General features: G+C 38.0%; 52 protein-coding genes and 17 tRNA genes. 9 read left to right on the top strand and 60 right to left on the bottom strand.

What is annotated here, in order from left to right:
• Positions 1–356: IS3 family transposase (locus OXT66_RS08900; protein ID WP_268597001.1), on the top strand; the 356-nt coding region annotated here is incomplete at its 5' end.
• A gap of 57 nt (positions 357–413) precedes the next feature.
• Here the strand turns inward: OXT66_RS08900 and OXT66_RS08895 are convergent.
• The gene (locus tag OXT66_RS08895) at positions 414–884 is read right to left on the bottom strand and encodes a hypothetical protein (protein ID WP_268597000.1); all 471 of its coding nucleotides are present in this window, start codon (positions 882–884) and stop codon (positions 414–416) included.
• Positions 885–1,060: 176 nt separating this feature from the next.
• Between OXT66_RS08895 and OXT66_RS08890 the strand changes: the two genes are divergently transcribed.
• From OXT66_RS08890 to OXT66_RS08875, 4 genes are all read left to right on the top strand, one after another.
• Positions 1,061–1,276, top strand: coding sequence for a DNA-directed RNA polymerase subunit epsilon (locus OXT66_RS08890; protein WP_268596999.1), 216 nt, complete (start codon positions 1,061–1,063; stop codon positions 1,274–1,276).
• Positions 1,277–1,278: 2 nt separating this feature from the next.
• The gene (gene rnjA / locus OXT66_RS08885) at positions 1,279–2,970 is read left to right on the top strand and encodes a ribonuclease J1 (RefSeq protein WP_268596998.1); all 1,692 of its coding nucleotides are present in this window, start codon (positions 1,279–1,281) and stop codon (positions 2,968–2,970) included.
• A 78-nt stretch (positions 2,971–3,048) separates the two neighbouring features.
• Positions 3,049–4,002, top strand: a complete 954-nt coding sequence (locus OXT66_RS08880) for a diacylglycerol/lipid kinase family protein (protein ID WP_268596997.1) — start codon at positions 3,049–3,051, stop codon at positions 4,000–4,002.
• 24 nt (positions 4,003–4,026) lie between these two features.
• Positions 4,027–4,986: an ADP-ribosylglycohydrolase family protein gene (locus OXT66_RS08875; RefSeq protein WP_268596996.1), complete on the top strand. Its 960-nt coding sequence runs from the start codon at positions 4,027–4,029 to the stop codon at positions 4,984–4,986.
• A 43-nt stretch (positions 4,987–5,029) separates the two neighbouring features.
• Here the strand turns inward: OXT66_RS08875 and OXT66_RS08870 are convergent, their stop codons facing one another.
• The 30 genes from OXT66_RS08870 to OXT66_RS08725 all read right to left on the bottom strand — a co-directional run bounded on the left by OXT66_RS08870 (position 5,030) and on the right by OXT66_RS08725 (position 34,487).
• Positions 5,030–5,239 (bottom strand): hypothetical protein, encoded by a 210-nt coding sequence (locus OXT66_RS08870; protein WP_054670937.1) that lies wholly within the window; start codon positions 5,237–5,239, stop codon positions 5,030–5,032.
• A gap of 141 nt (positions 5,240–5,380) precedes the next feature.
• Complete coding sequence (rbsK, locus tag OXT66_RS08865) at positions 5,381–6,301, bottom strand: ribokinase (protein ID WP_268596995.1); 921 nt, start codon at positions 6,299–6,301, stop codon at positions 5,381–5,383.
• Positions 6,302–6,405: 104 nt separating this feature from the next.
• Positions 6,406–7,413, bottom strand: coding sequence for a ribose utilization transcriptional repressor RbsR (gene rbsR, locus OXT66_RS08860; protein ID WP_268596994.1), 1,008 nt, complete (start codon positions 7,411–7,413; stop codon positions 6,406–6,408).
• A 111-nt stretch (positions 7,414–7,524) separates the two neighbouring features.
• Entirely contained in the window at positions 7,525–8,514 is a 990-nt protein-coding gene (locus OXT66_RS08855; protein ID WP_268596993.1) for an aldo/keto reductase, read from the bottom strand.
• Between the two features lie 22 nt (positions 8,515–8,536).
• Positions 8,537–9,508: a ribose-phosphate diphosphokinase gene (locus OXT66_RS08850; protein ID WP_268596992.1), complete on the bottom strand. Its 972-nt coding sequence runs from the start codon at positions 9,506–9,508 to the stop codon at positions 8,537–8,539.
• Between the two features lie 79 nt (positions 9,509–9,587).
• Complete coding sequence (locus OXT66_RS08845; protein ID WP_268596991.1) at positions 9,588–12,008, bottom strand: ATP-dependent RecD-like DNA helicase; 2,421 nt, start codon at positions 12,006–12,008, stop codon at positions 9,588–9,590.
• A 5-nt stretch (positions 12,009–12,013) separates the two neighbouring features.
• Positions 12,014–12,691, bottom strand: a complete 678-nt coding sequence (locus tag OXT66_RS08840; protein ID WP_268596990.1) for a tetratricopeptide repeat protein — start codon at positions 12,689–12,691, stop codon at positions 12,014–12,016.
• Between the two features lie 8 nt (positions 12,692–12,699).
• Entirely contained in the window at positions 12,700–13,359 is a 660-nt protein-coding gene (locus OXT66_RS08835; RefSeq protein ID WP_268596989.1) for a histidine phosphatase family protein, read from the bottom strand.
• Positions 13,360–13,462: 103 nt separating this feature from the next.
• Positions 13,463–14,587: a tRNA 2-thiouridine(34) synthase MnmA gene (gene mnmA, locus OXT66_RS08830; protein WP_268596988.1), complete on the bottom strand. Its 1,125-nt coding sequence runs from the start codon at positions 14,585–14,587 to the stop codon at positions 13,463–13,465.
• Between the two features lie 111 nt (positions 14,588–14,698).
• Positions 14,699–15,052, bottom strand: coding sequence for a DUF1831 domain-containing protein (locus OXT66_RS08825; RefSeq protein ID WP_268596987.1), 354 nt, complete (start codon positions 15,050–15,052; stop codon positions 14,699–14,701).
• 2 nt (positions 15,053–15,054) lie between these two features.
• Positions 15,055–16,212, bottom strand: coding sequence for a cysteine desulfurase family protein (locus OXT66_RS08820; protein WP_268596986.1), 1,158 nt, complete (start codon positions 16,210–16,212; stop codon positions 15,055–15,057).
• An 18-nt stretch (positions 16,213–16,230) separates the two neighbouring features.
• A complete protein-coding gene (locus OXT66_RS08815) occupies positions 16,231–16,920 on the bottom strand; it encodes a 5'-methylthioadenosine/adenosylhomocysteine nucleosidase (protein ID WP_268596985.1) in 690 nt (229 codons plus the stop codon).
• A gap of 11 nt (positions 16,921–16,931) precedes the next feature.
• Complete coding sequence (locus OXT66_RS08810; protein WP_268596984.1) at positions 16,932–17,222, bottom strand: hypothetical protein; 291 nt, start codon at positions 17,220–17,222, stop codon at positions 16,932–16,934.
• Between the two features lie 9 nt (positions 17,223–17,231).
• Positions 17,232–17,777 (bottom strand): NUDIX hydrolase, encoded by a 546-nt coding sequence (locus tag OXT66_RS08805; RefSeq protein WP_268596983.1) that lies wholly within the window; start codon positions 17,775–17,777, stop codon positions 17,232–17,234.
• Positions 17,778–17,855: 78 nt separating this feature from the next.
• Positions 17,856–18,056: a cold-shock protein gene (locus tag OXT66_RS08800; protein ID WP_054670962.1), complete on the bottom strand. Its 201-nt coding sequence runs from the start codon at positions 18,054–18,056 to the stop codon at positions 17,856–17,858.
• Between the two features lie 60 nt (positions 18,057–18,116).
• Entirely contained in the window at positions 18,117–20,918 is a 2,802-nt protein-coding gene (gene ileS / locus OXT66_RS08795; protein WP_268596982.1) for an isoleucine--tRNA ligase, read from the bottom strand.
• 208 nt (positions 20,919–21,126) lie between these two features.
• On the bottom strand, positions 21,127–21,792 hold the full coding sequence (locus OXT66_RS08790; RefSeq protein ID WP_268596981.1) for a DivIVA domain-containing protein: 666 nt from the start codon (positions 21,790–21,792) through the stop codon (positions 21,127–21,129).
• 11 nt (positions 21,793–21,803) lie between these two features.
• Positions 21,804–22,595: an RNA-binding protein gene (locus tag OXT66_RS08785; protein WP_268596980.1), complete on the bottom strand. Its 792-nt coding sequence runs from the start codon at positions 22,593–22,595 to the stop codon at positions 21,804–21,806.
• A 14-nt stretch (positions 22,596–22,609) separates the two neighbouring features.
• A complete protein-coding gene (locus OXT66_RS08780) occupies positions 22,610–22,885 on the bottom strand; it encodes a YggT family protein (RefSeq protein ID WP_327059012.1) in 276 nt (91 codons plus the stop codon).
• A 29-nt stretch (positions 22,886–22,914) separates the two neighbouring features.
• Positions 22,915–24,174 (bottom strand): cell division protein FtsZ, encoded by a 1,260-nt coding sequence (gene ftsZ / locus OXT66_RS08775; protein WP_268596979.1) that lies wholly within the window; start codon positions 24,172–24,174, stop codon positions 22,915–22,917.
• Between the two features lie 26 nt (positions 24,175–24,200).
• Positions 24,201–25,517 carry a cell division protein FtsA gene (ftsA, locus tag OXT66_RS08770; protein WP_268596978.1) on the bottom strand — a complete coding sequence of 439 codons (1,317 nt, stop codon included), beginning with the start codon at positions 25,515–25,517 and terminating at the stop codon, positions 24,201–24,203.
• Between the two features lie 80 nt (positions 25,518–25,597).
• Entirely contained in the window at positions 25,598–26,476 is an 879-nt protein-coding gene (locus tag OXT66_RS08765) for a cell division protein FtsQ/DivIB (protein WP_268596977.1), read from the bottom strand.
• A 17-nt stretch (positions 26,477–26,493) separates the two neighbouring features.
• Positions 26,494–27,597: an undecaprenyldiphospho-muramoylpentapeptide beta-N-acetylglucosaminyltransferase gene (gene murG, locus OXT66_RS08760; RefSeq protein WP_268596976.1), complete on the bottom strand. Its 1,104-nt coding sequence runs from the start codon at positions 27,595–27,597 to the stop codon at positions 26,494–26,496.
• A gap of 4 nt (positions 27,598–27,601) precedes the next feature.
• On the bottom strand, positions 27,602–28,978 hold the full coding sequence (gene murD, locus OXT66_RS08755; RefSeq protein ID WP_268596975.1) for a UDP-N-acetylmuramoyl-L-alanine--D-glutamate ligase: 1,377 nt from the start codon (positions 28,976–28,978) through the stop codon (positions 27,602–27,604).
• Positions 28,979–29,014: 36 nt separating this feature from the next.
• The gene (gene mraY / locus OXT66_RS08750; protein WP_268596974.1) at positions 29,015–29,977 is read right to left on the bottom strand and encodes a phospho-N-acetylmuramoyl-pentapeptide-transferase; all 963 of its coding nucleotides are present in this window, start codon (positions 29,975–29,977) and stop codon (positions 29,015–29,017) included.
• Between the two features lie 21 nt (positions 29,978–29,998).
• Positions 29,999–32,158, bottom strand: a complete 2,160-nt coding sequence (locus OXT66_RS08745) for a penicillin-binding transpeptidase domain-containing protein (RefSeq protein WP_268596973.1) — start codon at positions 32,156–32,158, stop codon at positions 29,999–30,001.
• A complete protein-coding gene (gene ftsL, locus OXT66_RS08740) occupies positions 32,155–32,535 on the bottom strand; it encodes a cell division protein FtsL (protein WP_268596972.1) in 381 nt (126 codons plus the stop codon). Before ftsL ends, OXT66_RS08745 begins: the two co-directional genes overlap by 4 nt.
• A 13-nt stretch (positions 32,536–32,548) precedes the next feature.
• Positions 32,549–33,496, bottom strand: a complete 948-nt coding sequence (rsmH, locus tag OXT66_RS08735; RefSeq protein WP_268596971.1) for a 16S rRNA (cytosine(1402)-N(4))-methyltransferase RsmH — start codon at positions 33,494–33,496, stop codon at positions 32,549–32,551.
• Positions 33,497–33,521: 25 nt separating this feature from the next.
• The gene (gene mraZ / locus OXT66_RS08730) at positions 33,522–33,947 is read right to left on the bottom strand and encodes a division/cell wall cluster transcriptional repressor MraZ (protein WP_268596970.1); all 426 of its coding nucleotides are present in this window, start codon (positions 33,945–33,947) and stop codon (positions 33,522–33,524) included.
• Positions 33,948–34,130: 183 nt separating this feature from the next.
• On the bottom strand, positions 34,131–34,487 hold the full coding sequence (locus OXT66_RS08725; protein ID WP_268596969.1) for a DUF3397 family protein: 357 nt from the start codon (positions 34,485–34,487) through the stop codon (positions 34,131–34,133).
• 91 nt (positions 34,488–34,578) lie between these two features.
• Between OXT66_RS08725 and OXT66_RS08720 the strand changes: the two genes are divergently transcribed.
• Positions 34,579–34,695, top strand: a complete 117-nt coding sequence (locus tag OXT66_RS08720) for a DUF4044 domain-containing protein (RefSeq protein WP_082620566.1) — start codon at positions 34,579–34,581, stop codon at positions 34,693–34,695.
• 39 nt (positions 34,696–34,734) lie between these two features.
• Here OXT66_RS08720 and OXT66_RS08715 read toward each other — a convergent pair whose 3' ends face one another.
• From OXT66_RS08715 to OXT66_RS08705, 3 genes are read right to left on the bottom strand one after another with little or no spacing between them, the layout of a single operon-like run.
• On the bottom strand, positions 34,735–36,981 hold the full coding sequence (locus OXT66_RS08715; RefSeq protein ID WP_268596968.1) for a DNA translocase FtsK: 2,247 nt from the start codon (positions 36,979–36,981) through the stop codon (positions 34,735–34,737).
• Positions 36,982–37,000: 19 nt separating this feature from the next.
• The gene (locus OXT66_RS08710) at positions 37,001–37,513 is read right to left on the bottom strand and encodes a tRNA (cytidine(34)-2'-O)-methyltransferase (RefSeq protein ID WP_268596967.1); all 513 of its coding nucleotides are present in this window, start codon (positions 37,511–37,513) and stop codon (positions 37,001–37,003) included.
• A 15-nt stretch (positions 37,514–37,528) separates the two neighbouring features.
• Positions 37,529–38,377 carry a methyltransferase domain-containing protein gene (locus OXT66_RS08705; protein ID WP_268596966.1) on the bottom strand — a complete coding sequence of 283 codons (849 nt, stop codon included), beginning with the start codon at positions 38,375–38,377 and terminating at the stop codon, positions 37,529–37,531.
• Between the two features lie 88 nt (positions 38,378–38,465).
• On the opposite strand from OXT66_RS08705, the gene OXT66_RS08700 reads away from it, so the two are divergent.
• Complete coding sequence (locus OXT66_RS08700) at positions 38,466–38,957, top strand: hypothetical protein (RefSeq protein ID WP_268596965.1); 492 nt, start codon at positions 38,466–38,468, stop codon at positions 38,955–38,957.
• A 75-nt stretch (positions 38,958–39,032) separates the two neighbouring features.
• Here OXT66_RS08700 and OXT66_RS08695 read toward each other — a convergent pair whose 3' ends face one another.
• The 3 genes from OXT66_RS08695 to OXT66_RS08685 are packed head-to-tail and all read right to left on the bottom strand — an operon-like array spanning position 39,033 to position 41,386.
• Positions 39,033–39,944 (bottom strand): RluA family pseudouridine synthase, encoded by a 912-nt coding sequence (locus tag OXT66_RS08695; protein WP_268596964.1) that lies wholly within the window; start codon positions 39,942–39,944, stop codon positions 39,033–39,035.
• Positions 39,937–40,743 (bottom strand): NAD kinase, encoded by an 807-nt coding sequence (locus OXT66_RS08690; RefSeq protein WP_268596963.1) that lies wholly within the window; start codon positions 40,741–40,743, stop codon positions 39,937–39,939. The genes OXT66_RS08695 and OXT66_RS08690 overlap by 8 nt, the downstream gene beginning before the upstream one ends.
• 25 nt (positions 40,744–40,768) lie before the next feature.
• Positions 40,769–41,386 (bottom strand): GTP pyrophosphokinase, encoded by a 618-nt coding sequence (locus OXT66_RS08685; protein WP_268596962.1) that lies wholly within the window; start codon positions 41,384–41,386, stop codon positions 40,769–40,771.
• Positions 41,387–41,559: 173 nt separating this feature from the next.
• On the opposite strand from OXT66_RS08685, the gene OXT66_RS08680 reads away from it, so the two are divergent.
• Positions 41,560–42,183 (top strand): DsbA family protein, encoded by a 624-nt coding sequence (locus OXT66_RS08680; protein WP_268596961.1) that lies wholly within the window; start codon positions 41,560–41,562, stop codon positions 42,181–42,183.
• A 22-nt stretch (positions 42,184–42,205) separates the two neighbouring features.
• On the opposite strand, the gene pepF is transcribed toward OXT66_RS08680, so the two are convergent.
• The 5 genes from pepF to OXT66_RS08655 all read right to left on the bottom strand — a co-directional run bounded on the left by pepF (position 42,206) and on the right by OXT66_RS08655 (position 47,193).
• Complete coding sequence (gene pepF, locus OXT66_RS08675; protein WP_268596960.1) at positions 42,206–44,011, bottom strand: oligoendopeptidase F; 1,806 nt, start codon at positions 44,009–44,011, stop codon at positions 42,206–42,208.
• A gap of 25 nt (positions 44,012–44,036) precedes the next feature.
• A complete protein-coding gene (locus tag OXT66_RS08670) occupies positions 44,037–45,122 on the bottom strand; it encodes a competence protein CoiA (protein WP_268596959.1) in 1,086 nt (361 codons plus the stop codon).
• Positions 45,123–45,200: 78 nt separating this feature from the next.
• Positions 45,201–45,854 (bottom strand): adaptor protein MecA, encoded by a 654-nt coding sequence (locus OXT66_RS08665; RefSeq protein WP_268596958.1) that lies wholly within the window; start codon positions 45,852–45,854, stop codon positions 45,201–45,203.
• A 100-nt stretch (positions 45,855–45,954) separates the two neighbouring features.
• On the bottom strand, positions 45,955–46,350 hold the full coding sequence (spx, locus tag OXT66_RS08660; RefSeq protein WP_268596957.1) for a transcriptional regulator Spx: 396 nt from the start codon (positions 46,348–46,350) through the stop codon (positions 45,955–45,957).
• A gap of 102 nt (positions 46,351–46,452) precedes the next feature.
• Positions 46,453–47,193 (bottom strand): MBL fold metallo-hydrolase, encoded by a 741-nt coding sequence (locus tag OXT66_RS08655; protein ID WP_268596956.1) that lies wholly within the window; start codon positions 47,191–47,193, stop codon positions 46,453–46,455.
• Between the two features lie 98 nt (positions 47,194–47,291).
• Between OXT66_RS08655 and OXT66_RS08650 the strand changes: the two genes are divergently transcribed.
• Positions 47,292–47,792, top strand: coding sequence for a monooxygenase (locus OXT66_RS08650; RefSeq protein ID WP_268596955.1), 501 nt, complete (start codon positions 47,292–47,294; stop codon positions 47,790–47,792).
• A 42-nt stretch (positions 47,793–47,834) separates the two neighbouring features.
• Here OXT66_RS08650 and OXT66_RS08645 read toward each other — a convergent pair whose 3' ends face one another.
• From OXT66_RS08645 to OXT66_RS08560, 18 genes are all read right to left on the bottom strand, one after another.
• Complete coding sequence (locus OXT66_RS08645) at positions 47,835–48,248, bottom strand: CopY/TcrY family copper transport repressor (RefSeq protein WP_268596954.1); 414 nt, start codon at positions 48,246–48,248, stop codon at positions 47,835–47,837.
• 85 nt (positions 48,249–48,333) lie between these two features.
• A tRNA-Asp gene (locus tag OXT66_RS08640) sits at positions 48,334–48,408 on the bottom strand.
• A gap of 3 nt (positions 48,409–48,411) precedes the next feature.
• Positions 48,412–48,485, bottom strand: a tRNA-Met gene (locus OXT66_RS08635).
• A 24-nt stretch (positions 48,486–48,509) separates the two neighbouring features.
• Positions 48,510–48,581: transfer RNA gene (locus OXT66_RS08630), tRNA-Glu, on the bottom strand.
• Positions 48,582–48,596: 15 nt separating this feature from the next.
• Positions 48,597–48,684 (bottom strand) — tRNA-Ser (locus OXT66_RS08625).
• 2 nt (positions 48,685–48,686) lie between these two features.
• A tRNA-Ile gene (locus OXT66_RS08620) sits at positions 48,687–48,760 on the bottom strand.
• A 5-nt stretch (positions 48,761–48,765) separates the two neighbouring features.
• Positions 48,766–48,836 (bottom strand) — tRNA-Gly (locus OXT66_RS08615).
• 19 nt (positions 48,837–48,855) lie between these two features.
• Positions 48,856–48,928, bottom strand: a tRNA-Phe gene (locus OXT66_RS08610).
• 5 nt (positions 48,929–48,933) lie between these two features.
• A tRNA-Asp gene (locus tag OXT66_RS08605) sits at positions 48,934–49,008 on the bottom strand.
• Positions 49,009–49,011: 3 nt separating this feature from the next.
• Positions 49,012–49,085, bottom strand: a tRNA-Met gene (locus OXT66_RS08600).
• Positions 49,086–49,091: 6 nt separating this feature from the next.
• Positions 49,092–49,181, bottom strand: a tRNA-Ser gene (locus OXT66_RS08595).
• A gap of 49 nt (positions 49,182–49,230) precedes the next feature.
• A tRNA-Ile gene (locus OXT66_RS08590) sits at positions 49,231–49,304 on the bottom strand.
• Between the two features lie 22 nt (positions 49,305–49,326).
• Positions 49,327–49,400 (bottom strand) — tRNA-Met (locus OXT66_RS08585).
• Between the two features lie 28 nt (positions 49,401–49,428).
• Positions 49,429–49,502, bottom strand: a tRNA-Pro gene (locus OXT66_RS08580).
• 9 nt (positions 49,503–49,511) lie between these two features.
• Positions 49,512–49,585: transfer RNA gene (locus OXT66_RS08575), tRNA-Arg, on the bottom strand.
• Positions 49,586–49,591: 6 nt separating this feature from the next.
• Positions 49,592–49,677 (bottom strand) — tRNA-Leu (locus tag OXT66_RS08570).
• A 5-nt stretch (positions 49,678–49,682) separates the two neighbouring features.
• Positions 49,683–49,754: transfer RNA gene (locus OXT66_RS08565), tRNA-Gly, on the bottom strand.
• 3 nt (positions 49,755–49,757) lie between these two features.
• Positions 49,758–49,830, bottom strand: a tRNA-Thr gene (locus OXT66_RS08560).
• Positions 49,831–49,903 lie beyond the last annotated feature (73 nt).

The raw sequence follows: 49,903 nt of genomic DNA, 5'->3' as shown, positions 1-49,903 counted from the left end.
TACAATTCGCATTACAACCACTAACTAACCTTGAAGGTCAGTTAAAAAACGAACCATATAAACATGTAATGCATACAGATCAAGGATGGCACTACCGGCATAATGCTTGGCAAAACAAGTTAAAACAAGAACGATTAGTTCCCAGTATGTCACGGCGGGCAACCTGCCTGGATAATGCTTGTATTGAAAGTTTCTTTAATAAACTAAAGGTTGAATTAGATGATTTGAAACAATACAATTCCGCTAAGGAATTGATTACAGCTATCAAAAAGTGGATTAATTACTACAACCAGACTCGTATTCAAATGAAACTAGGCGGCTTGTCACCGATAAATTATCGACTCCAAGCCGCCTAGAAAGACAACTAAATATTTACTTTAACTTTAGGGGTACACCTCATAGCTCGGTGCTTTTTATTCATCTAATCTTTTCAAATCTTCAACGTATTCTAAGGTTACCCGATTTCTTAAATAGGCAACGTCAAAATATAATTGCGTTTCCATTAACCACATATCTGTAATGGCAAAATATTGGGAGGAATCAATGCTTTTTAAATCATTATCTATTCCGAATTGATTTAATGAACTTTCCAACTTTGATTTAACGATGGGCAAATCATTTTTTGCTACGTTTACAGCATCCACGTGATATTCGAAGGCCATTACCCCTCTTCCCCAAACACCAGCATTATAACTAGATATAATTGTGGAATCGCTAGCAATCAAATTCTGCTGCTTAACAGCATAATTAGTAGCCGCGTCTACAATTGGTTGAGTCTTAAGACTTAAACGTTTAGTCTGACGATTAACAACAAAATAATGAATGCCAAAATAAACTAAAATGGCTAAAATTAAACCAACGACTACTTCCATAAAAAGATCCATAACCTTGCCCCCAAATCTTTATTTATTATCAACCATTCTACCATGTTATCGGTAAAATAATTGCCGACACGATTTCTATACTTATTTACAACATTATGGTACAGTATTACTATCAGTTGTGTTTTCACAACCACTCGAACGAACTGAAACTAATTAACTATTAAAGGAGCTACACCATGATTTTCAAAGTATTATACCAAAAAGACAAGATTGAAACTCCTCGTCGAGAAACCACGCTATCTTTATATTTAGAAGCAGAAACTGAAGTAGACGCAAGAAGTTTGGTTCAAGAAAATACTGATTATAATATTGAATATATTGAACCTCTTCAAGGACAACATTTAGAATATGAACAACAATCACCAGATTTTAAATTAACGGAGTTTAACTAAACATGAAAAAATTAAACGTCAAGAATAACGAAGCCGCGATTTACGGCGTCGGTGGTCTTGGCGAAATCGGTAAAAACACCTATGGAGTACAATTTCAAGATGAAATTATCTTGATTGACGCCGGAATTAAGTTTCCAGAAGATGATCTGTTAGGTGTTGACTATGTTATTCCGGACTATCAATACCTTGTTGATAATAAAGAAAAAATCAAAGCCTTAGTTATTACCCATGGTCATGAAGACCACATTGGGGGGGTTCCTTACCTCTTAAAGACTTTAAATGTACCGATTTACGCCGGACCACTTGCAATGGCCTTAATCAAAAATAAACTAGAAGAGCACGGACTTTTAAATTCAGCCGAACTTCATGAAATTGGCGAAGACACGGTTCTTAAATTTAGAAAAACCAAAGTGACCTTCTTTAGAACCACCCATTCCATTCCTGATACTTTAGGAATTGCCGTCCATACCCCCGTGGGAGTAATTGTTGAAACTGGAGACTTTAAGTTTGACTTAACTCCCGTAACTAATATGCCACCTAATCTTCAAGCAATGGCTAAGCTAGGTGAAGAAGGCGTTTTGTGTTTAATGTCTGATAGTACTAACGCCGAACGCCCTGTTTGGACCAAATCAGAAAAATGGGTTGCTAATTCTATTGAACGTATCTTTGATCAAATCGAAGATCGAATCATTTTTGCTACTTTTGCTTCTAATATTTCTAGAATTAAAAGTGCCTGCGACAATGCATTAGCTCATGGAAGAAAAATTGCAGTCTTTGGGCGAAGCATGGAAGCAGCTATTAATAATGGTTTAGAATTAGGTTACCTAAATATTCCTGCTGATGCTTTTGTCGATTCTTCTGATTTACAATCATTGCCAGCAAATAAAACTATGATTTTATGTACTGGCTCTCAAGGTGAACCGATGGCTGCATTATCTAGAATTGCTAATGGTACTCACCGTCAAATCGCCATTCAACCTGGTGACACGGTTATTTTCTCAAGTAATCCTATTCCAGGTAATACTACTAGCGTTAATGCGGTCATCAATAAGCTTGAAGAAGCCGGCGCTAACGTTATCCATGGTAAAGTCAATAACATTCATACTTCTGGTCATGGTGGCCAAGAGGAACAAAAGTTAATGTTACGTTTGATGAAACCTAAGTTCTTCATGCCTATTCATGGTGAATACCGGATGCTGAAAATTCATACTGAATTAGCTGAACAATGTGGAGTTCCTTTGGAAAACAGCTTCATCATGCAAAATGGTGATGTTCTTGCCCTTTCAAAAGATACGGCTCGCATTGCCGGTCATTTCCAAGCTGGCGATGTTTACATTGATGGTAACGGAATTGGCGATATTGGTAGTATTGTCCTTCACGATCGTCAATTACTTTCTGAAGAAGGAATTGTCATTGTAGTGGCAACTATCAACCTTGAAAATGAAGAAATTCAATCCGGACCTGACATCTTATCTCGCGGATTTGTTTATATGCGTGAATCTGGCGAGTTACTAGATGAAGGTCGCCGACTTGTTTTCCGAACTATTCGTAAAGAAATGCATGCTAAAAAGCCTACTGAAGCTTCTATCCGTAGTGCTATAATTGATGATTTACAAGAATTCTTGTTTGACAAAACTGAGCGGCATCCGCTAATTTTACCGATGTTGATTATGAATAATCACGTCGCAAAATAGTTATCATTAAGCTTTAAAAGCTGTTGAACATATTTTGTTCTTCAGCTTTTATTATTTTTAATTACGGAGGATACGATAATGCAAACTAAATTTTACATCATCGTAAACGAAGCTGCTGGTGGCGGTAAAGTCCGACAAGAATGGCCTAAAATTAAGACCGAACTTAACACTTTAACCATAAATTATCAGTTTCAAAAAACTATTTACTCTGGTCATGCTATCAAGTTGGCATACGATTTATGCGCATCCATAAAAAGCAATGACAAAAAACAAGCGATTATACTAGCTATCGGTGGTGACGGTACCCTTCATGAAACTTTAACCGGTGCCAAAAATTATTTTGCTGCTCATCTAAAAGAATCACCTATTCCAATTGCTTATCTTTCCATCGGTTCAGGTAATGATTTTGCTAGAGCAGCTGGTCTTTCTCTTAATTGGAAAACCGCCCTTCACCAAATCCTTGACTGCCAACAAGCTAACCCCATCAGTATTGCCAGCTTTAATAATCACCAAGATAACGAATCGGGTTACTTTGTTAATAACTTTGGAATTGGTTTTGACGCTACCATTGTTTCAAAGGCCAACCATTCCAAAATAAAAAAGCACCCTTTTTTAGGTCAATTTAGTTATATTTTTGCAATTTTAGGGGTATTAACGTCCTTTAAGGCGTTTCCCCTCAAATTAACCACCAACGATCAAACCATTACTTATCCAAAAGCATTTCTGGTAACTACTTCTAATCATCCTTATTTTGGTGGTGGAGTCAAAATCTTACCTCAAGCATCTATTTTTAAATCTAATTTAGAATTAATTATTGTAGAAAAACCATCATTATTTCAATTGATTTTATTTTTAATTATGTTACCTTTAGGAAAACACTTGAAGCTAAAATTTGTTCATCACCTAGTAAGTGATCAATTTCGTTTAACCACCAATACTGCTCAATTCGGCCAAATCGATGGCGAGGAAACCGGTGATCGCGTTTTTGATATTTCTTTTGGGGTTACGACTTACCCCTTTTGGCTTAAATAATCTATAAATGAGGTATTTAGTGTTATGTATTCCACAAGATATTTACTATTCCAATCAGTAACGGCTGTTGCCATCGGAGATGCTTTAGGAGTCCCCTATCAATTTAAAAGCAGGGACTTTTTTTTAAAGCACCCAATTAGCAAAATGGAAGGCTATAAAACCTTTAACGTTCCCGCCGGGACTTGGTCGGATGATACCTCTTTAACAATTGCTGCTTTAACCAGTCTTTCGCTTGGCTTAAATTACTATGATATGATGGCTCGTTTTTCTCAATGGTATTACTTTGGTGATTATACGCCCTATGGTAAATCATTTGACATTGGTCGAACCACTCAACAAGCAATCGAACGTTTTGCATCTGGAGTTGCTCCTTTACAATGTGGGGGCAGCGATGAATTTGACAATGGCAACGGTGCGTTAATGCGTATTGTTCCTATTGCATTTTACATTGTTTCTCTTCCAGGAAGCTACAAATTCAATGATCAAGCAGCTAAACTTATCCATGATTACTCTTCATTAACTCATCGTCATCCAAGAAGTTTGGTGGCAGCTGGAATTCTAGCTAATGCAGCAATTAGATTAATTCAAAATTCTAATCAGTACACAATGCTTGCAGCGATTAGAGAAGCATTAAAGTACTACAAAGCACAACCTCAGTTTAAGGACCAACTAATTTACTTTAAGCATCTAGGTGAATTATCTTTTTACAAACAACCCGAAGAAGCAATTGAAAGCTCCGGTTACGTAGTCGACACGTTAGATTCCGTTTTCTGGTGTTTAATGAACTCAGAACAATTCTATGCAGCAGTAAAAAAAGCCGTTAACTTGGGTAATGATGCTGACACCATTGGTTCAATTACAGCCATGCTAGCGTCGTTGCTCTATGCACCCGTATCTTTTCCAAAGGAATGGTTAGATGTGCTTAAAGGCCGTAACCAAATTAAAAGTAGTGTTTCTCACGCTTTACTTTCTCCAGAATTTTAGATTAAAAAAAGGACTAACTTTTTATTAAAGTTAGTCCTTTTTATTAATCTTCAGAAGCTTCCATAGCTTCTAAAATCATATTTAGTTGAGCACATTTTCTGGTTAATTCATTCATCTCATCGCCAAATTGTGGTTGAATAACGATGGTTTCATCAGTCGCCGGACATGCCGATTGAGCCTCTTTAGACTTCAAATCATTAAGTTTATCGGTAGCTGCAACGTATTCTTCTAAAATTTCTGTCTTATTACTCATTGTCATTTGCTCCCTTAAGTAAAATGAAGTTTTCTCACCTAAAAGATAACACTTCCATTGATTTTTGTTAATCCTCATTTCGAGAACTAACTAACGACAAGAATTCTATCAAATTGTTCTCCAGAATGCAACAATCAGTTTTTATTTTTTGTAAGTAGCATTAATTTGGTCGGTAGTAGGGATTGATGGCAAAGCCCCCATAGATTGAACAGTAATAGAAGAAGCCTTTTGAGCATAGGTCAAAGCGTCTGCAATATTACTTAAATCACCTTTCAATTGAGAGCAAAGAGCTCCAATAAAAGTATCTCCAGCAGCAGTAGTATCAACAGCATCTACTTTAAAGGCTGGTACAAAGCCGTGAGCAGCTTCTGTAGAGTAATAAGCACCCTTATCCCCAACAGTGATAATCAAGTTCTTAACACCCATTTTTTGGAATTTAGCGGCATTGGCATCCATTGATGCTTCATCAGTAACTTCAATACCAGTTAAAGTAGCACTTTCAGTTTCGTTAGGAATAACTAAATCCGTCACCGCAAGTAATTCTGGCATAATAGTTGCAGCTGGAGCTGGATTTAAAACAGTCACCACTCCATTATCCTTAGCAATCTTAAAGGCTTCTAAAGTTCGTTCTTGAGGAGTTTCAAATTGAGCTACAATAAAGTCTGCTGATTTAATTAACTCTTCAGCTTGCTTAATTACGGCGCTACCCATACTTTGGTTAGCTCCACCATAAACCATGATACTGTTTTGGCCATTTTCATCTAGCAAAATTACGGCAGAACCAGTACCTTGATCTTCTACAACGTTAATGTGAGCAGTGTCAATTCCATTGTCTTTCAATGCTTTAATCATCATTTGACCAGATTGATCATCACCAACTTGACCAATAAAACAAGTATTGGCATCAGAGCGGGCTGCAGCTACGGCTTGATTAGCGCCCTTACCACCAGGTGAGCTAGTTTTACTTTGAGCAGAAATAGTTTCACCAGGTTGAGGCATGTTAGCAACATGCAAAGTGGTGTCAACATTTAGGCTTCCTAAAACAACGACTGTATTTTTCATAGAAATTATTCCTCTTTTGCATTCATCTTTAGTATTGAAAACGTTTAATTAAAACCTTTCACCTAAATTTTATCAGAATCGTGAAAAAGTTACAATCCCTCACTCTATTTAATTTTACGAACACTTTTGCGTTCAACTAAGTTAATTGGTAACGTAACGTGCTGAGGTGCATTATTGCGGTTTTTAATTCGATCAATAATTAATTTGGCTGCCGTTTCACCCATTTCAAATGCTGGTTGATTAATTGTAGTAAGCGCAGGAATCATATATTCCGCCATATCAATATTGTCATAGCCCATAATTGAAATATCTTCAGGAACTTTGAGACCTAAATTATTAAACCCGCGGTTCAGTCCAATAGCAATTTCATCATTAATAGCAAATACCACCGTGGGCTTAGCTTCCCAAATGGCAGCACTAATGTCTTCGCCGCCTTTTTTAGACAATTGAGTGGTAAAAATTAGATCCTTTGGCACTGGTATTTGTAATTCTTTCATTCTTTCTAAAAAGCCATCCAAACGGTGTTCTAAATTCAGGGTTAATTCTGAGGTGATAACCACGGCTACTTTTTCGTGCCCCATTTGGTGTAAATAATCCGCAACCATTTTACCTCCCTGTTCATTTTGCATATCAACTTCGTCTCCCTTTTCAGGTCGACTTCGATCAATTAATAAATAAGGTAACCCGTTTTGTTGTAACATGTGATCAATCTGGTTAACATCTTCAACCGCTGAAGCAATAATCATTCCATCAGCAGCTCGTCGAATGGCTTCTAACATGTAGTGTCCAGCAATTTTAGGACTGTCATCTGAACCAAAAATTAGCGGGGTATATCCTTGGCTCATCCCGTAAGCTTCAATACCTCGATTAAATTCAGCAAAAAATGGATTATTTAAGTTAGGAACTAGCACACCAATAGTTTGACCAGATCTACGAATCAAACTTTGGGCATTAAAATCAGGAACATAACCCATTTCTTTTTGAAGTTCTTTTACTCGCTTTACCGTTTTATCACTAAAGCGTTCCTCTTTTCCGTTTAAGATCTGTGAAACGGTGGTAACAGAAACGTTAGCGCGTTTAGCTAAATCAGTAATGGTCACTTTTTTTATCATGTGGCATTCTCCGTTCAAAGAAATTCTTGTTAACATTATAACAAATTAAAAAGACCGTAATTGCTAAAAAATTAACTTTCCGGTCTTTTTTCTATTCTTATTATCGTTTAATTAGCCCAAAACAATTTTATCGATGGCTTCTAATTCGTCAGAAGTAAAGTCCAAGTTATCCATTGCCTTAATATTATCTTGTAAATGTTCTACCTTAGAAGCTCCAGTAACCACACTTACTACCGTCGGATCGTTTAACAACCAAGCCGTAGCCATTTGAGCCAAAGATTGCCCCCGATTTTGAGCAATATCATTTAATTGATTTAATTTAGCCTTTAAATCGTTAGCACCACCACTTAGTACACCACTATTAGTTGGATGTAACTTCATGTCTGCTGGTAAATCATTGAGGTATTTGTCAGTTAATAAACCTTCAGCTAATGGTCCGTATGCAACGACAGCCTTTTGTTCTTCTCTAAGTAAATCTACTACGCCGTCTTCTTTAACATCCCGATTTAACATGTTATAGGACAATTGGTTAACAGCAAATGGCGTATGCAGTTCCTTAAAGTAATTAATCATTTCTGCAGTTTGTTCTTTATTGTAGTTTGAAATTCCAACGTATAAAGCTTTACCTGATTTAACAATATCATCTAAAGCCACGGCAGTTTCTTCCAAACTAGTATTAGGATCAAAGCGATGACTGTAAAAGATATCAACATAATCTAGGTTCATCCGTTCCAAACTAACATCAATAGCATTCATCAATGTTTTACGACCAGAAAATGAACCATAAGGTCCAGGCCACATATGATAGCCTGCTTTAGTAGTAACTACTAATTCGTTTCGGTAAGGTTTCAAGTTAGCCTTATAAACTTCACCAAACATTCTTTCTGCAGCACCAGAACCAGGACCATAGTTGTTGGCAAGATCAAAACTGAAAATTCCAGAATCAAATGCATCTAAAATAACTCGTTCACTGTCACTATAGTTAGCATCATCACCAAAACTGTGCCACATTCCAAAAGAAATTCCTGGTAGTTGTAAGCCTGTATTGCCTGCTCGGCGAATAGTTGCTTTTTCATAACGATCATCGTTTGCTTTATACATCTTGCTTCCTCCGTTCGTTTAATTATTTATTACGGCCAAATAACTTGCCCACTGATTTTTGATTATGAATCAATGTAATTGCTTCTCCAAATAATTCATCAACGGAAACAATTTCTAATTTATCAAAACGTTTATTTGCTGGAATATCAATTGAGTCAGTTACAACCGTCTTCTTAATCGGAGCTTCTTGAAGCCGTAATGCCGCATCACCAGAAAAGACTGCATGAGTAGCAACCGCATAAACTTCTGTTGCTCCCGCTTCAATTAAAGTTTTAGCTGAAATTTGCAATTTAATTCCAGTATCAATCATATCATCAACTAAAATTGCGCGTTTCCCTTTAACATTACCAATTACAGATTCTGGGATAGTATGAATGTCTTCCGGTGCTCGATTATCAATAATTGCAATTGGAGAATCTAAACGTTCAGCGTAGGCCCTAGCACGTGAAACACTAGCATGGTCAGGAGAGACAACTACCACATCATCAGCGTCCTTAAACCCAGCCTCGGTAAAGTAGCCGGCTAATAGATCCTCTGCTCTTAAATGATCAACTGGAATATCAAAGAAGCCTTGAATTTGATCAGCGTGTAAATCAAGGGTAATTACCCGATCAACTCCATCCATTTCTAAAAAGGACGCAATTAATTTAGCCGTGATGGGTTCTCGTGAACGGGCTTTACGGTCAGCACGTGAATAACCATAGTATGGAATCACCACGTTAATTGCCCCTGCACTGGCACGTCTTAATGCATCTACCATAATTAATAGCTGCATTAAGTTGGTATTTACCGGATCAGAAACCGATTGGATTATATAAACTTCGTCTCCACGAATACTTTCATCGACACTAATTTTGATTTCGTCATCGCTAAATTTTTGAATGGTTGCCTTTCCTAATTCTACTCCTACCGCTTTACTGATTTTTTCAGCTAAGGGACGGTTAGAATTCAAGGAAAATATTTTTAAGTTCGGGCTAGATTTTAGTTCGGCCATTTTGTCCTCCACAAATATTTATTACCAAAATAATACCATAAAATGGGTTCATAACACCATTATGCTTACTATTTTATCATTATTTCATAAAATCATTCGGTTTCACTTTTTGCATCCCAATCATAGGATCAATTTGTTCTGTTTGAATTAATTCCATTGTTAATACAGTTGATTGCTCATGTTCATCATCTTTTAAATCATTAGTTGGTTCAAAATCAGCAGTAGGTGATTTTTCCAATACTTCTGACAAACGTTGGATGAGGGTTGTTTTTCGGTTAACAGAATTATTTTCTACGCATAATTGGTAAGCCACTGGGTCTCCTACCATAATTAAAAAATCACTAGCTCGGGTAACAGCAGTATATAGCAAATTTCGTTTGAGCATTTTAGAATAACGGCGTACCAATGGCAGAATCACTAGTTTAAACTCGCTTCCTTGCGCCTTATGAATGGAAGTACAGTACGCTAACGTAAACTGATTCCAATTACTGCGGTCATAAATCACCTGGGTTTCATCAAAATCAACCACAATTTTCGTAGGCTGTGTCTGCCCTTTTTGCTTTTCAATTCCGGTAATAATCCCTAAATCACCATTAAAGACATTTTCTTCCGGACTATTGATCAGCTGTAATACCTTATCCCCAATTCGATAGAGATGATCTTTCACCGTTACTTCATTTTGGGGATTCGGATTTAATACGTTTTGAATTGTATCATTGATGGCATTGATACCAGCAGTGCCCCGATACATTGGTGCTAAAACCTGAGTATCCATTAACTCAAATCCCTTATTGTGAGCATGGGAAACCACTTGCTTAACCACTGACAATATTTGATTTTCGTTGCAGACAATAAACGATCGGTCAGCTTTATTTTCCGTAAAGTCTGCTGGCAAGACCCCATTATGAATATCATGGGCCAACTCAGTGATAGAAGATCCTTCATCTTGGCGGTAAATGCGTTCTAATTCAATTTTGGGTAAAGTGTTTGAACTAATCAAATCATGAAATACCTGCCCCGGTCCCACTGATGGCAGTTGGTCCTGATCCCCTACTAAAATAACTTGCATGTGATTAGGAACTGCCTTTAGCAGTGTCTTAAAGAGATCCGTATCAACCATTGACATTTCATCAATAATTAATAATTGACCATCAATATCCTTAACCCCACTAAAGTCAGTATCTTCTTGACCATTAAGCCCTAGTAACCGATGAATAGTACTAGCTGGTAACCCCGTCGACTCACTCATATGCTTAGCAGCTCTTCCGGTTGGCGCCGCTAACACGATCGGAAATGGTTTATCCTTATACGCATTAACATCTAGTGAGTAATCATTCAGTTGCGCAAAAGTATGCACAATTCCATTAATAATGGTGGTTTTCCCGGTTCCCGGTCCCCCGGTTAGGATAAAGATCGGTGACTTCAGAGCTTGTGCAATCGCTTCTTCTTGGAACTCATCGTAATTAATCCCGTTTTGTTTTTCCACCGTTTTCATTTTCTTTTGCAAAAGCTCAGGCTTAAAATCGGTTAACTCCACGTTTGCCATAATTCGATGTAAATGTTCCGCAATTTGCTTTTCCGCCCAAAATAAACGGGAAAGATAGATTCGTTCTTCTTGTCCTACTACTCGGTTAGTTTTTGCTAATTCCACTAGTGCTGCCGCTAATTTATCTCCAGAGATTTGCCCTGGGCGAGCTTCATTTAAGAGCTTAAGGGTTTCATTAAGCAGGGGCTCTGACGTAGCGTACGTATCACCATTTTTTAAACTAAGTTCTGTTAAGGCAAATAATAATCCTGCTTCTAATCGTTGATCGGAATCAAATTCAATCCCTAATTCTGAAGCAATTGCGTCTGCTTTTTTAAAACTGATTCCATCAATGTCTTCCATTAACTGATAAGGATTTTCTTGGATAACTTTTAGGGCATCTTGATGGTACTTTTGATAAATTTTTTCCGCTAATTGACTACCGAAACCGTAACTATTTAAGCCCATAATAATTTGATCGACATCATTACCGATATCCAGATTGGAAACGATAGTTGCTTTTACCTTAGCAGAAATACCAATTTTATCTAGGACTCTGTTATCAGCATTAATTTGTTGAAGAGCATCAATTCCCAGAGAATCAACAATTTTTTCAGCCGTTTTTTTTCCCACCCCAGGAAAATTATCACCAGATAGGTACTTAACTACACCAGCACTAGTAGTTGCCATCTGCTTAGCATAATTACTAACTTGAAATTGAGTCCCATATTTAGGATGATCGACTATTTTGCCAATAAAATGATAGTCAGCTTCTTCGACTAACTCACCAAAATTACCAGTAACTACAATTTCACTTTCCTGCCAATCGGTATTAGTATCGTCTACCTTTACTAAGGCGACTTTATAAAAACTATCCGGACTCTCAAAAAAGATGGCCGCGACTTGGCCATCAATAAATTTTGCCTGATTATTATCTGCCTGTTGAAACAAATTTACCGATTGTGCCACGGGCATCCTCCTTACTCTTGTTTGGTTTTCAAAAACTTTTCAATATCAGTGAGTTTTTGTTGACTCTTTTGAAAATAATCGGGATCTGCTTTCTTAGCCTTATCAAAGTAAATAGCATATGGTTCTGCCTGAACCATCGCCACTAATCCCCGATTAAAATTAGCCGGTCCGTTATTAGGATCTACGGCTAAGGTTTGATCATAAAAGCTACCTGCCTGTTCAAAGTCCCCTAATGCCAATAAATTGTCTCCGATTAGGTTACTAATTTCTGGCTTCATTGTTTGCTTTCCTTGAGCTGTTAGTGCAAAAGCCATGGACCGCTTGTTATCTCCTAACGCTAAATAACTTTGAGCTAACATCAAATATGCATCTGTTTTTAATTGTTGACTGGTAATTTTTTCAAACCATTGAATGGCCTTTGAATATTCTTCAGCAGCGTAATAGACGTTGGCCAAACCGTAAATCAGTTGGTCTTTCACCGTCACCTCAGCATTATCAAATAAGCCTAAAGCCTTCATTAATAGTTCTTCGGCCTGTTCATAATCATTACCGTCTACTAACACTGTTGCCAAATCGTAATAGTTTTGTGGCTCCTTAGGATTTTGATCAATTTTTTGGACCAATTCATGGACTAATTTATTCATTTTTTGTGTTTGTTGTTCTCGTTTGGTTGTCTTATTTTCAGTCATACTTTCACCTAAATTGTGTCTGAATCCGTTAGTTGACGTTGTAAATAGCTAGTATCGTTCCACTTGATCAATTCATACTGACCATTATCATTAGTTTGTAACACAGTGGTACTAGTGTTAGCAATTCCACCCCGTTTACGTAAATCTGCTAGCGGCACCCCCAGTAAAGAATTAATTTCCGCATTTAAAGCTGCCCCATGACTAACAATTAAGATATTAGCATCTGGACTGGCCGCCGCCACAATTTGTTCAATAGCCGGTGTCATTCGCGCAATCAATTCTGAAAATGATTCTCCCCCAATATTTTGATGGGGATCATATCGTTCTGGATGGTTACGAAAATCATCAAATTCCTTGGGAAATTGTTGAGCCACTTCGGTAAATAATTGGCCCTCCATCTTTCCCAGGTTAAATTCTTCTAACCTACTAAGTAAACTAAGGGGGATATTTTGATCTAGTTGCTTTACAATCGTTTCTGCAGTAATTCTTGCCCGTTTGATTGGACTAGCATACGCATGCTCAAACTCAATCGGAGCTAAGTGACTAGCTAATTGAGCCATTTCTTCATAGCTTTCTGGAAGTAACGGTGAGTCCCCACCAGCTCCCTGGTAGCGACTTTCAAGATTCCATTCTGTTTTTCCGTGTCTAATAAAATATAAATTAACCAAAACGTCACCCTCGCTTTATTTCTTACTACAATATTATGACAGTTTGCCCATTAAAATTCAAAACTTTATCAAAAAAGGACGGCTCAACGGCCGTCCTTTAGTTTTATACGTATTGAAGTAATTTATCTTGCTTATAAGCCGCATCGATAATGGCAGAACCTAAACATTCCTTACCATCATAGAAGACAACTGCTTGACCAGGAGTGATTGCTCGAACAGGATCATCAAAGACCACTCGAACTGACTTACCGTCATCACTAATGTGAACGGTAACACCACTATCAACTTGCCGGTATCTAAACTTAGCAGTGCAATGAAAATCATTACCCTTATCTAGATTGTTAACCCAGTAAATGTCAGAAGCATCCAAATAATCAGCATAAAGCAAATCATTTTCATAACCCTTACCAACGTAAAGGATATTTTGCTTCAAATCTTTACCGATGACAAACCAAGGTTGATTATCGACACCGTCACCACCGATTCCTAAACCACGACGCTGACCAATAGTGTAGTACATTAAACCAGCATGCTGGCCCTTAACTTCACCATCAACAGTCATCATCTTACCTGGAGTAGCTGGTAAATAGTGGCCTAGAAATTCCTTAAAGTTCTTTTCGCCAATAAAGCAAATTCCCACGGAATCTTTCTTTTCAGCGGTTGCTAAGCCAGTCTTCTTCGCAATTTGGCGAACTTCTGGCTTAGTCATGTTACCGATTGGGAACATAACGCGATCTAGTTGATCGGCAGAAAGTTGACTCAAGAAATAAGTTTGATCCTTATTCAAATCAACGGAACGAAGTAAATGGTTATGACCATTTTCATCCCGAGTAAGTTGAGCGTAATGCCCAGTAGCGATGTAATCGGCTCCTAAATCAAGTGCGTAGTCTAAAAAGGCCTTAAACTTGATTTCTTTATTACAAATTACATCTGGATCAGGAGTTCTACCCTTCTTATACTCATCCAAGAAATAAGTAAAGACTCGGTCCCAGTACTCCTTTTCGAAGTTAACTGAATAATATGGAATCCCGATTTGAGTAGCTACCTTAGCAACGTCTTTATAATCTTCGGTTGCGGTACAAACTCCGTTCTCATCGGTATCGTCCCAATTCTTCATGAAAACTCCAACAACATCGTAACCCTGTTGCTTTAGTTGGTATGCTACAACGGAAGAATCAACTCCGCCACTCATGCCAACGACAACTCGAGTTTGACTGTTGTCTTGCATAAAATCACCATCATTTCAATTAGATTCTGGAGAATCTACGAGTGAAGGTCGCAATTTCCAGTAATTAATATAATACCGCAAAATTGCAAAAAAGACAATTAGTCATCATTACTATTTACCCTGGTCATCTCTAACTAAAATATCACGACTCATCAAGTTATCCATAATGAAGTTATATTGAGTTACGTTGTCGGATTTACTAGGGTCGTTAAAAATATTAACTGACTGCAAACCATTAGCCGTCGTAATTGCTAATTTAAACCCTGAAAAGTCTTTAGCAACCGTTACCTTTAACTTGTAACCTTTTTCATAAGGTGAACTGCCACTTAAGCTGCGTTCTAAAGCAAAATTACCCGCCTTAGTTACTATAAAGCCCACGTCAGTTAGTGCATAACGCTTAATTGCTGGGCTAATTGCATAGGTGTGCTTGTCTCCTGTTAACTTAACTTCCTTAGAAAATGCCATGGTTAAGCCTCCTTGCGTTTTAGTCGTTGAACGGTTTTATCAATAGCATCAACCAAACTATCTAAATCTTCCTTAGTATTTTCAATCCCAAAACTAATTCGAATAGATTCGCTAATTCGGGGACTGTCTTCACCAAACATTGCTGTTAAAACATGAGATGGTTCAATACTACCCGCAGTACATGCAGAACCACCCGATACTGCGATTCCAGCTAAATCCAAGTTGGTTTGCATCACGTAAGTCGAGATATCCTTTAGCCAAATATTAAAAACATGATTGAGCCCCACCGGATTTAATTCGCCGTTAATCTCAAAATCAATTCCTCGCTCAGTTAGCTGTTCTACTAAATATTGTTTGAATTCAAAATACTTAGCTTGTCGTTCTTGCTTTACCTCGGGAGTAATATCGGCTACGGCACGAGCAAAACCAGCAATGGCTGGAACGTTTTCGGTTCCGGCCCGCCGCTTAGTTTCTTGGTCGCCACCCTTTACAAAACTGGTGAAGTTAATCCCATTTCGCTTATAAAGGAATCCAATCATTTTGGGACCGTTAATTTTATGAGCCGAAGTAGATAATAAATCAATGTGATCACGTTGAACATCAATGTCTTTAAGACCATATGCTTGAACCGCATCCGTGTGGAACCAGGCTTGATGATCAGCCAACATTTCACCAATCTCATGAATTGGCATTACCGTTCCCACTTCATTGTTACCACTCATAATGGTAACCAAAATGGTATCATCTCGTAGAGCAGCCTTGAAGTCATCAATAGACATATTACCATGTTCATCAACTGGTAAGTAGGTAACTTCAAATCCTAAGCCTTCCAAGTATTCCAATGGTTTTAACACGGCTTCGTGTTCAATAGCCGTAGTAATAATGTGCTTACCTAAACTTTGTCGAGCTAGTGCGGATTGAACGATTGCGGTATTATCACCTTCAGTTCCCCCACTAGTAAAAATAATATCATCTACATCAGCATTGATACTTTTAGCAATTACTTCTCTTGAATTTTCCATTATAGTATGGGCTTCTCGTCCCAATCCATAAAGCGTTGACGCATTACCGTAAACGTTTTTGTATTTATCCATCATTTCTTCATAGACGGACTGAGAAATAGGTGTAGTTGCCGCATTATCTAAATAAATTTCCTTCAAAACACTTCACTCCAATTACTAATTTGACTGAAAAACATTCATCATCATTTCCGCAGAGCGTTTACCTGCTTCGATGATAAATTCATCAAAATTGGTGTTGGCATCTTCATCACCAACATCAGACATTGCCCGAATCACTACGTACGGAACATCAAAATCATATGCTACTTGACCAATTGCTGCGCCTTCCATTTCTACACATAAGGCATCACTGAAGTTATCCTTAATATGGTCAATGACTTCTTTGCTAGCCACAAATTGATCCCCAGAAACGATTAAGCCGGAATGTGATTCTAAGTTAGCATCCTCAGCTGCTTTAATAATTTGAGCTTCTAAATCTCTAGAAGCCGGGAACCGGGCAGGACAATTAGGAAGTTGTCCAATTTCGTAACCAGCGGCTGTAACGTCAACATCGTGATAGGCAGTTTCGGTAGAAACTACTACGTCACCAATTTTAAGATCAGTACCAATTCCACCAGCTGAACCAGTGTTTACAAGATAATCAATCTTAAAGTTGGTCAACATTAAAGCAGCAGTAATTCCTGCTTGGACTTTACCAATTCCAGATTTAACCAAAACAACATCTGAATTAGCAATTTGACCCTTAAAAAATTCAATAGGTCCTATTTTAGTAGTTGCTTCATTTTTTAAATTCGCTTTTAAAATCGCAATTTCTTCGTCCATTGCGCAAATAATTCCATAAGTCACGCTATCTCTCCTTAATTTACAAAAAACAAGATTAAATACACACCAACCAAAAGAACCATTAAAATACCAATCGCCCAAATTAGACGCGACCTAGTTTTACGCCACCGGGGCGTTTTATAATCCGTTGTATCAGTAGTCATTGCCTCTGGATTATTAGCTGAACTTCTATGAGTTTTAGCGTATTCGCGTTCCGCTTCTACTCGTTTTTTATCTCGCTGAGCAAATTCCGCTTCTTGTTGTTGCTGTTGCTTGCGATATTCTTCTCTTGTCTTCGGGGTGTTATCAGAATCAGTCTCTGGCATTTATCTCACCTACTTAATTGTTTTCAGCTGCCAATACCAAATTGCCATGATTGTTTTAGCGTCTTCAATTTCACCACTATCAACCATTGCCATTGCTTCTTCCAAGGTTTTTTCTTGAATTTCTAAAAATTCACCCTTATCCCGGGGTAACTCTTGGCCAACGGGGTGTAAATCCGTTGCTAAATATAATTCCATGTATTCATCACTAAAACCAACTGAAGAATAAAAACCCGTAATTCGTTCCACGTTATTAGCTTCGTAGCGAATTTCTTCGTTAAGTTCTCGTTTCACCGCATCCACAAAATTACCATCCCGGCGATCTAATTTTCCAGCAGGAATTTCAATTGTTGGCTTTCTAACTGGTTCTCGCCATTGTTTCTCTAAGATAATTTTATTATCGTTAGTGATTGCCAAAATTCCCACTGCATCTGCGTGGTGGACAATTTCTCGATGGGCAGTTTGCTTATCAGGTAGCTCCACTAATTCGCGTTCTACACTGATAATGGCTCCATTATAAATTAATTCAGATTTTAAGACACGTTCTTCTAAGTTCATAAGTTTCCATCCATAATTTTACTAATTAAATTCATTTTAACGGTCTTGCTAGGTCAATGCAATTATCGCTAGTAAACCTTAATCTATATAACTAATTTTAGCAGCTTGAGGACCCTTTTGCCCTTCCACAATTACATATTCTACCCGCTGACCAGGTTCTACAATATGATGATCTAGCAACCCCGTTTTAAAAAAGAAAAGATCTTTATTACCATTGTCTTGTTCAATAAAGCCAAAGGCGTTTTGGTTACTATATGATTTTACCGTTCCAGTTAACATTACTTCTCCTATCGAAATGACTCCCATGGAAATCCATGAGAGTCATTTACTTTATATTAATTATTCTTCAAAACCTTCAGTAGCAGTTTCTGGAAATTCTGATCTAACAATATGAGCACATGAGGCACATAGAGTTGGATAATCAGGATCAGCAGCAATATCTTTACGAACTAAACGACACCGTTCGCACACTTCTCCGGTAGCTCTAGCAACTAAGACAGCTAGATTATCGTCAAAGCGTTCGCTATCATCACTAGCGTCAGCAATTGGTGCAATAGTTAATTCAGAAACCATCAAAATGGTAGCTAAATCAGTGTGTAAACTGTCTAACAATGCCTTTGTTTCGTCAGAAACATACAAGGTTAATGCTGCTTCAGAAGATTTACCGATCAACTTAGCATCCCGAGCTTCTTCTAACGCCTTTAAAACGTTAACTCGTAATTCTAAGAATTGATCCCACTTGCTTAAGATCATAGCTTCATCGGCAAAATGGTTAACCTTAGGCATTTCAGCTAATTGTACAAATTCTTCTGGTTCATTTAAGAACGTCCAAATTTCTTCAGTGGTATGTGGCAAAATTGGTGTCATTAACTTAGTTAAAGCTACCGCAATTGCGTACATAACTGTTTGCATAGAACGACGCTTATGACCGTCAGTACTATCAATATAAACCACGTCCTTAGCAAAATCCAAGTAGAAGGCAGATAAATCGTTAGAAATAAAGCTCATTAGCCGCTTATTCAATTCTAAGAAATTGTAGTGATCGTATAAATCAGTAGCAGTTTCAATAAATTGGTTTAACCGAACTAACATGTATTGATCAGCAGCTTCTAAATCAGCAAAATCAATTGCGTTAGTTTTAGCATCAAAGTCAGAAGTGTTAGCTAGTAAGTAACGCATAGTGTTTCTGATCTTCTTGTACATATCAGAAACCTTCTTGAAACTTTCCATCGAAACTCGAACATCCGCAGAGGTATCCACAGAGGTAACCCATAAACGAACGATTTCTGCTCCCATTTGTTTGATAACATCTTCAGGGGCAATGGTATTCCCAAGGGACTTACTCATCTTGTGGCCGTTACCATCTAACGTAAATCCTTGAGAAATAATTTCCTTGTACGGAGCATGGTTAGATACAGCAACACTAGTAATTAAGCTAGAATTAAACCAGCCACGGTATTGATCAGAACCTTCTAGATTTAAATCAGCTGGGTAAGTGAGGTAATCCCGTTGAGCCAATACGCCTTGGTGAGAAGTACCAGAATCAAACCACACATCCATGATGTCGTTTTCTTTAGTAAATTCACCATTAGGAGAATGCTCACTAGTGAATCCAGCTGGCAATAAATCTTTAGCGTCTTTTTCAAACCAAATGTCTGAACCATGTTCTGCAAATAAATTAGCCACGTGTTCAATGGTTTCCGGAGTAATAATAGCAGTACCATCTTCTGCGTAGAAAATTGGTAGTGGTACACCCCAAACCCGTTGCCGTGAAATAACCCAATCGCCACGGCCTTTAATCATGTTAGCTAAGCGACGGTTACCCCATTCTGGATGGAATTTAACGTCTTTTAAAGCTTCTAAAATTGGTTCCTTAATTTTATCCACTGAAGCAAACCATTGTGGAGTTGCCCGGAAAATGATTGGTTTTTTAGTTCGCCAATCAAATGGATAACTGTGTTCGTAAGGCATGTAATGAAGTAACAATCCAGCTGCTTTTAATTTATCTAAAGCAATTTGGTTAGCATCTTCATAAAAGACACCAGCAAAATCAGGACCTGCTTCTTCAGTCATGTAGCCTTTATCATCAACCGGCACAAAAATATCTAGGCCGTATTGTTTTCCCACTCGGAAGTCATCTTCCCCAAAGCCAGGAGCAGTATGAACTAAACCAGTTCCGGCATCTAAAGTAACGTAATCACCAAGCATCGTTAATAATTCTCGGGATTCATCAAGTGGATGTTGAGCCACAATATATTCTAAATCTTTACCGGTAACTACCTTAACAGTTTCATAGTCATCCCAACCAAACATATCGGTGACCTTATTTAGCATTTCGGTAGCTACTACGAATTGACGATCATCACCAGCTGGTTTAACTACTGAATAATTAAAGTCAGGAGAGACCACAATTCCTTCTGAACCTGGAATAGTCCAAGGAGTAGTAGTCCAAACAACCATATAAGTATTGTCGTTATCTAAAACCCCTTTTCCATCAATCACCTTTTCAGCATAAAACGCAGATGGTGAGGTAACATCGTGATATTCCACTTCGGCTTCTGCCAAAGCAGATTCAGATGACCAAGACCAAAATACTGGTTTTTTACCACGGTAAATTAATCCTTGTTCAGCCATCGCACCAAAAGCCCGAATTTGAGCTGCTTCGAATTCTGGTTGAAGGGTTAAGTATGGATTATCCCACTCAGCAGCAATTCCTAACCGCTTAAATTCTGCTTTTTGGCGTTCAACTTGTTTTAAAGCATATTCATGACAAAGTCGACGGAATTCGTTAATTCCCATCTTCTTTCGGTCATAGCCTTCTTTTTTTAGTTGTTGTTCGATTGGTAAACCATGAGTATCCCAACCGGGAACAAATGGCGCTCTAAAGCCGGCCATAGATTTGAAACGAACAATAATATCTTTAGAAATTTTATTCATCGCGTGACCCATATGAATGTCACCATTGGCATATGGAGGGCCATCGTGTAATACAAATGAAGGTTTACCTTCATTTAATTTTTGTCTTTGTTGGTACAAATTGTTTTCTTCCCAGGCTTTTTGCCGTTCAACTTCTTTAACGGGAAGATTACCACGCATTTTAAATTTAGTTTTACCTAAGTTTAGCGTATCTTTAACTCGCATATTTTCCTTCCTTTCTGAAAACAAAAAGACCCCGCCGCTAGGGACGAAGTCTTCGTGGTACCACCCAATTTTAGAATGCAATGATTCTCTCGTTGTCCAGGATAAATAAGAGAGGTGATGGCGATTTTTTCGTTAACTACTGACCTTTCACTAATCGTCAGCTCGCTGAAGTAATAAGAAAATCGGTGCTGTCCTCATTATCCTAATATTATTTTTGATCACCGTCTGGATAAATAACAACTGTCTCAGACATGTCATCAGCAGCCACTGCATTTTCCACAATGTCTGCATTACTTTCTGAGTTTACGCTACTATCATTTGAATTGTCAAGTTGACTAACCGTTTTTTCAATTTCTTCATAACCATTAGTAGTGTTATCATCGTCTAACAAATTATCCCATTCCTTAGCTTTGATAACTTCCAATTGGCTTTCCAGCATAACTTGAAGACGTTGCCGGAATACTCTGGTATTTTTCTTCAAATCATCAGTTTCTACGGCTAGCTTCTTAGCCTTTTTAGAAGCCTCTTGCAAAATTCGGTTAGCCTTTTCGTTAGCAGCATTAACCACATCAGCAGCTTGTTTTTGAGCTTCTTTACTAGTGATCTCTGCTTCTTTTTTGGAATTAGACTTAACTTTGTCAGCTGCTTCTTGAGCTACAATAATTGATTGATTCAATGAATCCTTTAAATCATTAAAATACTTTAATTTATCTTGGGATTCATCCAACTTAGTGTGTAAGTCATTATTTTCCTGTAATACGATTTGATAATCTTTAATAATTTGGTCCAAAAAATCATTAACTTCATCAACGCTATAGCCCCGCATTTTTTGCGCAAACTCTTTGTTGTGAATATCTTGTGGACTGAGTACCATTGTAAATCCTCCTATTTATTGGGTTTGATTAAATTTAATGTCACTCTGATCTTATCTTTTTTAGTCATTCCACCAACTTCAACTAGAATGATGCGGCCAAATCCTCTGACAGAAACAATATCAGAAACGCCTAATTCATAGTCGGGACGTTGATTTTCAGACCAATTAACTCGAACTCTCCCTGCTTCTACTAACTCTTTAGCATGATGACGAGAAATATGAGCCCCTTCAGCTAAAATTACATCCAATCTTAATGATGAAACCGTAGTAGTAACCGTTTCAAACTCTTGATTAGGAGTTAAAAGTTGGTCTAATGGCACAGGCTTTAGCCTAATTTTAACTTTACCAATGTGATCTAACTGATTAGCAACGTAGGTAGCCATTTCTGTCTTAACCATAAATTGCCAATTAGTCCCATCAGTAATGATATCACCAATTATCTCGCGTTCAATGCCGCTCCCCATTAATGAACCTAAAATTTGACCATGACTAAGCGTAGCAAATTTTTGCGGATAATCGATAGTGTAAGCACTGACCTGAAAATCAGTCTGTTGTGGTTCAAAATAGTCAGGATAAATTAAAGCTCGTTTCATTTCACTCGTTTCAAAACCACCAAAAAAGCGTAATTTAACACCTTCATAACGGTTAACAATAGTTTGTAAAATGAATTGTTGCCGTGGATTTAAAAAATCCGTTAATAAATCTCGGTATTCATTTTGAACTCGACCTACCAAGCCATCCATTGACTCTAAAAACGGAACTTCGTCGGAGCGGAAATGTTGTTCAATATTTATATCAACCATGTATACCTTCTTAGTTAATACCCCACTAATAAATTACCTAAGTAACGAATTCCAGTTTGAACAAATGATAAAACCACAACCGCAACAATAGGAGCAAAACTTACCATCCCTACCATCGCAAAGCTAAATAATTGTTCAAATGGTTCCACTATGCTTCCTAAAAAGCGTCCAAGCCCTGAATTCAAACCGCCAGGAAACCAACTAAGTAACGCATAAACAATGATTGCTAATATATAAACATCAATTGCATTAGTTAATAGCCATACAATGAAATTAACAGTTTCAATCAATTAGTTTCCTCTTTCCCACTCAGTTAAGTCTAATGCCGACGGAATCTAAAGAAAGGTGGTTCATCATCTTTATTAGTATTATTTTCTTCTGGAGCTTCTGGAGCTTTAGTTTGAAACGGATCGAAATCCTTCTTTTCAACGTCATTAAATTGATCATCTTCACTGATTGGGTTACGAGAACCACTGTCAGCTCTAATATCCCAATCATCAATTTGTTGATCAGAATTATTTCTTGGCATTTCCATTGGTTCTGGTTGGCTGCTTCTAGTTACTCGTGAGGGATTATTGTTAACTGCTCGACGAGAAATACGACTGCTTCGTTTATTACCATCATCAAGATCAATTCCAGTAGCAATTACTGTAACCCGAACCTCATCTCCTAGAGATTCATCAATAGAAGTCCCGAAGATAATGTTAACATCGCTAGTTGCTGCTTGAGCAACAATGTCTGAAGCATCTTGAGCTTCAAACAATGAAAGGTCTGGACCACCAGTAATATTTAACAAGACTTGTTGAGCTCCATCAATAGAAACTTCTAATAATGGAGAAGAAATAGCTTTCTTAGTTGCATCTGCAGTTCGGTTTTCACCATTAGCAGTCCCAACCCCCATCAAAGCAGAACCTTGGTTTTCCATCGTAGTTTTAACATCAGCAAAATCTAAGTTAACATAACCAGGACTAGTGATTAAATCAGAAATACCTTGGACCCCTTGCCGCAACACATTGTCAGCTTCCTTAAAAGCATCCATCATTGGGGTCTTTTTATCAACCATTTCTAATAAACGGTTATTCGCAATGACGATTAAAGTATCAACATTTTCTTTTAGTTGAGCTACCCCTTCGTCAGCGAATTTGGAACGCTTAGGACCTTCAAAACTAAATGGACGAGTAACCACTCCGACAGTTAAAGCCCCTTGTTGCTTGGCAATTTTGGCAACTACGGGAGCAGCACCGTTACCAGTTCCACCACCCATTCCGGCAGTGACAAAAACCATATCTGCACCAGATAGTGCATCGGCAATAGCTTCTTCACTTTCTTCAGCGGCTTTTTCTCCAATGTCAGGATTAGAACCAGCACCCAGACCCCGTGTTAATTTAGGTCCTAATTGAATTCTAGTTTCAGCTTTAGAAGTTTCAAGTGCTTGAACATCGGTGTTAGCAACGATGAATTCAACCCCTTGAACATCTTCATTAATCATTTGGTTAACAGCATTACTGCCACCACCACCAACACCAAAGACCTTGATCTTAGCTCCGTTGTTTTGGGCGGAATCTAATGAATATTGCATAATATTACTTACCTCCGTTGCTATCGTTATTCGAAGAAATCATTGAAGAATTTACGAATACCTTCTCCACGTTTTTTCTTTTCTGTTTGGCGTTGTTTTTTATCAGGTTTTGCATCGTTGTGACTAACGTCATTACTTGCTTCAGTTTGATCAGGAGTAGACTTATGAACTACTGTCATAGATCCGGCCACTGCAGAGCGAGACAACATATCTACCTCACTCATATCAGCGTAATAAGAAACTAATGACAATCCAGCAGAAAATGATGGATGCCGCATTCCCATTTGATCTGGAACGTAAAGCCGAACATTAGTATTAAATTTTTCAGTAGCTAGGTCAACAATTCCAGGCAATGCTGCAACACCACCGGTAATGATAATTCCCCCTGGCAAACTAAGGGCATCAATCGCATCGAGTTGCCCTTTAATTCTACCAAAAATTTGATCAATTCGAGCTTCAATAATTTCAGCTAGATATTTTTCGTCAATAATAGTTTGTTCAGATTGACCTACAACATCTACCGGTACATCTCGATCTTCAGAAGCTTTCAATGAATCTGCAGAGCCATAATTACGTTTTAATGATTCCGAATTTTCCATGGAAGTGTTTAACACAATCGAAATATCTTTAGTGATAAACTCGCCACCTTCAGCATCCGTAGTTACATATTTCAACTGATGATCGTGAGTGACTGAAGCAGTGGTTTGCCCACCACCTAAGTCAATCAAAATTGTACCAAAATCTTGTTCACCATCGTTTAAAATTTCGTGGCTTTCCGCCAGTGGAGTTAAAATCATAGAAATAACGTTTAAGCCAGCTTTAGAAACTGCCTTAGCAATGTTATGCATAATCCCCTTAGCACCACTAATGACCTTACCACGCATTTCTAGTCGAACTCCAACCATTCCCCGCGGATCCTTAATACCTTCAAACCCGTCAACGATAAATTCTTCTGGTTGAATATCAATGATTTCTCGTTCCTGCGGTAGGTTAGTAACTAACGCAGAAGACGATACATCATAAACGTCTTGGTCGGTAATCTCTCTTGAGGATTCATCAATGGTAATTAATCCATTGCATGGTTCTATTTTTAACATGTTAGCAGGAACGCCAACAATTACATCTTTAATTTCAATACTTGCTTTTTCTTGAGCTTGATCAACGGCACTACGAATTGCATCAGCTGCTTGATCAATATCCACAATGATCCCGCGACTGAGCCCTTTTGACCGTACATTCCCCACACCAATAACGTTTAATTGCCCTTTTACTTTTTCCGCAACGATAACTTTTATTGAGGTAGTTCCCATATCAAGTCCGACATACAAACCCGAATTATCCATATTATGTAAGGAACCTCCGTAATTGTTTTTTTGATTTTTTTATAGCTTAAGTTTAACACAATCAATCAGGCCAAAACAGCTTATTTCGATGCTTTGCCATTATTCTGTCGCCCTTTTTGTGAAATTGGATACGAATATGCTCCCACTTCCATATCAATAACGCTCTTATTTTTTAACTTAGAAGTAATACTTGGGTAATAGGCCATCTTAGTGCCAAAAGTATCAATAGTAGCATAAACTTGATTTCCATCACTCATTTGAATATAAATGCGATCTGGATTAGTTGTAGTAGGTGATGAACTAATTGAATTAATGTTAGCTCGAATGGTTGGTCCAATTTTACGATATTGTTTAATTACTCGCCGTAATACATCAGCTTTTTTAAACTTTTTTAATACTGGATAACCATCTTTAGGATTTAATACCTTTGAATTCAAAATCGTTCCACTTTGTAAAATTTGTTGGTATCCTCCATCAGCGTAAAGATAACCAATTACCGGATATTCCTTAACCGTTAGCGTAACTTGTTGTGGTCCGGTGACCTTGGCCACTACAGATTGAATTCTAGAATCACTTTTAGTAATTCTAGTCGCTATCTGCTTAGTTTGACCAAATACCACCAATGATTTTTGCCCCAAAGCCTGACTTTTTTTACGAATATTAGTACTACTGGTATAACGATTGCCGTGGACTATAACATCGTTAATACTACTAATCGGTAAAACTAAATAAGTTAAGACGCCAATTAGTAAAAGTAGAAAAACCACAAAGGGCCATCCAACCTTTAGATTCTGGCGTTGGATGGCTGACAAAAAGTGTATTTTAGTAGATTTACGGGATTTACGATTTTGCTTTTTAAATTGTGAATTGCGTCTTCGCCATTTCCCATTGGAAGAAGTTTCTTGGCTAGCTTGATGTGCTGCTTGCCACGGTGTTAATTGTTGATCATCTTTAGCCAAGTTTTCCCCTCCTCTTACTACTTTTTAATCGATCGGCCTAATGCCAATACTTGATCACTTGCATCCGGTACACCCAATTTTTTTGAATTGGTAGCCATTTGCTGGCGTTTAGCTTCGTTGGTCATTAAGTCATCTACTACTTTTAATAACGATTGCCCATTTAAATCATCTTCTTTAATCATAATTCCAGCTCCCGCATTAACCAAACTCATAGTGTTTTTAGTTTGGTGATCGGCAGTAACATACGGACTAGGAATGAAGACTCCGGCAATTCCAATTGCCGTAATTTCGGCAATACTAGTCGCCCCAGAACGACCAACAATTACATCTACCTTCGACAAAATTGCTGGCATATTACTAATATATGGTAACACAGCGATATTATCATTCAAATCAATCGTTGCCAATCGTTTCATAATATCAGTATACCGATTTTTACCGGTAACAAATACTACCTGATAATCTCGTTGATTAAATTCTGGCATTGCTTCAACAACTGCAGAATTGATTTTAGGAGCTCCCTGGCTGCCCCCAAAAATTAAAACAGTGGGTTTATTATCCACTAAGCCGTATTCAGTCCATGAAAAATCACTGTGAATATTAGCAACTTGTTGAGCCCTAGGATTTCCAGTGAAACTGACTTTAGCTGCCGGAAATTGTTCCTTGGCTTCTGGAAAACCAATGGCAATTTTATCAACATAGCGACTCAAAAATTTGTTAGTTAAGCCCACTACACTATTTTGTTCATGGATCATAGACGGTACTTTTAACTTAGCTGCAGCGTAAACCACTGCTCCGGAAACATAACCACCAGTTCCAATAACTAAATCCGGCTTAAAATCTTTAATAATTCTTTTGGCTTCACGTACGCTTTTTAAAAATAAGCGTACGGTTTGTAAGTTGCTTTTAATGCCAGCAAATGACATTGACCGTTGAAAGCCTTGAATTTCTAACGAAATAAACGGAATATGCTGTTTAGGAACAATATCTCCTTCTAATCCCCGCTTAGAACCAACGTATAAAACTTCTGAATTAGGTTCTTGCTGCATTAGATCTTCAATAATTGCTAGTGCCGGATAAATGTGACCACCAGTCCCACCACCAGAAATAATCAAGCGCATACTACTAAACCCCCTTAGTTTGGGTAAATTGTTCTACTGTGTCGATAAACTCATCACCCCGAACTTCAAAGTTAGGATATTGATCCCAGCTGGCGTTAGCTGGACTTAGTAAAATAATATCACCAGTATCGCTCATTGAATAGGCTACAGGAACAGCAGCCTTAACATCTGCCACCTTTTTAATATTAGTAATTCCCGCTTGTTGTAAGGCATCTGCTAATAGATCGGCAGTTTCTCCAAATAACACAGCTCCTTTAACGTGAGCTTTAAATTGAGGCACTAAACGTTCAAAAGTATAACCTCGATCTAGGCCACCAGCTAAGAGAACAATAGGTTTGTCAAATCCTTCCAATGCCATTTGGGTGGCTTCAATATCAGTAGCCTTAGAGTCATTATAATAACGACGACCATCAGCTTCCAATACAAACTGAGTACGATGCTTAACACCGGTAAAGGTTTCTAATACGTTGGTAATTGCTAAATTCGATTTGCCCATCACCTTAGCCACTGCAATAGCCGCTAACGCATTTTCTACGTTTTGCTTACCTGGAACCTTAATGTCATCCGCATTCATGATGAATTCATCATTGTAATAAAGTTTACCGTTATTTTCGTAAGCACCCTTGGTTAGATCAGCAGTCCGACTAAACGGAATTACCTGAGCTTTACTGCGTTGACTTAATTCCCGCCATTCTTCATTATTGAAGTTCACCACAAAATAATCATCTGCTGTTTGATTCATAGTGATTCTCATTTTAGCGTTTACGTAATTATCACGAGTTTTATGATAATCCAAATGGTTTTCAAAAATATTAGTTAAAACCGCTACGTGTGGATGAAGTTGATCGATTCCCAGTAACATGAAACTAGAAAGTTCCATAACAATGGTATCATCCTTAGTTGCATTCATAGCAACTTGAGTAGCAGGGATACCGATATTACCAGCAGCGTAAGCAGTTCCCTTTTCTCGTTCTTCATTTAAAATTTTAGCAATCATGGTGGTAGTGGTAGTTTTGCCATTACTTCCCGTAACTGCAATAATTTCAGCATCCGTAATTTGGTAAGCCAACTCTACTTCCGTAATGATTTTGGTATGGTTGGCTACTGCCTTTTGCACCACCGGATTATCATAAGGAATTCCAGGATTTTTAACTAATAAATCAAACTGAGCATTCAAAATAGTGTCTGGATGACCGCCAGCTACCACCGTGATTCCCAATGACTCTAATTCGTCTAAGCCTGCTAATTCATTTTCTGGCTTAGCATCGTTTAAAGTAACTGTAGCCCCAAGTTTTAATAATGTTTTTGCAGCATTAGTACCACTTTTACCGGCCCCTAATACTAAAATGTTTTTGCCTTCATAATCTGAAATTTTTTTCATATTTTTTCCTTCCTGAACTCTACTGAACTACTATTATTAATGAACTATTGAAAGTACTCCAGTAATAGCAGTTACTAACCCAATGAGCCAAAAAACAGTATCGACTTTCCATTCACTCCAACCTAACATTTCAAAATGGTGGTGAATTGGTGTCATTTTAAAGATTCTCTTACCAGTAAGTTTAAATGAAGCAACTTGTAAAATAACACTAGCAGTTTCGCAAACAAAGATAATTCCAATCCAAAGCAATGCTAATTCATGGTGAACTAAGATAGAAACAGTAGCTAAAGCGCCACCCAATGCTAAAGAACCCATATCTCCCATGAAAATTTTAGCTGGTTTGTGGTTGAAAACAAAGAATGCTAATAATGCGCCAACAACGGAAAAACAAAACATTGCAACACTAGTTTGTGACTGAGCTAAAGCAATAATTCCGTAAGCTGAAAAGGCAATTACGGAAAGTCCGGAAACTAAGCCATCTAAACCATCGGTTAAATTAACCGCGTTGGAAAAACCAACTAACCAAAAAATAATAAATAAAACGTAGCCATAGCCTAAATATAAATCAGGACCAAATGGCAATTTAATGGCTAATGGGAAGCCTTCGTTAACATATACAACCGCAAAAATTAAAGCACCAATAATTTGAGCAGTCATTTTTTGCCAGGCCTTTAAGCCTTCGTTTTGCCGGTGAAATAACTTAATACTGTCATCCCACATCCCAACTAAGCCGTACAAAACTAAAATAAATAACGAAATAAGTAGTGAAGGTGTTAATGCATGAAAAATAACCGCTCCTAACAAGTCAGCAATTAAAATTGCGACAATAAAGAGTAAGCCTCCCATCGTGGGAGTTCCTGATTTTTTTTCATGCCAACTAGGGCCTTCTTCCCTAATCATTTGTCCTTCTTTACGAGCCCGGAAATACTGAATCAAATTGGGCATAAATATCAACGTGATGAAGAAACTAATTACTGCGGGTACTATCCAACTTAACATCTATTAACCATCCTTAATTAATTATTCCAATTGTACTGTTAATGTATCTCCCTTACTAATAGCAGCTCCAGTAGAGATACTTTGGGAGTCTGCATAACCACTACCGCTAATTTTAAGTTTTAAGCCAGTCAGTTTACATAATTTCTTAATATCTGCCTTATTCCACCCATAAATTCTTGGCATGGTTTGCTTACCATTAGCTAGTATTATTAATCGCTGATTACCGGTAATGGTAGTATCTGCAGCGATTGATTGTTTAACAATTGTGTCACCCGTTCCAACTACCGTAGTAGTAATTCCCTTAGCAGCCAAATCTGATTTCGCATCGCTAGTAGTTTTATAAATCACACTGGGAACCTTAACTTTAATCTTATCGGCAGAGGTATTGCTGTCTTGTAATGCCCTAGCCATTACTGGCTTAAAGACCTCTGACAGTAATTGGGTAGCAGTCTTACTTCCAGATAGAGTAGGCTGCTTCATTGTAATATATAACACGTATTTAGGATCTTTGGCTGGGGCCATTCCGGCAACTGAGTAAAGATAACTGTCGTCACCAGAAGCATACCCACCACTACCATTACTTACCTGAGCAGTACCAGTCTTGGCAGCAATTTTATAACCATTAATCTTATAGTCATGGCCAATTCCATAGCTTTTATAAACTACATCTTCCATATGTTTACGTACCTTTTTAGCAGTTGAAGCAGAAATTGGCTTCCCCACTTCAGTGGTACCATATTTTTTCACAACTTTGCCGGTATTTGGATCCACAATTTTAGAAAGAATATGTGGTTTAACCATTGTTCCATTATTTGAAATAGCGGTTAGTCCCTGCATCATTTGCATAGCAGTTACTTCGATTCCTTGACCAAATGAAGTGTCTGCTTGTTCGATTGGGTAAGTAAACTGAATTTGGCCGTCAGTTTCTCCAGGTAATTCACTATTAGTACTTTGCTGTAAGTGAAACTTGTTAATATAATCTTTCCAAGTTTCAGCTCCCATACTTTGCTCTAAGTGAGCCATCGCAACGTTACTGGATAAGGCAAACCCTTTATCATAAGTGATATAGCCCCAACCATTGGTATTCCAGTCGGGAACCACCTTACCATCAATAATGTATTTACCTGATTGATAAGTAGCATTGCCGTTATAGTGACCACTATTAATGGCCGCTGCCATAGTAAAAATTTTCATCGTTGATCCTGGTTCATAAGAATCCTGAACCAAATTGTCAGACCATGAATTCTTAATCCCACTTAAAGTAGAAGCATTAAACGTTGGTCGTTGAGTAGCTGCCAAAATGGAACCAGTCTTGGCGTTCATCAATACCGCCGTCATAGAACTTGGATTAGCCTGCTTATAAACAGAACTCATCGCACTTTCCATCAGTGTTTGTAGTCGAGTGTCAATTGTGGTATAGATATTATCTCCATTTTTGACCTTTTTTTCTTTTTTCTTGCTACCGTTAATCTGGTAACCGTATAAATCGTATTGACTGTCTTGATAACCGTCAGAGCCCTTTAATTGTTTGTTAAAAGCTTGTTCTAAGCCCATTTGTCCGACCAAGTTAGTAGTTCCTGTTTTTTCGTTATTTTGAGATAACGCCACCCCAATAATATTAGAAGCAAAGATACCATTAGGGTATAACCGTGCTTGTTGTTGTACAAAATTAATTCCTGGCAAATGTTCAGCAGCAATTGCCTTTTTAGTCATTAATGAAATATTACTTCCAGCACTACCAAACTCTACTTGGAAAGTATCCTTATTTTTAGGTGATAAAATTTTCTTAGCTTTCTTTTGAGAAATTGGAAGATATTTAGCTAAGATCTTCGCGGTTTTAGTTTTATTAACCACATACATTGGTTTTTTGCTAGTACTTACCTGCTTTTTATCTAAAACGGCATAAATAGAGTAAGTGCTAGTATCTTCCGCAATTGGATTACCATTAGCATCGTATATCCCCCCACGTTTAGCCTTGATAGTTTGGGTTTGGGTATATAACTCTTTGGCTCGTTTATTTAAATTAACGTTCTTTACGTTTTTACTAACTGCAATTACCGTAAATCTAGTTGCTAATCCAGCAAAAACTATAATGCACAAAAAAAAGAGCCATTTTCCGAAGGTTTTGGTATTTACTTTCCCATACTGACCACCTAGTAGCTTTTCGAAAAAGGTCTTCATTTTGTAACATTCCTTATACGTGAATTCGAGAGGGACATACCATCCTTTTGGGCAATCGCTTCTAACCTAGTACTACTTTGTAATTCACTAATCTGTTGATCCAAATTAGTGTTTTCGGTACTAATCTTACTGCTCGTTGTTTGTAGCTGTTGTAACTTATGTTCTGAGTTTGTTAATGAAATTTTAGAATTAACCACGAGCACCATCAATAATGCTACCACTAGAGTGCACGCAACAATTAATAATTTTTCAAAGTTATTTACTTTTAGTCGCGGAGTAGCTATGGGAGCAGCAACTGTTTTCGGCTTACTAGGAACGGAAATTTTTCGTTTACTAGGAATATCAATTAAATTTTCTGCTAAATTGTTTTGGGCCATTTTTTGCACTCCTTTATTGATTAATTCGTTCGATTACCCGCAGCTTAGCGCTATGAGCACGATTGTTTTCTGCTAGTTCATCAGCCGATGGTAAAATTGGTTTTCTGGTAACGGCCTTAAATTTAGGTTTCAAGTTACTAGGAATTACCGGTAAGTTAGGTGGTAGTTCCGGCAAGCTAGTTTGTTCTTTAAACATCGTTTTAACTAATCTGTCTTCTAGCGATTGAAAGGTGATTACACTAATTCGACCATCTAAATTAAGTAGCTCGAAAGCTTGTTCTAGTGAATCTTCTAAGACAGTTAATTCATCGTTAACTGCAATTCGAATTGCTTGAAAAGTCTTTTTTGCCGGATGACCGCCATGTCTTCTAGCAGCAGCGGGAATCCCCGCTTTAATAACCTCTACCAATTCGAACGTAGTATCGATAGGCTTCACTGCCCGATTTTGTTCAATTTGGCGAGCAATAGACTTAGCGAATTTTTCTTCTCCGTAACGATACAAGATTCTTACTAATTGCTCGTAAGGCCAGTGGTTAACCACTTTCCAAGCGTCTAATTCTTGTTCTTGATTCATTCGCATATCTAAGCGAGCGTCAAAACGGTAACTAAAGCCCCGCTTAGAATCATCAAACTGCGGTGAAGAAACCCCTAAATCATAAACAATTCCATCGACATGATCGATCCCACGACTAACTAAATTAGTCTTTAGATTTCGAAAATTATCATGAACCAGTACTAACTTATTTTCATCTATGTATTGCTTTAACTGTTCTTGATTGTATTTAATTGCAGTCAAATCTTGATCAAATGAAAACAATTGCCCCTGATCTAGCTGTTCTACAATTTTGGTAGTATGCCCTCCCCCACCAAGGGTAGCATCTACATAGATACCATTGGGATCAATATTTAACATTTCCACTGCTTCATTTAGCAATACAGTTACGTGATGAAAATCAGTCATTACTTTCCGCCCTTAATCTTCTAATTTAAAAATCAATCATATTTTCAGCAATTTCGTTAAAGTTTTCTTCAGCTTCGGTACTAAACTCTTGCCATAGTTCCTCGCTCCAAATTTCAAAGCGATTAGAAACTCCTACTACCACACATTTTTTTACGATTTTGGCATATTGAACTAATGTCTTAGGTAGGTTAATTCTTCCCTGTTTATCTAATTCACACTCTACAGCTGCAGAAAAGAAAAAGCGGGTAAACGCCCGAGAATCTTTTTTGCTAACCGGCAATTCATCTATTTTTTCTTGGACGTTCTCCCATTCAGCCATTGGATAACCAAATAAGCAACCATCCATCCCCCGGGTGATAACAAATTTAGGGCCTAACTCCGATCGAAATTTGGCCGGAATAATAATTCGGCCTTTCGAGTCGATCGAATGTTGAAATTCGCCCATAAACACTGATATCACCCCTTAAATAAAGATTACATTCACATTCTACCACAATCCACCACTATCAACCACATCACTTTGGGATTTATGTTTTTCGTAATTAAAAAGGGCCTTATCACCTTTATTAAAGGATGATAAAGCCCTATTTATTAGAATTTATTCGTTGTGGAGGTTAAGTGGGGATAATATCATTTAAATGGTTAATCCCACCACTACAATCCACATAATTGGTGTTAGTAAATCGGAAATACGCCAATTAACTTTAAGTAACTTGGTTCTAGTTACCGGATGATTACCAAAAATTTTTACTAACGTCACAATTAAAACTACTACCGCCCAAACTAGCAAGTAACCAAACAACAATAACCATTTGTCACTAAATAAACTGAGCATGATTACGTAAATTAAACTTAAAACTGGTAAAAAATCCAATCCATTTATTTGTTTAAACCATTTATCAGCAAATCGTTTTTTTATGAACTGAACACCACTAACTAGCCCTACCATTAAAATAGTTTGAGCAATAATTATTAGTATTAATTGCATCATCAAACCCTCCGTTTTTTGTTAAGTTGCTTGCATTGCACTAAAATCAACGTTACACTAGTTTGGTAATTTAACTTGGAAAGTGGTGCAACAAATGGCGAAGAAGAAGTCTAAGTTTCAAAAGATCACCATGGTTTTTGTGTGGCTGATGATCATTGCAACCGTTAGTTCCCTGGTCTTATCCGCCGTGGTGACTTTGCTACAAAACTAAAAACAGACTATTAACCGTTAGCTTTGGCTGACGGTTTTTTTATTCTTTACTTTTAAAAACCTGTCGTGGTCGACTACCGTCTTGTGGGCCAATATAGCCTCGTTGTTCTAATTCATCAATTAGCCTAGCAGCTCGGTTATACCCAATTCTAAAGTGACGTTGTAACAATGAGGTGCTGGCCTTTTGTTGTTCCACCACGAAGTCTAGAGCGTCGTTGAACAGATCATCTTCTGCTTCTTCTTGTTCTTCAGTGTTAATTTCTTCATCACTCACTAACATTGACTCATCGTATTCCGCCGTTTGCTGTTTAGTAATAAAGTCAACTACTCGAGCTACATCTTGATCCGGAATGAAGGCCCCTTGTACTCGTACGGGGGTATTTTTATCAATTGGTAAAAATAACATATCACCACGCCCCAATAGTTTTTCAGCACCATTAGTATCGATAATTGTTCTAGAATCAATTCCACTAGACACCGCAAATGCAATTCTAGAAGGCACGTTAGCCTTAATCAACCCGGTAATAACGTCAACAGATGGGCGCTGAGTAGCCAAAATCATATGAATTCCGGCTGCCCGTCCCATTTGAGCCAGCCTAATAATGGCTGCTTCTACATCGTTAGACACCGTCATCATCAAGTCAGCTAATTCATCAACGATTACTACGATATAAGGTAAAGGCGGAATTTTAACTTCGTTTTCTTGATTATTTTTAGCCACAAAGTCATTAAAAGTACTAATTTTTCTTTGGCCAAATTGAGCAAAGAGTTCATAACGCCGTTCCATTTCACTAACCACTTTTTGTAAAGCCCGGGCTGCTTTTTTAGGTTCTGAGACCACTGGACTTAATAAGTGTGGAATCCCGTTATAAACTCCTAGTTCTACTCGTTTAGGATCAATTAGCATCAATTTCACCTGACTAGGTTTAGCATTCAACAGTAAACTGGTAATAATACCGTTAATAGCAACTGACTTACCACTCCCCGTAGAACCGGCAATTAAAAGATGGGGCATGTCTGCTAAGTCTGCTGTTACCACGTTACCATTAACGTCCTTTCCCAAAGGCACTTGTAGTAAATGCCCTTTGTTATCGGGTTGAGACTCAACAACGTCTCGAAACGAAACCGTAGCAATTTCTTTATTAGGCACTTCGATTCCGATCAACGATTTACCAGGAATCGGGGCTTCAATTCGAATATCCTTAGCCGCCAATGCCAAAGCGATGTCATCAGCTAAACTAACAATTTTACTAACCTTCACTCCAATAGCTGGGTGTAATTCATATTTGGTAACCGAAGGTCCTAAACTAACATGTTTTAATTCTGCCTTGACTCCAAAACTATCTAGGGTTTGTTGCAGAACCTTAGCATTTTTATCAATAGACTTTAATTCTTCCGACTGATCATTTTGAGGAATATCCGTTAATAATTCAGCCGAAGGTAAACGATAATCTTCATCTGCCGGAGCATCAAAAGCCATTGGCTCTGGGGATTCAGAATCAGTTGATTCTTCTGGATGGTTTTTGGCTACCGGTGCTTCTTTAGCCGGGGCCATCCCTACTGAAACCGAAACTGGTTGGCTAGATTCTGGTTCAGGTTCTGGTGTTGCCACGACTGGGGCCTTTGGTTCTGGAACAACTTTTTTATTACTGGCTGCTTGTTGTTTTGCTTCTAGTTTTAATGCCCGCCGTTGAGCCAATTGACCACCCAAACGAACAAGCGCTGTTCGGACCACATTAAACCACTCTTGAACTTGCTTAGTTTGAATGCCAAATAAAATGGCTAATCCACTAAAAACGCAAACAATGGCAATCAAACTAACCCCGATATTTCCCACTAAAAAATGAATTAGTTGGTATTCATAGGCACTGATAATTCCGCCACCAACATTGGAATTTAAATTACCAGACGTAAAGTCACCGCTAATTCTCTGCCAAGTTACCGCCGATAAAATAGCACTCAAATGATCTTCTCTAGCTTGTTGCAAGCTCAAATAAAGCAAAATCCCATTTAAAGTTAATAAACTACCACCCCACCAGCGAGTAGCTACTTTAACCAAGCGACCTAATATTAAATAACTGCTCCCAATCGCAAAAATAATCAGTAACGCTACCGCATACACATTGCCGGTAATGATGCGACAGATATTACCAATGAAAAGACCAACAATTCCCGCCTTAGCCAGTCCCAAAATAGCAATTAAGAGGAGAACAGCTCCACCAACGTTTTTTTGGTACTGGTTGGTCTTTTTCTTACTCTTTTTTCTCTTAGTTGTTCGTTTGGCCATGGACTATCCTTTCTGCAGTTTACTTTAGCTTATCGTTTTCGTAAGTGTGGCTTTTTTCTAAGTGATTAAAGTTTTGTTGTCGTAAAACTTCATAAATCACGATTGCCGCACTATTAGACAAGTTAAGAGCGCGAATATTACTGTCGTCTTGAGGAATTCGAATTGCTTTTTCAGGATTTTTACGCATAAACGGTTCCGGTAAACCGGTAGTTTCCTTTCCGAATAAGAAATAATAATCTTGGTCAGGAACACTATAATCCGGATCTACATAAGTTTGTTCAGCAAACTTAGAAACCAAGAATAAGTTTTTAGGATTGGCAACCGTACTAATAAAAGTCGGTAAATCTTTATGCCGGTTAATTTGAACTTTATCCCAGTAATCTAATCCAGCTCGTTTTAAGTGCTTATCGTCAATCGTAAAACCCAATGGTTCAATTAAGTCTAGTACCGTATCAGTTCCGGCACAGGTTCTAGCAATATTACCAGTATTAGCTGGCATCAATGGTTCAAATAATACAATATGATTAGTCATGTTTTTCCTCGCTTTTTAAAATTGTTGAACTAACATCGTGACGCTCACGGTAATCTGAGACATACTATTCAACTGCTCAGTAGTTACCGGTTGACTTCCCTGTCCCCAATGAAGTGGTGTCATAATCAAGAGATCTTGGTTATTGACCTGGCTTAAATCAAATTGGTATGTAATTTGTTGTTGGATACTGTTAGGATAGTGCTTTACAAACAAATCTACAACCTCCTTATTGGAATAAGCTTGATTTTTACTGCCCTCTGGATATAGTAAGTGGCGTAATTCCATCAAGTAATCCGAATTAGGAATTATCTTAATTAGCTGGCCGCCTGGTTTAACTACTCGATTAAATTCTCCGTATGCTGATGGTGAAAAAAGATCAAAAATTACATCCATTGAGTGGTCATTAAATGGTAATCTAGCTAAATCAGCTACACAGAAAAAGGACGGTGTAACTTGATTATTAGCCAAATTAATCCCCGGCTTAGAAATATCAAACCCCACGCCGTAATCTTGATTTCCTCTTAGTTGCAGTAACTTATTTAACGGTGTTCCTTCACCACAGCCGACGTCTAAAATAGCAGCATTAGGAATATTAATTGTTTCAGCTGCTTTAGCTAAAATACCGTCGAAGAGTCCGGCTTGAATGATCCGTTGCCGGGCAGCCAACATTTCTCCATCGTACTCGCCAGAAAACTTTTTGGCCAAAAAATACAATGTTCCTTTTTTATTTAAGTCAAATTGGTGCCGATTAGGGCATACTAATCCCTGTTCATCTGCCGTTATAAACGGTTGTTCACATACCGGACACCTAAATAAATCTAAATGGTCAGTTAAAAACTGCCTTGCAATCTCAATTTTCTTCATTTTTCCCTCCACAAACGCAATCCATTATATCACGTTCACAGTCTTAAAAAGTTGGTATAATGAAACTATTAAATTCAAGGAGCTAGCTATGGCAACCAAATTCAATGTTTCAGTAGACGCATCGTTTCGAGATAAATTTCAAATATTTGATGAAAACGAACACCTGTTAGCTAAAGTCCCCACTAATTTAGCCAGTGATTTTTTCAATATTTTTTTAGGATGGTTAATTAACATCCCCCAAACCTTTACTTTTCAACTTAATCAACAGTCAGTTGCCGTTAGCAATCATCCCAAATTTTTAGGTGCTTCTGCTACCATTAACGTAAATCAACAACCAGTAGCCCAGCTTAGTCGCCAACGTAAAAACGTCCCCCCATTCACGGTCGAATTAGCGGGGCAACCACTAACGGTAACCACTAACAGTGGATACTTTGCCGTTCACGACTCTAAACGCAAATTAATTGTAGCCAAACGCGGATCTCACAACTTTGATCGTTATTCCGTAGTGATTGCTGATGAAATTTCCCCTGCAGTGGGTTTAGGAATCACTATTGCCGTTTTAAGTGCCATTAAACATTAATTACTGAAATAAAAAAGGGGATTTTGACTTAATAAAGTCAAAATCCCCTTTTTGTTTCACAATTTATTTAATCGTTTAAATACTGGTTACATCCATTTGGTCGGCTTGCTTTATTGCTAATTTCATATCCACAGGCAATGGTGCCTGACAAGAAATAATTTTGGCACTAAACGGATCATAAAATCTGACTTGAAAACAGTGCAATGCTTGCCGCTTCATTTGTTGATTATTAGGATTATATAACCAATCTCCCAACAACGGATGACCTAACGCCGTCATGTGAACCCGAATTTGGTGCGTTCTTCCCGTATGTAACTGAATTTTTACCAGTTCCATTTGAGGCCAACGTTGTTCAGACCAAAATTCGGTGATCGCCATTTTACCATCAGCAACTATCTGTCGTTTAACAAATGATTCCGGATCTCTACCAATAGGCAAATTAACTTCGATATGTGAGTGCTTGAAATTACCCACTACAATTGCTAGATACTCTTTTTTTAAAGTATGATCTTTTAATTGCTTGTCCAACACTGAATGAGCCATGTGATGCTTGGCAAAAATGACCAAGCCACTGGTATCTCGATCCAAACGGGTAACTATGTGGACCCGTTGATTTTCATAGTGTTGCCGTTCGTAATAGCCTTTAACGCGATTAACTAATGAATCATTGGCATAGATATGAGCCGGTACAGAAGCCACCCCAGCTGGTTTATTAACTACTAGCCAGTTAGAATCTTCATAAACTATGTCTAAGGCCACATCAGATGCTGGCACGTGATCATTGCCCGGTTCTGGTGGTAAAGTCACCGTCACTACATCCCCTGCAGTAACCATAAAATTAGTCAACTGTTCAGTACCATTAACTTTAATTTGCCCACCATGAAATTTAATTTGCTTTAACAAGGTTCTGGTAACTCCGTGAGCCATAATCACAGTCCTTAATTTTTGTGGATTATTTTCCGTTACTCGCCATTCAAAACTAGTCATCTTGCACTCCGATAAACGAGTTGCTGACTCGCTGCCAAAAATGAGTGTGCCGATATTGAGCAAATGCTACCCGTTGTTTAGCAATTCGGTATTCAATGGTTGCAATTGGGCGGCCCGAAATAACTTGCTGATCACAAGTTAACACCGGTTGACCACTATCTTCAGGAACAATCCGCACCCACTCTTCTGGTGGAATAATAATTGGTGAACCCAGTGTTCTAAAAACCCGATTATTGATGGAAGAAATTTCAGAAATTTGTAACGCATTTAATGCGGGATTAATGATTGCACCTCCGACCGACTTATTGTAAGCCGTGGAACCACTTGGCGTGGAAATACATAATCCATCTCCTCTAAAACTTTCAAACCTTTGGTCTTTAATATACACATCAGCAGTCAACGTCCCACTAACTTGTTTAATCGTCGATTCGTTTAACGCTAAGGCATGGTCGGCACTACCGCCATCCCGATAATTAATCGTGATGTCTAATAACGGATAGGTTTCACTTTGCCCATTATCGTTTTCTAAGCTAGCAATTAATTCATCAACCTCATAATCCCGCCAATCCGTATAAAATCCCAGGTGGCCGGTATGAATTCCCACCAACCGAATCTGCTCACTAATATCTGCATAATGGTGAAAAGCTGATAACAGGGTTCCGTCTCCCCCTACAGAAATTACAATTTCGGGATTAAGACTATCTAGCTCCAATTTATCCGATTGTTCGATTTCGGCTTTTAGTCGTTCCGCAACGTTATTTGATAATTGAACTAGATTACTATAAATTGCTACTCTCATTTATTTGTTTCCTTTCCCGGTTTAATTAATTTTCGGGATCATTATCTTTTTTAGTTTCTTGAAGTTCCGCACGAATTTCAGACATTTCTTCATCCAACTTGAATGCCGCTTCCGCTGAACTGCGCAAACGTTCTGCCAATCCCGCCGGAAAAGCACCATCATACTTATAATTAAGGGAGTGTTCCACGGTGGCCCAAAAATTCATTGCTAAAGTTCTTACCTGAATTTCCGCCTTTATTACTTTTTCTCCCGAAACCATTTGAACTGGATATTCAAACACGATATGATATGAACGATACCCACTTGGTTTTTTATTGTGAACGTAGTCTCGTTCCTCTAAAATATTAATATCAGTTCTTTTTCTCAGTAAATCCACCACTTGATAGATATCGTCGACAAACTGGCACATGATTCTTAATCCAGCAATATCTTCCATATCTTGTTCTAGGCGATCTTCGGAAATATGGCGTCTAACCATTTTTTCCTTAATGCTAGCTACTGGCTTAACTCTGCCAGTCACAAATTCAATTGGACTCCGACCGTCAATTTCCATAAACTGCGTTCGTATTCCTCTTAGTTTTACTTTTAATTCATTAACCGCTTGAGTGTAAGGAATTAAGAGTTTATCCCAATTTTGTTCCAATTTGTCACTTCCAATCTTTCAAGCACATTTAAATTTAACATTCACTGTCTGATTTTAACACAATTCTGGATTCTTTCGATTCCCAGGCAAAAAAATTGTTTTTTACAGATATTTTGCTATTCTATTTGTTGTAGATAATAAAACTAGTTTAGTTGCGACTATGGAGGCTAACTTTGATTTTAGAAATGTATTTATTTATTGACCCGTTGAACTCTAGCTGTTACGAAGCTGAACAAAATGTCCTTACAATCGCTTCTCAACTAGATACTAAGTCCATCGTTCACTTTGTTCCCATGCTAAATATCCAAATTCTCCATGAATTTGCTAAAAATAATCCAACTGTAACGACTAACGAAGAATTACATTATAATATTATCTTAGATTATCAAGCAGCTTCGTTTCAAGGTAAACGTAAGGGCCGCCAATTTTTATTAGCCTTGCAAAAAGCGGTTTTACAAGATAATTTAAAATACAATGAACAATTGGTTAATCAAATTATTACTCAAATTGGTTTAGATAGCGAAATGTTCGCAGAAGATCGCCGTTCTGAAATGACTAAACAAGTCTTTCAAGAAGATCAACAAACGGCTCATGAATTAAAAATTAAAGATCCTAATTCTGTAGTAATTTTTAACTCTGCAATTGATGATAGTGGCCTTCTCTTAAGAGATTTTAACTATGCTTCCCTTTTTAATTTATGTCAGTACACCATTAAAACTCCCCAACAGATCGATCTAACGACTGCTCCTGAACATACCGAAGGCATTGCTGACTTTACTAACTATCAAGCCAAATAAAGAACCCCGCGGGGTTCTTTTTTTATGCTTTGATTAATTTTTCTAATTGATCTAGTCGTTGCTCAAAAATCTTAAAAGCATCTTTTAAATATTCGGCTTGCGTCATGTCCACTCCAGCTCGTTTCATAACGTTAATCGGTTGGTCAGAACTACCGGCTTTTAAAAAGTTTAAGTAAGCAACTCGTCCCTTATCACTAGCTTGGATTTGTTCTGCTAATGTGGTAGCTGCTGCAAAGCCAGTTGCGTACTGGTAAACATAGAAATCGTAATAAAAATGTGGAATTCGTGACCATTCTAATCGAATTTCTGGATCGGAAATTACTGCTGGTCCATAGTATTTTTGATTTAATTTTAAGTATTCCTGATTCATAAACTCTGCTGTTAATGGTACTTGATTAGCATCGGCTTCATGGATTAAACTTTCAAATTCAGCAAATTGAGTTTGTCTAAAGACCGTCCCTTTAAAACCATCCAGATAATAATTCAGCACAAATTTAGTCATTTCTTCATCATCCGCAAATTTTTTCAACAAGTAATCAGTTAAAATGTTTTCGTTAGTAGTAGAAGCAATTTCAGCGACAAAAATAGAATAGTCCCCGTACTGGTATGGTTGTGCTTGGTGGGAATAATAACTATGCATACTATGACCAGTTTCGTGAATCAGAGTATAGAGATTATCCAAATTATCCTGCCAATTTAACAAAATAAACGGATTAGTGTCATACATTCCTGACGAATATCCGCCACTGCGTTTATATTGATTTTCCACTACATCGATCCACCGACCATTAAATTCTTGGTGCACATTATTAACGTAATCTGGTCCCAGCACTTCTAGCGCAGCTAACGATAACTTTTGAGCTTGTTTATAGGAAATTTGTGGACTCTTAGTTTTCATTAATGGGGTGTACAGATCATACATATGCAACTCGTCGACCCCTAAAATTTGTTTACGTAGTTCTACGTACCGATGCAATAAATCTAAGTGGTTATTAACTTCATCAATTAAAGTAGTAAAGACGGTAGTCGGAATTTCATTTTCTGATAAGGCCGCGGTCAATGCACTATCATAATTTCTCAAATTAGCACTTAAATTATGAGTTTTAACATTAGTTGCTAGCGTAGACGCCAGTGTATGTTGGAACTGCTCATAAACTGAATATAACTTGGTGAAGGCCTCTTTACGGACTTCTACCTTAGCCGATTCCAATAAAACACTATAAACACCTTGAGATAATTGAATATCTTGACCAGCATCGTTTTTGACTACTGGAAAACTAAGATCCGTATTATCTAAAATACCAAACGTTTTAGCACTAGCTTCAAAAATATCACTAGCTGCCGCTAATACTCCTTCTACTTCTGGACTTAAAATGTGAGCTTTCTTTGCCAAAATAACGGCTAGAAAACGCTGATACTGACTTAATTCAGGCACTTGCTGATAGAAAAGTTCCAATTGAGCAGTTTCAATTGCCAAGACGGCTGGTTCAAACCAAGCTGTTTTTTCCGCAAAACTAGTAAGCAAAGTTTCAGCTCGATCATTTTGCACCTGACTAGCATTATCATGAGTATCTTGATCGTTTTTTAATTGAGCATACACGGCTAATTTTTCTACTTGCCGTCCTACTTCTAATACTGTTTGCACTGCGCTTAGTAGTTGTTGGCCATTGTTAAATTCATGGGGTTGTTGATCAATTAGTCCCAAATTTTCTTGAGCTACCCCAAAGGCTTTTTCGAAATCAACCTCATCTTTAAAAATCGTTGTCAAATCCCAGGTTAATTCTTCTGGAACTTCATTTCGCTTAGGTAATTTTTGTACCGTTGTCATTTTAGGTATTCTCCTTATTAGTCGTTTAATTCGACCAGTTGGCTCTTTTTTGTTCCCAATCTTCAAACCATTCAGGTCGTTTAATAATAATTACTTTATCATAAGTTTGCTTCAAGTACCCAGCAGCAGTTAATTCTTGAAGATATTGTAAAAAAGCTAACCGGTAAAAGCGCTTGAAATTAATAATTTGGTAAAAAGTTAAGCCGTATTCTTGAATTGTTTCTGTATAAATTTGATTTAATTCCGTTTTTAAGATTCCTTGGGAATCACGTTCAAACATTTTAATGGTCACTAAAATACGCCAAAATAACGTTTGACAGCCAAAAATTGGAAATTGCGCTTCACTAGGATGACAAATTAAAGGACAAGCTGGCAAAATTCGACCTACTTGGTAACATTGAGTCACCATAAAGACCAATGTTTTATTTTTCATTTGAATTTGATTGTTAATAGTTGTTAACTGTTTAAGTTTCTCTTTAAGTGTTACCCTTCGTTGGTAAAATGAACATTGCTGTAAAAATTGTTTCAGTTCCTGATAAGAAACATATTGAGATTCATGATATTCGTACTGCCCTGCTACTTCTATAATATCAGCCCATAAGACAAATCGAGTTCGTTTAGCATCCCAAAATACCAAATAAAAACCTAAATTAACATCAAATCTGGCAAACTTTGTTAAGGTTTGCGTTGTTAACCGTTGGCTTAAATATGGATTTCCTAAGATCCAAACTACTTGCACTCCCATTTGTGAGTAACCTTGAGTACGCTGTTGCAAGCGGTCTTGATTAATGGGACTACATTGGTATTCCAATGCCAACTTGACGGTTGGTAAATAAATATCGGCCCGTTGTTTCACCTCGTCAAACGTTGTTTCTAATTGAGCGGCTGGATCCCAATTTTGGGCCATCTGTAACAACGATTTTTTGCCACCTAAATGCAGTTGACTTTCATTTTCGGCAAACATATTACAACCACTCTTAAGATGGGCAAAATGAGCAATTTTTACGGATCCCCGTCTTAAAAGTACTAGCTGTAAACATCCGGGACAAATAAAATCCTGAGTGTTTTTAACTTCACTTGCCAATACTAATTTATCATTTCTTTTCGCCATTAACACTTTATTTCACCTCTAAAGGTTAAGTACGAAAAACAACACTTATTTCAATAAAAAAACACCCCTATAGGGTGTCTAAAGTTGAGTTCGTCCAATTTGTAAAGCATTACCAGCCATAAGTAAGGTACCATGTTCATGCAACACGTCGGCGGTTACCTTGGTCTTTTCGGCAAATTCACTAGCAATTGCTACTGCATCGCTAACACTCATATCAATATCTGAGTCGGTGTTTAAACGTAACTCTAAGAAAAATTGATCTTGGAAACGATATAAATTGGCAAGACCATTATCAATTTCTAATGCTTTACTCAAAGCTAAAAAGTCATCAAAGGTCTTAAAAGTTAAGATGGTAGTAGAAACCATTGGTGCGTATGGGTCATTTTTAGGTTCGGAATTAGTTTGATAATTTGCTGCTTCTTCATTTAATGCTTCGCTATTTTTTAACAGGTCGGAAACATCAACTCCGTCTGCCTTGTCATTTTGAGCAAATGGTGTGGCTTTACTGATAAACAGCTCCAGCCCATCTTGATTGGGTAATACTTGAAAAGTTACCGCCTCATTATCTTGGAATTGGTGATTTTGGTCAACTTCTTCCAAAATACTGTAGAAGAAACTTTCGATTTGTTTTTGATTTCCTAACAAATCTAGCATTCGAATTCCCCGAGCATCAAGATCATCATTATCGATCAAAACTCGAATCGTATCTTTATTAATTCTTTCCATTTCCATTTCTAGCCACCCCTTTCAAATATCGGATCACTGATACCCAATATTGTACCATGAATCTAACAGGTGTAAATCATTTGACTAGAAATGCTATTACTTTAATTTAGGCATCAGCGAGCATTCTTTCCAAATCCAATTTTCTAATTTTTCTTGGCAAGAAACGTCGAATTTCATCGTCATTGTATCCCACCTGAAGTCTTCTAGTATCAATCATAATTGGGCGTCGGATCATTTCTGGATGTTTTACCAATAAATCTAGTAATTCGTCTAGTGTTGCTTCTTGAATTTTCTTTTTAAATACTTTATAAGTATCGGAACGAGTGGAAATTAAATCATCGGTACCAGTTTCTGATAACCGCAAAATATATTTTAATTCCGCCTTGGAAAGTGGATCCACGAAAATATTTCTTTCAGTATAATCCACTTCATGTTCATTTAACCAAGCCTTGGCTTTGCGACAGGAAGTACAGCTGGGGGTTGTTAAGAAATCAATAGTCATAATAAACTCCTCCTTATATCCGTCTTGTTGATAAGAGTATACAATAAAAGAGTCAAAAATTCAGCGACTTCATAATTTTAACTAATAAAGACCATAATCTAGTTAAATATTCATAATTAGATTAGATTGCGCAATTTCCACTTGAATCCCTACTCCCGCACTATTTTGAGCTTGTTTTTTAAGTAAATTTAGGTCTCCTTCAGCCGGCAAATGAGTTAGTAATAATTTCTTGACATTAGCATTTGCTGCAACATTACCAGCTTCATCAGCCGTTAGATGCCAGGCAGTTCCAGTATGGTCAGCAAAGAAATTAGTATCCGCCAGTAAAAGATCGGCATTTTGAGCAAAGGAAATTAAACCTTCAAAATAACGAGTATCGGCCGTAAACACTAATACTTTATTCGTTTTCTTTTCAACAATTCGCATGGCAAATGCAGTTACCGGATGTTCCGTTTTTAAAAAAGTTATTTGAAAGGGTCCTAATTCTAAAGTTCGTTGAGGATCATAAGCATAACCTTGACTTGAATTAGGCCACGTTAATTTTGCAAATTGTTCTGTATCCATAGAATGCCCATAAATAGGTAATACCGGTTCTTTTGGCCGTTTAGAGTGTAATTGCCAATAATATTGTAAAACGCCCACATCAGCTATATGATCAGCATGGTAATGAGATAAAATTACGCTATCCAATTTAAGCGGATCCATAACTTTTTCTAATGCTAATAATCCCCCACTACCACAATCTAGTAGTAAAGAGTACCCCTCACTTTCTAATAAATAACAGGAAGTAGCATCACTATGGGCGGGATAACCACCTAAAAAACCAAGTACAGTAATTTTCACGAAAAAATCTCCTTGTATTTTAATGTTCAAATTATAGGTTAATCCTTTGGCATGGTCAATTAAAAAACGTATAATGGAATTAGAAATGAGGTGTTCATATGATTTCACAAATTGCAATTACGTTTGGTAGCGAGAAAATTCTTCGAGATATTATGGCTAAAAACCCTGATCGAAGTCTTTATCTTTATAGTAATCAAGATGACAGTGGTAAATTAATGTTACTGGATGCTAGTGGCTCTAAATCGATTTTTAATTCTCCAGTAACTTATGATGTTTTAGGCCATTCTGGAAATGATCAATGGAATGGATTCATCAACTTAACCACCATTGCTTTAGATTCTGATCAACAAAAAATATTTGATGCTAAAATTAATCAACTCATGGCAGCCTCACTTCCTGACGGAATGAATTCTATTTATTCAATGAACTACCATAAGGACATCAATCAACGCGTACTACTAACTACTTGGGATAACTTTGATAGTTATAGTGTTTGGCAAGAAAGTACAGACTTCGCCAAAAAATATCGTATCTCACCAAGTTTTTACATGAGTAATAGTAGTTTTGTACCAGCTAAAAATAAAAAAGACGATAAATAAGAAGACTCCCAACAGTGAATAAATCACTGGAGGAAGTCTTTTTTATTCCATATTCATACAATTACAAGCAACTTCAGTTGGAGCAGTTTGTTTTTTAGCGGCTAATAAATTAATTAAGTCATCTATGTCACCTTTAGAAATTGGATTGTTTTCAATCACTTCTTTTAATACCGTTCCGATTTGCATAGCACAAACTTGCTCGCTTAATTGAGCTCCTACATCAAGAGAGGCTTCGGTTTCAGACATGGTTGCCTCATATACTTTATGATTTCCTTTAACAGTTGAACTTAAAAAGCCCTTTTTTTCTAAACGTGATAACAATGTTTTAATTGTTGAAACACTCCATTGAGTATCTGTTAATGATTCAACTACTTGACGGCTAGTAGCTCTTTCAAGTGTCCAAATAACGCGCATTACAACCCGTTCGGAAGAGGTAATAGTTTGTTCTTTAACCATATTATCTCAGTCTCCCCTCGATTAATAACTACAATTGTAGTTTATATACATAAAAAAAACAAGCCACCAACGGCTTGTTTTGAGACGGTCCGTACGAGACTCGAACTCGTGATCTCCTGCGTGACAGGCAGGCGTCCTAAACCAACTAGACCAACGGACCAAATTGCGGGAGCTGGATTTGAACCAACGACCTTCGGGTTATGAGCCCGACGAGCTACCAGACTGCTCCATCCCGCGATAATATTATATAAGTATGACCAATGACCCGTACGGGATTCGAACCCATGTTACCGCCGTGAAAGGGCGGTGTCTTAACCACTTGACCAACGGGTCATATATATTAAAAAACGGAGAAGGAGAGATTCGAACTCTCGCGCCGCTTACGCGACCTACACCCTTAGCAGGGGCGCCTCTTCAGCCACTTGAGTACTTCTCCAATGGGCCTAAATGGACTCGAACCATCGACCTCACGCTTATCAGGCGTGCGCTCTAACCAGCTGAGCTATAGGCCCAAAAAAGCGGGTGACGAGAATCGAACTCGCGACAACAGCTTGGAAGGCTGTGGTTTTACCACTAAACTACACCCGCAAAATATTATTATAAAAAGTGGCGCGGGACAGAATCGAACTGCCGACACATGGAGCTTCAATCCATTGCTCTACCGACTGAGCTACCGAGCCAAAACCGGTCCGTACGAGACTCGAACTCGTGATCTCCTGCGTGACAGGCAGGCGTCCTAAACCAACTAGACCAACGGACCAAATTGCGGGAGCTGGATTTGAACCAACGACCTTCGGGTTATGAGCCCGACGAGCTACCAGACTGCTCCATCCCGCGATAATAAGGAGGATGAGAGATTCGAACTCTCGCGTGGTTTAACCCACCTGACGGTTTTCAAGACCGTTCCCTTCAGCCAGACTTGGGTAATCCTCCATAATATATAAAAAGCAAAACCTACGGTCCATCATTAAAGATGAATCAATGGACCTTGTAGGACTCGAACCTACGACCGGACGGTTATGAGCCGTCTGCTCTAACCAACTGAGCTAAAGGTCCAGTTTTAGGTTCAAGACCTATATCGCGGCAGAGGGGATCGAACCCCCGACCTCCCGGGTATGAACCGGACGCTCTAGCCAGCTGAGCTACACCGCGATCAAGATAGCTAAAACACATATAGCTATCGGGAAGACAGGATTCGAACCTGCGACCCCCTGGTCCCAAACCAGGTGCTCTACCAAGCTGAGCTACTTCCCGTTAATAAAATGCACCCAGTAGGAGTCGAACCTACAACCTTCTGAGTCGTAGTCAGACACTCTATCCAGTTGCGCTATGGGTGCAATAAATGCCGAGGACCGGGATCGAACCGGTACGGTCATCACTGACCGCAGGATTTTAAGTCCTGTGCGTCTGCCAATTCCGCCACCCCGGCATAAAAGCGGAAAACGGGATTCGAACCCGCGACCCCCACCATGGCAAGGTGGTGCTCTACCACTGAGCTATTTCCGCATATGCCGACTAGAAGATTCGAACTTCCGACCCCCTGTTTACAAGACAGGTGCTCTGCCAGCTGAGCTAAGTCGGCATACAATATTATGCGCAATAATATTCAATTAATGAGCCGTGACAGGCTCGAACTGTCGACCCTCTGATTAAAA

This window comes from Lentilactobacillus senioris, assembly GCF_026798195.1.
GTDB classification, from domain to species: Bacteria; Bacillota; Bacilli; order Lactobacillales; family Lactobacillaceae; genus Lentilactobacillus; species Lentilactobacillus senioris_A.
Note: the sequence above shows the minus strand (reverse complement) of the source record. Positions and strands in the feature narration are given on the sequence as shown.

Excerpts from the sequence above, each read along its gene's own strand:
- OXT66_RS08895 (WP_268597000.1), bottom strand. The coding sequence starts at position 884 with ATGGATCTTTTTATGGAAGTAGTCGTTGGTTTAATTTTAGCCATTTTA.
- OXT66_RS08890 (WP_268596999.1), top strand. The coding sequence starts at position 1,061 with ATGATTTTCAAAGTATTATACCAAAAAGACAAGATTGAAACTCCTCGT.
- rnjA (WP_268596998.1), top strand. The coding sequence starts at position 1,279 with ATGAAAAAATTAAACGTCAAGAATAACGAAGCCGCGATTTACGGCGTC.
- OXT66_RS08880 (WP_268596997.1), top strand. The coding sequence starts at position 3,049 with ATGCAAACTAAATTTTACATCATCGTAAACGAAGCTGCTGGTGGCGGT.
- OXT66_RS08875 (WP_268596996.1), top strand. The coding sequence starts at position 4,027 with ATGTATTCCACAAGATATTTACTATTCCAATCAGTAACGGCTGTTGCC.
- OXT66_RS08870 (WP_054670937.1), bottom strand. The coding sequence starts at position 5,239 with ATGAGTAATAAGACAGAAATTTTAGAAGAATACGTTGCAGCTACCGAT.
- rbsK (WP_268596995.1), bottom strand. The coding sequence starts at position 6,301 with ATGAAAAATACAGTCGTTGTTTTAGGAAGCCTAAATGTTGACACCACT.
- rbsR (WP_268596994.1), bottom strand. The coding sequence starts at position 7,413 with ATGATAAAAAAAGTGACCATTACTGATTTAGCTAAACGCGCTAACGTT.
- OXT66_RS08855 (WP_268596993.1), bottom strand. The coding sequence starts at position 8,514 with ATGTATAAAGCAAACGATGATCGTTATGAAAAAGCAACTATTCGCCGA.
- OXT66_RS08850 (WP_268596992.1), bottom strand. The coding sequence starts at position 9,508 with ATGGCCGAACTAAAATCTAGCCCGAACTTAAAAATATTTTCCTTGAAT.
- OXT66_RS08845 (WP_268596991.1), bottom strand. The coding sequence starts at position 12,008 with ATGCCCGTGGCACAATCGGTAAATTTGTTTCAACAGGCAGATAATAAT.
- OXT66_RS08840 (WP_268596990.1), bottom strand. The coding sequence starts at position 12,691 with ATGACTGAAAATAAGACAACCAAACGAGAACAACAAACACAAAAAATG.
- mnmA (WP_268596988.1), bottom strand. The coding sequence starts at position 14,587 with ATGCAAGACAACAGTCAAACTCGAGTTGTCGTTGGCATGAGTGGCGGA.
- OXT66_RS08825 (WP_268596987.1), bottom strand. The coding sequence starts at position 15,052 with ATGGCATTTTCTAAGGAAGTTAAGTTAACAGGAGACAAGCACACCTAT.
- OXT66_RS08810 (WP_268596984.1), bottom strand. The coding sequence starts at position 17,222 with ATGCCAGAGACTGATTCTGATAACACCCCGAAGACAAGAGAAGAATAT.
- OXT66_RS08805 (WP_268596983.1), bottom strand. The coding sequence starts at position 17,777 with ATGAACTTAGAAGAACGTGTCTTAAAATCTGAATTAATTTATAATGGA.
- OXT66_RS08800 (WP_054670962.1), bottom strand. The coding sequence starts at position 18,056 with ATGTTAACTGGAACGGTAAAATCATATAGTAACCAAAACGCCTTTGGC.
- ileS (WP_268596982.1), bottom strand. The coding sequence starts at position 20,918 with ATGCGAGTTAAAGATACGCTAAACTTAGGTAAAACTAAATTTAAAATG.
- OXT66_RS08790 (WP_268596981.1), bottom strand. The coding sequence starts at position 21,792 with ATGGTACTCAGTCCACAAGATATTCACAACAAAGAGTTTGCGCAAAAA.
- OXT66_RS08785 (WP_268596980.1), bottom strand. The coding sequence starts at position 22,595 with ATGGTTGATATAAATATTGAACAACATTTCCGCTCCGACGAAGTTCCG.
- ftsZ (WP_268596979.1), bottom strand. The coding sequence starts at position 24,174 with ATGCAATATTCATTAGATTCCGCCCAAAACAACGGAGCTAAGATCAAG.
- ftsA (WP_268596978.1), bottom strand. The coding sequence starts at position 25,517 with ATGGATAATTCGGGTTTGTATGTCGGACTTGATATGGGAACTACCTCA.
- murG (WP_268596976.1), bottom strand. The coding sequence starts at position 27,597 with ATGCGCTTGATTATTTCTGGTGGTGGGACTGGTGGTCACATTTATCCG.
- murD (WP_268596975.1), bottom strand. The coding sequence starts at position 28,978 with ATGAAAAAAATTTCAGATTATGAAGGCAAAAACATTTTAGTATTAGGG.
- mraY (WP_268596974.1), bottom strand. The coding sequence starts at position 29,977 with ATGTTAAGTTGGATAGTACCCGCAGTAATTAGTTTCTTCATCACGTTG.
- OXT66_RS08745 (WP_268596973.1), bottom strand. The coding sequence starts at position 32,158 with ATGAAGACCTTTTTCGAAAAGCTACTAGGTGGTCAGTATGGGAAAGTA.
- ftsL (WP_268596972.1), bottom strand. The coding sequence starts at position 32,535 with ATGGCCCAAAACAATTTAGCAGAAAATTTAATTGATATTCCTAGTAAA.
- rsmH (WP_268596971.1), bottom strand. The coding sequence starts at position 33,496 with ATGACTGATTTTCATCACGTAACTGTATTGCTAAATGAAGCAGTGGAA.
- OXT66_RS08725 (WP_268596969.1), bottom strand. The coding sequence starts at position 34,487 with ATGATGCAATTAATACTAATAATTATTGCTCAAACTATTTTAATGGTA.
- OXT66_RS08720 (WP_082620566.1), top strand. The coding sequence starts at position 34,579 with ATGGCGAAGAAGAAGTCTAAGTTTCAAAAGATCACCATGGTTTTTGTG.
- OXT66_RS08715 (WP_268596968.1), bottom strand. The coding sequence starts at position 36,981 with ATGGCCAAACGAACAACTAAGAGAAAAAAGAGTAAGAAAAAGACCAAC.
- OXT66_RS08710 (WP_268596967.1), bottom strand. The coding sequence starts at position 37,513 with ATGACTAATCATATTGTATTATTTGAACCATTGATGCCAGCTAATACT.
- OXT66_RS08705 (WP_268596966.1), bottom strand. The coding sequence starts at position 38,377 with ATGAAGAAAATTGAGATTGCAAGGCAGTTTTTAACTGACCATTTAGAT.
- OXT66_RS08700 (WP_268596965.1), top strand. The coding sequence starts at position 38,466 with ATGGCAACCAAATTCAATGTTTCAGTAGACGCATCGTTTCGAGATAAA.
- OXT66_RS08695 (WP_268596964.1), bottom strand. The coding sequence starts at position 39,944 with ATGACTAGTTTTGAATGGCGAGTAACGGAAAATAATCCACAAAAATTA.
- OXT66_RS08690 (WP_268596963.1), bottom strand. The coding sequence starts at position 40,743 with ATGAGAGTAGCAATTTATAGTAATCTAGTTCAATTATCAAATAACGTT.
- pepF (WP_268596960.1), bottom strand. The coding sequence starts at position 44,011 with ATGACAACGGTACAAAAATTACCTAAGCGAAATGAAGTTCCAGAAGAA.
- OXT66_RS08670 (WP_268596959.1), bottom strand. The coding sequence starts at position 45,122 with ATGGCGAAAAGAAATGATAAATTAGTATTGGCAAGTGAAGTTAAAAAC.
- OXT66_RS08665 (WP_268596958.1), bottom strand. The coding sequence starts at position 45,854 with ATGGAAATGGAAAGAATTAATAAAGATACGATTCGAGTTTTGATCGAT.
- spx (WP_268596957.1), bottom strand. The coding sequence starts at position 46,350 with ATGACTATTGATTTCTTAACAACCCCCAGCTGTACTTCCTGTCGCAAA.
- OXT66_RS08650 (WP_268596955.1), top strand. The coding sequence starts at position 47,292 with ATGATTTCACAAATTGCAATTACGTTTGGTAGCGAGAAAATTCTTCGA.
- OXT66_RS08645 (WP_268596954.1), bottom strand. The coding sequence starts at position 48,248 with ATGGTTAAAGAACAAACTATTACCTCTTCCGAACGGGTTGTAATGCGC.